Source organism: Desulfopila aestuarii DSM 18488, from assembly GCF_900143695.1.
Lineage (GTDB): Bacteria > Desulfobacterota > Desulfobulbia > Desulfobulbales > Desulfocapsaceae > Desulfopila > Desulfopila aestuarii.
The window spans coordinates 1-57,671 of record NZ_FRFE01000018.1; the positions used below are offsets into that span (position 1 = coordinate 1).

At 52.2% G+C, this 57,671-nt stretch carries 41 protein-coding genes (1 of these 41 running past the window's edge); 16 read left to right on the plus strand and 25 right to left on the minus strand.

Features of this window, described 5'->3' with window-relative positions; all coding sequences use genetic code 11:
* On the plus strand, nt 1-618 hold a 618-nt coding region (locus BUF15_RS16525; protein ID WP_143170747.1), incomplete at its 5' end, for a transposase.
* A 403-nt stretch (nt 619-1,021) separates the two neighbouring features.
* Nucleotides 1,022-1,666, plus strand: a complete 645-nt coding sequence (locus BUF15_RS16530; RefSeq protein WP_073614822.1) for a PAS domain-containing protein — start codon at nt 1,022-1,024, stop codon at nt 1,664-1,666.
* On the opposite strand, the gene BUF15_RS16535 is transcribed toward BUF15_RS16530, so the two are convergent.
* The 9 genes from BUF15_RS16535 to BUF15_RS16575 all read right to left on the minus strand — a co-directional run bounded on the left by BUF15_RS16535 (nt 1,652) and on the right by BUF15_RS16575 (nt 12,953).
* Nucleotides 1,652-2,785 carry a succinylglutamate desuccinylase/aspartoacylase family protein gene (locus BUF15_RS16535; protein WP_073614823.1) on the minus strand — a complete coding sequence of 378 codons (1,134 nt, stop codon included), beginning with the start codon at nt 2,783-2,785 and terminating at the stop codon, nt 1,652-1,654. The genes BUF15_RS16530 and BUF15_RS16535 overlap by 15 nt on opposite strands.
* Before the next feature lie 34 nt (nt 2,786-2,819).
* On the minus strand, nt 2,820-3,527 hold the full coding sequence (locus tag BUF15_RS16540; protein ID WP_073614824.1) for an ABC transporter permease: 708 nt from the start codon (nt 3,525-3,527) through the stop codon (nt 2,820-2,822).
* A 1-nt stretch (nt 3,528) separates the two neighbouring features.
* Nucleotides 3,529-4,221: an ABC transporter permease gene (locus tag BUF15_RS16545; RefSeq protein WP_073614825.1), complete on the minus strand. Its 693-nt coding sequence runs from the start codon at nt 4,219-4,221 to the stop codon at nt 3,529-3,531.
* A 70-nt stretch (nt 4,222-4,291) separates the two neighbouring features.
* Nucleotides 4,292-5,065 (minus strand): ABC transporter substrate-binding protein, encoded by a 774-nt coding sequence (locus BUF15_RS16550; RefSeq protein WP_073614826.1) that lies wholly within the window; start codon nt 5,063-5,065, stop codon nt 4,292-4,294.
* A gap of 39 nt (nt 5,066-5,104) precedes the next feature.
* Nucleotides 5,105-5,878, minus strand: coding sequence for an ABC transporter ATP-binding protein (locus BUF15_RS16555; RefSeq protein ID WP_073614827.1), 774 nt, complete (start codon nt 5,876-5,878; stop codon nt 5,105-5,107).
* A gap of 222 nt (nt 5,879-6,100) precedes the next feature.
* A complete protein-coding gene (locus BUF15_RS16560) occupies nt 6,101-7,564 on the minus strand; it encodes an NAD-dependent succinate-semialdehyde dehydrogenase (protein WP_073614828.1) in 1,464 nt (487 codons plus the stop codon).
* Nucleotides 7,565-7,601: 37 nt separating this feature from the next.
* Nucleotides 7,602-9,365, minus strand: a complete 1,764-nt coding sequence (locus tag BUF15_RS16565) for an aldehyde ferredoxin oxidoreductase family protein (protein WP_073614829.1) — start codon at nt 9,363-9,365, stop codon at nt 7,602-7,604.
* Between the two features lie 147 nt (nt 9,366-9,512).
* Nucleotides 9,513-10,823, minus strand: a complete 1,311-nt coding sequence (gabT, locus tag BUF15_RS16570; RefSeq protein WP_073614830.1) for a 4-aminobutyrate--2-oxoglutarate transaminase — start codon at nt 10,821-10,823, stop codon at nt 9,513-9,515.
* Nucleotides 10,824-11,216: 393 nt separating this feature from the next.
* Nucleotides 11,217-12,953, minus strand: a complete 1,737-nt coding sequence (locus tag BUF15_RS16575) for a sigma 54-interacting transcriptional regulator (protein WP_073614901.1) — start codon at nt 12,951-12,953, stop codon at nt 11,217-11,219.
* Nucleotides 12,954-13,475: 522 nt separating this feature from the next.
* On the opposite strand from BUF15_RS16575, the gene BUF15_RS16580 reads away from it, so the two are divergent.
* The 7 genes from BUF15_RS16580 (at nt 13,476) to BUF15_RS16610 (ending at nt 22,373) form a co-directional block, all read left to right on the plus strand.
* Entirely contained in the window at nt 13,476-15,617 is a 2,142-nt protein-coding gene (locus tag BUF15_RS16580; RefSeq protein ID WP_073614831.1) for a sensor histidine kinase, read from the plus strand.
* A 103-nt stretch (nt 15,618-15,720) separates the two neighbouring features.
* Complete coding sequence (locus tag BUF15_RS16585; protein WP_073614832.1) at nt 15,721-17,133, plus strand: sigma-54-dependent transcriptional regulator; 1,413 nt, start codon at nt 15,721-15,723, stop codon at nt 17,131-17,133.
* A gap of 580 nt (nt 17,134-17,713) precedes the next feature.
* Complete coding sequence (locus tag BUF15_RS16590) at nt 17,714-18,940, plus strand: ABC transporter substrate-binding protein (protein WP_073614833.1); 1,227 nt, start codon at nt 17,714-17,716, stop codon at nt 18,938-18,940.
* Nucleotides 18,941-19,027: 87 nt separating this feature from the next.
* Entirely contained in the window at nt 19,028-19,915 is an 888-nt protein-coding gene (locus BUF15_RS16595; protein WP_073614834.1) for a branched-chain amino acid ABC transporter permease, read from the plus strand.
* A gap of 23 nt (nt 19,916-19,938) precedes the next feature.
* Nucleotides 19,939-20,970, plus strand: coding sequence for a branched-chain amino acid ABC transporter permease (locus BUF15_RS16600; protein ID WP_073614835.1), 1,032 nt, complete (start codon nt 19,939-19,941; stop codon nt 20,968-20,970).
* Nucleotides 20,951-21,676, plus strand: coding sequence for an ABC transporter ATP-binding protein (locus BUF15_RS16605; protein WP_073614836.1), 726 nt, complete (start codon nt 20,951-20,953; stop codon nt 21,674-21,676). The genes BUF15_RS16600 and BUF15_RS16605 overlap by 20 nt, the downstream gene beginning before the upstream one ends.
* Entirely contained in the window at nt 21,663-22,373 is a 711-nt protein-coding gene (locus tag BUF15_RS16610) for an ABC transporter ATP-binding protein (RefSeq protein ID WP_084554104.1), read from the plus strand. Before BUF15_RS16605 ends, BUF15_RS16610 begins: the two co-directional genes overlap by 14 nt.
* A 109-nt stretch (nt 22,374-22,482) precedes the next feature.
* Here the strand turns inward: BUF15_RS16610 and BUF15_RS16615 are convergent, their stop codons facing one another.
* The 10 genes from BUF15_RS16615 to BUF15_RS16660 all read right to left on the minus strand — a co-directional run bounded on the left by BUF15_RS16615 (nt 22,483) and on the right by BUF15_RS16660 (nt 33,814).
* A complete protein-coding gene (locus BUF15_RS16615; RefSeq protein WP_073614837.1) occupies nt 22,483-23,682 on the minus strand; it encodes an acetyl-CoA C-acetyltransferase in 1,200 nt (399 codons plus the stop codon).
* A gap of 41 nt (nt 23,683-23,723) precedes the next feature.
* A complete protein-coding gene (locus tag BUF15_RS16620; protein WP_073614838.1) occupies nt 23,724-24,992 on the minus strand; it encodes an ArgE/DapE family deacylase in 1,269 nt (422 codons plus the stop codon).
* 39 nt (nt 24,993-25,031) lie between these two features.
* Nucleotides 25,032-25,685, minus strand: coding sequence for a 3-oxoacid CoA-transferase subunit B (locus tag BUF15_RS16625; RefSeq protein WP_073614839.1), 654 nt, complete (start codon nt 25,683-25,685; stop codon nt 25,032-25,034).
* Nucleotides 25,675-26,370 (minus strand): CoA transferase subunit A, encoded by a 696-nt coding sequence (locus BUF15_RS16630; RefSeq protein WP_073614840.1) that lies wholly within the window; start codon nt 26,368-26,370, stop codon nt 25,675-25,677. Before BUF15_RS16630 ends, BUF15_RS16625 begins: the two co-directional genes overlap by 11 nt.
* Complete coding sequence (locus tag BUF15_RS16635) at nt 26,367-27,113, minus strand: amino acid ABC transporter ATP-binding protein (protein ID WP_073614903.1); 747 nt, start codon at nt 27,111-27,113, stop codon at nt 26,367-26,369. Before BUF15_RS16635 ends, BUF15_RS16630 begins: the two co-directional genes overlap by 4 nt.
* A 32-nt stretch (nt 27,114-27,145) precedes the next feature.
* On the minus strand, nt 27,146-27,805 hold the full coding sequence (locus tag BUF15_RS16640; RefSeq protein ID WP_073614841.1) for an amino acid ABC transporter permease: 660 nt from the start codon (nt 27,803-27,805) through the stop codon (nt 27,146-27,148).
* A gap of 108 nt (nt 27,806-27,913) precedes the next feature.
* Nucleotides 27,914-28,681 (minus strand): ABC transporter substrate-binding protein, encoded by a 768-nt coding sequence (locus BUF15_RS16645; protein ID WP_073614842.1) that lies wholly within the window; start codon nt 28,679-28,681, stop codon nt 27,914-27,916.
* On the minus strand, nt 28,678-30,084 hold the full coding sequence (locus BUF15_RS16650) for an aminotransferase family protein (RefSeq protein WP_073614843.1): 1,407 nt from the start codon (nt 30,082-30,084) through the stop codon (nt 28,678-28,680). The genes BUF15_RS16645 and BUF15_RS16650 overlap by 4 nt, the downstream gene beginning before the upstream one ends.
* A 95-nt stretch (nt 30,085-30,179) precedes the next feature.
* Nucleotides 30,180-30,974, minus strand: a complete 795-nt coding sequence (locus tag BUF15_RS16655) for an IclR family transcriptional regulator (RefSeq protein WP_073614844.1) — start codon at nt 30,972-30,974, stop codon at nt 30,180-30,182.
* Between the two features lie 1,103 nt (nt 30,975-32,077).
* Nucleotides 32,078-33,814 carry a Na/Pi cotransporter family protein gene (locus tag BUF15_RS16660; protein ID WP_073614845.1) on the minus strand — a complete coding sequence of 579 codons (1,737 nt, stop codon included), beginning with the start codon at nt 33,812-33,814 and terminating at the stop codon, nt 32,078-32,080.
* A 148-nt stretch (nt 33,815-33,962) separates the two neighbouring features.
* Between BUF15_RS16660 and BUF15_RS16665 the strand changes: the two genes are divergently transcribed.
* The 3 genes from BUF15_RS16665 (at nt 33,963) to BUF15_RS16675 (ending at nt 40,004) form a co-directional block, all read left to right on the plus strand.
* Nucleotides 33,963-35,123 carry an efflux RND transporter periplasmic adaptor subunit gene (locus BUF15_RS16665; RefSeq protein WP_073614846.1) on the plus strand — a complete coding sequence of 387 codons (1,161 nt, stop codon included), beginning with the start codon at nt 33,963-33,965 and terminating at the stop codon, nt 35,121-35,123.
* The gene (locus BUF15_RS16670; RefSeq protein WP_073614847.1) at nt 35,120-38,281 is read left to right on the plus strand and encodes an efflux RND transporter permease subunit; all 3,162 of its coding nucleotides are present in this window, start codon (nt 35,120-35,122) and stop codon (nt 38,279-38,281) included. Before BUF15_RS16665 ends, BUF15_RS16670 begins: the two co-directional genes overlap by 4 nt.
* 91 nt (nt 38,282-38,372) lie before the next feature.
* A complete protein-coding gene (locus tag BUF15_RS16675; protein WP_084554106.1) occupies nt 38,373-40,004 on the plus strand; it encodes an efflux transporter outer membrane subunit in 1,632 nt (543 codons plus the stop codon).
* A 200-nt stretch (nt 40,005-40,204) separates the two neighbouring features.
* Here BUF15_RS16675 and BUF15_RS16685 read toward each other — a convergent pair whose 3' ends face one another.
* Nucleotides 40,205-41,524: an anaerobic C4-dicarboxylate transporter gene (locus tag BUF15_RS16685; protein ID WP_073614849.1), complete on the minus strand. Its 1,320-nt coding sequence runs from the start codon at nt 41,522-41,524 to the stop codon at nt 40,205-40,207.
* Nucleotides 41,525-42,408: 884 nt separating this feature from the next.
* On the opposite strand from BUF15_RS16685, the gene BUF15_RS16690 reads away from it, so the two are divergent.
* Both BUF15_RS16690 and ggt read left to right on the plus strand, forming a co-directional pair.
* A complete protein-coding gene (locus tag BUF15_RS16690) occupies nt 42,409-44,334 on the plus strand; it encodes a mechanosensitive ion channel family protein (protein WP_073614850.1) in 1,926 nt (641 codons plus the stop codon).
* A 106-nt stretch (nt 44,335-44,440) separates the two neighbouring features.
* Nucleotides 44,441-46,174 (plus strand): gamma-glutamyltransferase, encoded by a 1,734-nt coding sequence (gene ggt / locus BUF15_RS16695; protein ID WP_073614851.1) that lies wholly within the window; start codon nt 44,441-44,443, stop codon nt 46,172-46,174.
* Between the two features lie 135 nt (nt 46,175-46,309).
* On the opposite strand, the gene BUF15_RS16700 is transcribed toward ggt, so the two are convergent.
* The 5 genes from BUF15_RS16700 to BUF15_RS16720 all read right to left on the minus strand — a co-directional run bounded on the left by BUF15_RS16700 (nt 46,310) and on the right by BUF15_RS16720 (nt 55,648).
* The gene (locus tag BUF15_RS16700; protein ID WP_073614852.1) at nt 46,310-47,209 is read right to left on the minus strand and encodes a transglutaminase family protein; all 900 of its coding nucleotides are present in this window, start codon (nt 47,207-47,209) and stop codon (nt 46,310-46,312) included.
* The gene (locus BUF15_RS16705) at nt 47,209-49,725 is read right to left on the minus strand and encodes a circularly permuted type 2 ATP-grasp protein (protein ID WP_073614853.1); all 2,517 of its coding nucleotides are present in this window, start codon (nt 49,723-49,725) and stop codon (nt 47,209-47,211) included. The genes BUF15_RS16700 and BUF15_RS16705 overlap by 1 nt, the downstream gene beginning before the upstream one ends.
* Nucleotides 49,726-49,790: 65 nt before the next feature.
* Nucleotides 49,791-53,102 (minus strand): transglutaminase family protein, encoded by a 3,312-nt coding sequence (locus tag BUF15_RS16710; RefSeq protein ID WP_073614854.1) that lies wholly within the window; start codon nt 53,100-53,102, stop codon nt 49,791-49,793.
* A gap of 110 nt (nt 53,103-53,212) precedes the next feature.
* Entirely contained in the window at nt 53,213-54,187 is a 975-nt protein-coding gene (locus BUF15_RS16715; protein ID WP_073614855.1) for an alpha-E domain-containing protein, read from the minus strand.
* Nucleotides 54,188-54,214: 27 nt separating this feature from the next.
* Nucleotides 54,215-55,648 carry a circularly permuted type 2 ATP-grasp protein gene (locus BUF15_RS16720; RefSeq protein ID WP_073614856.1) on the minus strand — a complete coding sequence of 478 codons (1,434 nt, stop codon included), beginning with the start codon at nt 55,646-55,648 and terminating at the stop codon, nt 54,215-54,217.
* 450 nt (nt 55,649-56,098) lie between these two features.
* Here BUF15_RS16720 and BUF15_RS16725 point away from each other — a divergent pair, with 450 nt between their 5' ends.
* Together BUF15_RS16725 and BUF15_RS16730 are read left to right on the plus strand one after the other, a co-directional pair.
* Nucleotides 56,099-57,490: a hypothetical protein gene (locus BUF15_RS16725; protein WP_073614857.1), complete on the plus strand. Its 1,392-nt coding sequence runs from the start codon at nt 56,099-56,101 to the stop codon at nt 57,488-57,490.
* A gap of 158 nt (nt 57,491-57,648) precedes the next feature.
* On the plus strand, nt 57,649-57,671 hold the start of the coding sequence (locus BUF15_RS16730; protein WP_073614858.1) for a mechanosensitive ion channel family protein. The gene runs 1,669 nt beyond the window's last position; the window shows 23 of its 1,692 coding nt (coding positions 1-23); its start codon is at nt 57,649-57,651; its stop codon lies beyond the right edge, outside the window.

The window sequence follows — 57,671 nt, forward strand, 5'->3', positions numbered from 1 at the left end:
AAGGAAGTCAAAGAGCCGAGAAAGCCCCGCAAAAGAGGTCGTCCGGCCAAGGGTGAAGAGCGGGAATCTCCCGTCGAGAAACGGCTTGATCGCCAAGTGAACCAGAGTGCCGAGGAGGCTATCAGCGAACTGCCGGTTGTCTGTGATCGCGGGACCAAGAAGAATGCGCAGGGCTATAAGATATCATGGAACGGTTACAAACTGCATCTGGATACAAACGATATCGGCCTACCGATCAGTGCCCTTGTCACCTCTGCCTCATTACATGACAGCCAGGCCGCGATTCCATTGATTAAACTGACCAGTGGAAAGGTGACCTATCTTTATGATCTGATGGATGCGGCCTACGACGCCAAACGAATCGAAGAGATCAGCCGGGGCTTTGGACATGTCCCGATCATCGATAAAAATGGACGTGGAAAAGATGTCTTACCTATGGCTCCTCACGAAGCGGAGCGCTACAAAATTCGCTCCAGCGCGGAACGAGCAAACAGCCGATTGAAAGAAGATTTTGGTGCCAACAACGTCATGGTCAAGGGGCACGCGAAGGTGTCCCTCCACCTGATGTTTGGAGTTATCACCTTATTTTCAAATCAACTTTTACGGCTGCTTGGTTAAGTTGTCAAAGATCAATTTGTGGCCACAGTACAAAGCCTCAGGCTCTGGTCATTTTGCAAGAGGCTCCAATAAAAGTTAAAAATTATGCATCTTTTTGTTCTTTGTCCTGCAGCGTAGTGATTTGTTATTCTGGAGCTGCCATCTCAAAGCAGTACGTGTGGTTTCGCATAGGGTCATAACATAATGTGTGTCCATGGCAGGAAAGTGGCTAAAAAAACTGTGGACAACGAAATGAAGCAGGCGGCGATTTGGCCAGCTGAGGGCAGAATCGACTTGCCAGGTACAGTATTTTACAATACCTTCGAAAGTACAGGGAAACCTCTTTGGAGGTGTGCCTGATGGCAGTTGGTCAGGTCCAGTCGGAAGTATGCAGTTACGGCGGAGCAAAGAGAGGTGTTTGCGAATGGTTCATGAGCAATTACTACTGAGCGAAGAACGGCTGAAGATGGTACTTGAAGGGAGCCAGCAGGGTTTCTGGGACTGGAACATAGAGACCGGCGAGGTCCAGCGAAATGAGCGCTGGGCGGAGATGCTCGGCTATACCACCGAGGACTTCGAGAACGACACCAACACCTGGACCCGGCTGATTCATCCCGATGACCGTGATGGGGCCTGGGCATCGATTATCGACCACCTTGAAGGCCGGAGTAACTGCCATAAATGTGAATACCGGTTGCGGGCGAAAGATGGCAGCTACCGGTGGATTCTCGATCACGCCAAGGTTGTCAGGCGGGCACACGACGGCCGGCCGCTTAGGATGAGCGGTACCAATATGGACATCACCGACCGTAAACGCATTGAAAAGGAGCGGGACCAGCTGATTGCCTCCTTGCAGGAAGCGCTGCATGAGATTCGCACCCTGAAGGGCATTATCCCCATCTGCTCATACTGTTATCGCATTCGGGATGAGGAAGGAGCCTGGGATAAGCTGGAAGAATACCTGACCAGACATTCCAATGCCGAGTTCAGTCACGGGATCTGTCCGGACTGTTCCGTCAATTTTATCGAAAAGATAGAGAAAAAAGACAACATTTCAGATAGTCAGTAGCTGTTTCCCTTTGCCGGCGAGTGGTTTCGTTCCCGCCACCTTGGCAACGATTTTTCCGGGACGGGCGAACCTGTCGCATGACCTGGCAAAGAGAACCCCTTTGGTTTTGCAGGAAATCTCTGTTATTGCCACCTGGCCCGGTTTTGCCATGGGGTCGGTCAGTTTCGCGATCACTTCCCCCTCGTCGACTATCTCCCCGGGTTCTTTCAGGTACGAAAGAATTCCTGCAGCTTCCGCCTTAATATAATCGACGCCTTCCAGCGGGGTCGCATCGTGGAGGAGTTCCGGCACGGGACCGGCTTCTCCTGCAAGATAACCGCGTCGCTGGAGAAATGTGTAGAGGTTGGCAGTGTCCTGTTGGGTCTGAGCCGGAAGCGTATCGCTGTTTCCGCGTAACTCAACGGTGGCCGCAAGGCAGGCCGGAAGAATGGGATGATCGGGAAATTTCTCCGCCAGAAGCCACCATATCTGGCTGTTGGCCTCGTCAAAGGGACAACCGCCGGATTCCGCTGCGAGCAGGGTTGCGTATGCCCCCATCTGGGCTGAGAGATCGTGGGCTTCCGGCCAGAGGGCGGTGCCGGTGTAGACATGCATCACTGCCTGAAAGTCACAGTGCAGATCGAGTACTATGTCGGCATCATGGGACATTGAGAAGAGCAGATGTTTTAAAAATGCTGTTTCGCCCAGCGGGCGCATTTCGGATAGAACTTCGCCCACAACCTGCCGGATAAGGTGGGTATTTGCATCAGGATCATTTCCGAGTCTTCCTTGCAACTTCTCAGCAGCCTGTTCTGCAACCTCAAGATGGTTGCGGTTGAAGTTGACGTTGTCGACGCGGTCAAAACGGCCCTGGACGCTGTCGATGGTCCACTGGTCAAGTCCAATGGGATTGGCGACGGGAACAACGATGATCTCTCCGCAGATCCGTCCTTCCTGTTCGGCGACAGTTAACAGTTCCACGAGGCGGGTTGCAACCAGGTAACCGGGAGCCTCATCTGCGTGAAGGCCGGCCTGAATATAGACCTTGCGGCCGCAGTCGGGTTTGCCGAAATGGATACTGACCAGAGTCCTCTGGGTGCCGATGGATGCCGATGGCAGAAGATGTTCGATGCGTTTCATAGGGGCCTGTAAATTGGATGTGCTCAGGAAAAATTCAATTGTCTTCAGCTGTCTGTTGTTGAGGCTGTAAATGGCGGTGCCAGCGGTTTTCCAGTCGTTTGACGAAAAAGACGATGGTGAAGGTGATGGCCATATAGAGCACGGCGGCAGTGAGGAACGCCTCATAGGGGCTGTAAAACCTTGAATTGACAATTCTTGCTGCACCGGTGATATCGACGATGGTGATGACACTGGCAAGGGCTGTACCGTGCAGCATGAAGATCATCTCATTCGAATAGGCTGGAAGCGCCCGCCGGAAGGCGCTGGGTAGGACAATGCGTCGCAGCATGAGGGGCGTAGACATGCCCGCAGCCCGTGCTGCTTCGATTTCGCCGTGGGGGGTGGCAACCATGGCGCCGCGGATGATCTCTACAGTGTAAGCGCAGGTGTTGAGTGAGAAAGTAAAGAGCGCACAGAGATAGGCTTCGCGAAAAAAGGGCCAGAAAATACTGGTTTTCAGTACTTCGAACTGGCCGAAGCCGTAATAGACCAAAAACATCTGCACCAGCAGCGGTGTACCCCGGAAGAAATAGACAAAGGCGCGGATCGGCAGCTGTACCCTCTGTGATCCATAGCAGCGGAGCACTGCCAGGGGAATGGCGAGGATGAGGCCGATCGCGAGGGAAATCGAGACCAGCATCAGAGTGTTCTGCAAACCCTCCGCATAGATGCCAAAATTTTCGGTGATGATGGACAGGTTCATATTACTCCTCCCTCCTCACCCCGACACTGTACCGTTTTTCGAGATAGTTGAGCAGATAGATGGAAACAGTGGTGATCAGCAGATAATTGATGGCCACTACCAGGTAAAAGGTGAAGGGTTTACGGGTCGCGCCTGCGGCCAGTGCCGCTTTGCGAACCATATCATCGAGGCCGATGATCGATACCAGGGCGGTTGTCTTGATCAGCACCAGCCAGTTGTTGCCGAAACCAGGCAGGGCGTGGCGGACCATCAGCGGCAGCATGATTCGGGTAAAAACCTGAAAACTGCTCATACCGTAGGCGTAAGCCGCTTCGATCTGGCCTTTGTTTACCGCCAGTATGGCGCCTCGAAAGGTTTCGGTCATATAGGCGCCGAAGATAAAACCAATGGTACCCACCCCGGCAATAAACGGATTGATATCGATGTATTCGTCGTATCCGAAATAGGGGCCGATCTGATTCACCAGGATCTGGCCGCCAAAAAAGACCAGCAGCATCAACACCAGATCGGGAACACCGCGAATGACGGTGGTGTAGACCTGGGCAGCCGAGCGCAGAACCGGCGATGGTGAGAGCTTGGCGAGCGCACCGGTAAAACCGAGAAAACCTGCCAGCAACAGAGAGAGAAGAGAGACCTCTAGCGTGAGCAGGGTTCCTTCAATAATGGATGGGCCGTAGCCGTGGAGTAGGGACATGGAAAACGCTTTGGTCGGGCGGCCGGGAAAAGGTGATCCGGCCGCCTGATGTCATAGGAAATGATTTCGCTTATTCACCGTAAACGTTGAAATCGAAATACTTATCCTGGATTTGTTTGTAAACGCCGTTGGCGCGGATGGTGTCGATGGCTTTGTTGAATTTCTCGGCGAGATCGGTCTCGCCTTTCCGAATCGCGATGCCTGCACCTTCACCGAACCATTTCGGATCACTGAGGTCCGGGCCGATGAACTCATAGTTTTTCCCTTCCGGCTTTTTCAAAAAGCCATCGGAAAGGGCGACGGAATCGGCCAGCAGCATGTCAACCCGGCCGGCGGTGAGATCAAGATAGGCCTCGTCCTGGCTGGCGTATCGGACGATTTCGACAGACTGGCCATAGTTGTCGGTGAGATAGCGGTCATGAATGGTGGCACGTTGGACCCCGACTTTTTTCCCCTTCATTGCCTCAGTTGAGAATGCATTCATCATGCCTTTCTCCTGGATGAACTTCGCAGGGGTCTGGTAATATTTATGAGTAAAATCGACCTTCTGCTTCCGCTCTTCAGTAATCGACATGGAGGCTATGATCGCATCGTATTTTTTGGCAAGCAGAGCAGGAATGATGCCGTCCCAATCCTGGGCAACGAGCACACATTCTGAGCCCATGGCTTCACAGAGCGCCTTGGCGATATCAATGTCAAAACCGGCCAGCTGACCATCCGGCTGGACGTAGCTGAATGGAGGGTAGGCGCCTTCGACGCCGATACGCACTTTTTTCCAATCGTTGGCCTGTACGGTGGTGCCCAGCAGGCAGAGTAGGATCGCAACTCCTAGAATTCTTCTCATTTTTCTTCCTCTTTGTGAATTGGGTTGGTGGTGGCCGCCTTACATCATGGCGGCGGTAAACGACTTAAAACGTTCTGACTTCGGGTTGTCGAAAACCTCTGTCGGCGTCCCATCTTCACAGATGACGCCCTGATCGATAAAGATCACCCTGGAACTCACCTCCCTGGCAAAGCCCATCTCATGGGTGACCACGATCATGGTCCTCCCTTCTTCTGCCAGCGCCCGTATGACCTGCAGTACCTCGCCCACCAGTTCCGGGTCGAGTGCTGATGTCGGTTCATCAAACAGGATGACTTCCGGTTCCATAGCCAGCGCCCTGGCAATGGCTGCCCGTTGCTGCTGGCCGCCGGAGAGCTGGATCGGATAGGCTCCATACTTGTCGCCGATGCCGACTTTTGCCAGGTAATGCTTGGCCCGCTCCATTGCTTCCTTTTTGTCGATCTTGAGGACATGGATAGGGGCTTCGACCACATTTTCAAGAATGGTCATGTGAGACCAGAGGTTGAACTGCTGGAAAACCATGGCGAGTCGGGAACGGATGCGTTCCACCTGACGGCGGTCGGCGGGCTGGTATTCACCCTTGCGGTTGCGTTTCATCAACACCTCTTCACCGGCAACCCGTAAAGTTCCCTGGTCGGGAATTTCAAGGAGGTTGATACAGCGTAAAAGGGTGGATTTTCCCGAACCGGAGGGGCCGAGAACGGAGATGACTTCGCCCCGTTGGGCTTCGACGCTGATCCCTCGTAATACCTCATTGGTGCCAAAGCGCTTGTGGAGGTCTTCAACAGAGACCGCTGGTGGTAAAACTGTCATGATATCCTCTGAAAATTACCGTACTCACTGGATACTGTGAGAACGTTTGTATTTCAGCCAGATATACAGAAATGCACGTCTACTGTCAAACTCTATGGACAGATCAGTGGTTTGATGCGGTGACCAGAAGAGGCAATAATATTGATTCTGGTACGAAGAGAAGTTTCTTAGCGGTTTTGCTGCAGCGGCTGCTGGTCGAGGTATGCGGAGGCGATCTGCCAATTATCGATCGATCCCGCCCATGCAGAGGTATTTTATTTCAAGATAATCGTCCATCCCGTATTTTGAACCCTCGCGTCCGTTCCCTGATTCCTTGATGCCTCCAAATGGAGCCATTTCGTTGGAAATCAGTCCTTCATTGATCCCGACGATACCGTACTCCAATGCTTCACCGACCCGCCAGATCCGACCGATATCGCGGGAGTAGAAATAGGCTGCCAGGCCGACTTCGGTGTCATTGGCCATGGTGATAGCCTCCTCCTCTGTCTTGAACGAAAAGATGGGGGCAACAGGGCCGAAAATTTCCTCACGATACAGTCGCATGGTGGTATTGGCTCCGGCGAGTACCGTTGGCTCTACAAATGAACGACCGAGAACCGATCGTCCACCACCGGTTAATACCCTGGCACCTTTGGCGATGGCATCGTCGATAATTGCCAGCACCTCGTTTGCGGCTTGTTCATCAATAAGAGGACCGGTGGTGACACCCTTATCCATGCCGTTACCGAGAACAAGTTCACTATTGACAGCTGCCACCAGTTTGGTGACAAACTGGTCATATACCCCTTCCTGAACCAGAATACGGTTGGTACAGACGCAGGTCTGCCCACAGTTGCGATACTTTGACGCCATGACTCCCTGAATCGCCGCATCCAGATCGGCATCATCAAAGACGATAAACGGGGCGTTGCCGCCAAGTTCCATCGAGGTCTTCTTGACGGTTGTGGCGCATTCAGCCATCAGCTGTTTGCCGACCGGGGTGGAGCCGGTGAAGGTCAGCTTGCGTACGACAGGGTTGCTGGTCATTTCGCTGCCGATTTCCCTGGTTTTGCCGGCAATGATGTTAATGACTCCTCCGGGGATTCCGGCCCGGTTTGCCAGTTCTGCAAGGGCTAAGGCTGAAAGGGGGGTGGCGTTGGCGGGTTTGCAGACGACGGTGCAACCGGCAGCGAGCGCGGGAGCAATCTTGCGGGTCAGCATGGCGTTAGGGAAGTTCCACGGGGTGATACAGGCGACGACTCCGACGGGTTGCTTGATGCATACCAACCGTTTGCTGCCGTCCGGGCCGGGAATCGTGTCCCCGTACACCCGTTTGGCCTCTTCGGCGAACCACTCGACATAGGCAGCGCCATAGGCGATTTCGCCCGCAGCTTCTGCCAGGGGTTTGCCCATCTCGGCAGTGAGAATGCGGGCGAGATCCTGCTGATGTTCTATTATCAGGTCAAACCAACAGCGCAACAGGCCGGATCGTTCTTTTGCGGGTCGTACCCTCCAGTCCACCAGGGCCTTTTCTGCGGCCGCTATTGCCCTGCGGGTCTCAGCTGTCCCACATCTTGCGACACAACCAACCAGCTCACCGGTTGCGGGATTCAGGACATCTACGGTTTGGCCGCTGTCAGCGTTAATCCAGCAGCCATCAATAAATGCCTGGCTGCGCAGCAAGCTTGTGTCGTGTAGGGTTAACATGTTTTCTTCCTCATGCTTTCCGCTGTCTGGCTGTCGTTTATGCTGGAACTCCCTGACTGTCCCAGCCGCGTAGCCGGTAATAGTCGCTTAACAACAGTTCCATTTCCGCCTCTGATAGTGATCCACCTTCCGGGAGGCTTTCTTTGTGCAGCCGCTTTGGCAATTTATCATCCTGCGGAGTGAGCCCTTCGCGAATGTTGAATTGGCGTGTCATGTTGGTGATATACGCCGCACGTTTTCGCAACTGTTCTTTACTTGCTTCTTCACCAGTAACGACGGAGAGGGCTTGCTGGAGCTCCTCCCAGGTGTAGAGATCGCGATAAAAGCGGCAGAGTACCAGGGTGTCGAAGATGTTCAGCCGGTCTTCGTAGTCGATCAACATCTCCGCTTTTCCTTCAATTTGTTCCGGGGGAATCATACCGGCCAGTTCCGGTTTGTAGAACGTGGTGCGCAGATGACAGGCACCACGGGGCGAAGTGCCGAAGGTGAGGCCCATGCCTTTCAGTTTGCGGGGATCATAGCCTGCCGGTTCCATTCCTTTGACATGAATAGCGAGATCTTCGAGTTGCCAGTGGGCAGCAGTTTGCTTGATGCCATCGGCGAGGATGTTGCCGACATCAGCACGCGCGGATATTTTGGTGATGAGTTCTGCTACCTGATCGGCATTACCATAATCGATGTCATAATCGATCAGGCCACGGGCTTTCGCTTCCATGGCAAGGCCGCAGAGATTACCGGCGGTGATCGTGTCCATGCCGAGCCGGTCGCAGAGATCGTTGAGGTAGGCTACTTCTTCCATCTCCTCGATCATGCAAATGCCACCAAAGGAGTAGATGGTTTCATACTCTGGCCCCTCAAGTTTCAGGTCCTTGTGGCGGCCCTTGGTGATTCTTGCCAGTCGACCGCAGGCCATAAAGCACTTGGCACAGGCATGCGGTTTGATTTCGTGTTCTGCGTGGTAGGTTTCGCCATTAATCTTTTCGACATGGTCACAGGAACCCTGACTCCAGTATTTTGCCGGGAAGGCGCCAACATTATTCATCAGCGAGACCATCATGGTCGTGCCCATTTTCTTATAGGCCTTGACACCGGGATTATCCATGTTTTTGGCGGAAAAATCCCTGGCATACTGGGCAACACCTTCGGGGTTGGCATACTCACGTTTCCGGTCGCCTTGAAAGACCATGGCTTTGACCAGCTTTGAGCCGAGTACAGCCCCAACACCGGCTCGCCCTGCACAGCGCCATTTGTCGTTGGCGATAATGGCAAACCGCACGAGATTTTCTCCGGCAGGACCGATGGTGATGGCTCCAGGTTTACGATAACCTTCAACGTTTGGATTAAAGCGTTTGACAACCTCCTCCTCGGCCTGGAAGGTTTCCATGCCCCAGACATCGCCGGCATCATGGAAGATGACGTTGTCGGGAGTGATAGCAAGTACGGTTGGTTTGTCCGCCTTGCCGCTGACAATGATCGCATCAAAACCTGCGGAGTCGATTGCTTCGGGTACCTTGCCGCCCGAATAGGATTCAGCGTAGAAACCGGTCAGGGGAGATTTGGTGTAGACCCCGAACCTGCTGCCACCCCAGAGTCTGCCACCGCAGAAGGGGCCGGTGGCCACAATCAGGTGGTTATCCGGGGAGAGTGGATCAACACCGGGAGCATTACGGTCCAGGAGGAGGCGGGTAGCAAGACCTTTGCCGCCTGAGCATTCGGCGAGGATCTCATCGTCAACGGGTTCTATGACAAACGTCTGATCGCTGAGGTTGATGGTAAGGATACGATTGAAATAGCCGTGCATGATGTTCCTCCTGATGACAGGCGATCCTGTCGAACGTCTTGTATACGAATTATTGCCTGAGCTGTCGGATGCGGATCAAGCATCAACGGAGCCGCCCCCAACTTTTGGGTAGCGGCTCCTGCTTGCGTCCGGTTGAATGCAACGCTGTTATTTGCGCAGGGCGGCAAGGCCGTCGTCAATAATGGCGAGTCCCTTCTGCAGCTGCTCATCGGTAATAACCAGTGGCATCAGGAAACGCAGGATATTGCCGTGGGAACCGCAGGCCAGGATGAGCAGTCCGCGCTCCAGACAATATTTTACCAGGGCACGGGTTTCTTCCGTCGCCGGGGTTTTGGCATGCCGGTCTTTCACCAGTTCCATGGCAATCATCGGACCGATACCGCGGACGTCGCCGATAATATCATACTTTTCCTGAAAACCGCGGAAGGTGGCATTCAAGGTCTCGCCCAGCTTTTTGGCTTTATCCAGAAGGTTTTCAGACTCGAAGATGTCGAAAACGGCGAGCGCTGCTTCACAAGCGATTGGGTTGCCACCGTAGGTTCCGCCGATACCGGAAGGATGTACGGAGTCCATGATCTCTTTCTTGCCAACTACAGCAGAAAGTGGCATGCCGGCGGCAAGGCTCTTGGCGGTGGTGGTGATGTCGGCCTCGACACCATAATGTTCCATGGCGAACATATAACCGGTACGGCCTATGCCTGTCTGAATTTCATCGGCGATAAGGAGGATGTTATTCTCCTCGCAGATGGCTTTCAGTTTCTGGAAATACTCTTTTGGTGGTGCGACGAAACCGCCTTCGCCCTGAACTGGCTCAACGATAACTGCGGCTACCTGCTCGGCGGCCACATGATTGATGAAAAATTCCTTCAGGTGGTCGGCACATTGGACATTACAGCTGGGATATTCCTTACCGAAGGGGCAGTGATAACAGTTGGCGAACGGCATCCGGTAGACTTCCGGGGCGAAGGGGCCGAGACCGAATTTGTAGGGTTTGACCTTGGAAGTCAGGGTCATGGTCAGCAGGGTCCGACCATGAAAGGCGTTCTCAAAACAGATGATGGCCGGCTTCTGGGTGTAATAGCGGGCAATCTTTACCGCATTTTCTACTGCTTCGGCACCACTGTTGGCGAACATGACCGCCTTGGGTGAATCACCCGGAACCGCGTTGCACAGTTTATCGGCGAGTTTTACCGGAGAGGCATAGGGGGAAACCATGAAGCAGGTGTGGGTGAACTTGTCTGCCTGGTCTTTGATGGCCTGAACGACTTTCGGGTGAGAGTGACCGACGTTCATAACGGCAATACCGCCGGCGAAATCAATGAACTCGTTACCCTCCACATCCACAATGACGGCACCTTTGGCGTGGGAAACATAATTGGTTGTGCCGCTGGCGTTTCCTTTGGCAATCACTTTGGTCCGGAGGTCGTGCAATGCTGCGTTGGTGTATGTGCTTTCCATGTCAAAATCCTTTTGCGTGTTGAGGGTGTGTTCGGTTCACAACAGGAGAGGTTGTGAACGGTCGAATAGAACGATAGCGTAATTTGTCTAGCAAAATTCAGGCCAATCGGGTGATTGCGCTTTTAACCAACGTGTTGAGGATAAACTAAGGAGGAGTGAGAGGGCTTAAATGATAAAGTTGATTCAATAGTAAATCAATAATAATAATAAAATATATGAATACAGATATATAGAAATGATTTGTAAATGTATCGGTGACGTTTTTCTCGAATTTCGCATATAAAATCAGCATTTAAAAGGCTGACTGATTCATGTATGAATCAAAAGCTGATGGTTATTCTGACTTTACGCGTGATTGATGACCTGGTTGTCGTAACGCGGGTCACCAGTTCATTAGTGGATGTGGTATTTTTTCAGTTTACGCACCACCGATGGCTGGCTGATACCGAGCGCGACCGCAATTTCCCGTGTTGTTGCAAATTGCTTGCGGGCTTCTTGCAGGCACTGTTTCTCAAGCTCGGAGAGTCGTGCCGGGAGGTTGGATGTATCTTCGGAACTTCCTTGTGCATGTTGGCTGTCATGGACTGTGGGGAATTCTCCACTGATGCCGGCTTTAATGAACTCATCAATATGGTTGGTGTCGCTTAGGACCACGCCATTCTCGATAATGTTCTTCAATTCCCTGATATTGCCGGGAAATGTATATGCCTGTAGCAGTCGCATGCCATTGGGGGTGATGGTTTTATGACTATCGTATTTGGTATTGAATTCATTGAGGTAGTGGCGGATGAGTCCGGAAATGTCCTCACTTCTCTCTCGTAGTGGCGGCAGCTCAAGGGTGAAGCTGTTCAACCTGTAAAAGAGATCTTCCCGGAAGAGTTTTTGTTTGACCAGATTGCTCAGATTTTGATTGGTTGCGGCGATTGTTGCGCATGAGATCTTGATCGTTTCGGTACCGCCAACTCTCCGAATTTCCTGGCTATCGAGATATTTGAGTAATTTAGCCTGAAGGGCCAGCGGCATATCGCCGATCTCATCGAGAAAGAGCGTACCGCCGTTGGCCAATTCAAAGAGACCGATTTTTCCCCTGTTACTGGCGCCGGTAAAGGCGTTTTTTTCGTAGCCGAACAGTTCTGCTTCCAGCAGATGCTCAGGCAGGGCGGCACAGTTGATCTCGATAAATGGCATCTTCCTGCGCTTACTGTTCTTGTGAATCAACTTTGCCAGCAACCCTTTCCCTGTTCCGGATTCTCCAAGAATCAAGATGTTGGAGGCACCGAGGTTGGAGAGCTTGAGCGACATCTGCAGTATCTGCCGCATCCGGCTGCTCTCGGCGATAATGGAGTTTCGTTCAAGCTCAAGAAGAGAGAGTTCCGTCAGCTCCTCTGTTATCTTTTCTTTGACTTTCTGGCCTTCTTCAACCTGTTTTCGCAGCATGTTGAGCTCGGTCATGTCGCGTTCGTTGATAACGATGAGGTCGATGGTCCCTTCTTTGGTAAACGATGGTGTACCGGTCGAAAGCAGGAATCGTTTGGTCCTTGAGATGTATTGCATCACCGTCTCCTGCCTTCCGCTTGCAATAACCTTGGCGGTGACCGACTGGTCGAACTCCTTATCTTCCAGAAGATCGTTCACGTTCTTTCCGGTAATTTCCTCGGGGTTGATGCCGTTGAGTTTAGCGGAGGCGGCATTAATGCTGAGCACTGTTCCTTTGCCGTCACAGACCCAGATGCCATCGGAGGAGGCATTGAAAATAGTTTCGAGATGGCGGTTGAGAAACTGGACGGTCGTTTGCTCAAAGGGTGTCTGGGGGGATGATGCCACGGCTTCATGCAGGCTGCAAATGGCTCCGGCCAGACCGCCTGGGGGGATTATCGGGGTGATATCAAGGAGAAGATGTGATTCGTTGATACGAAGCGGCAGATCACGAACCGGTTGACCGCTGTCGAAACACTTTTGCAGCGGCTCCATAACAGGTGGCAGGATGGTTGAGAGGGGAAGCCCAATATGGGTATTTTGCTCCAACGGAAGGATTTCTGCAGCCATTTCATTGAACTGGCAGAGAAAACCGTTGGAGTCGACGATCAGTATAATCTGCCTGGTGAACCTGAATATGTCCTGTATGTTCATACAAATGACCCTGGGCTTGTGCTGGTCGCTTGACCTGTTCTGTTGATTTCGGCCGGATACCGTCGACGACATCAGTGTCCTGTCATGCCTCGCAGGAAGAGAAAAAACATCGCCAATTTTCAACACCATGAAGCATGGCATGACACTAGCATATTTTGCGCCTGAATCTCAAAAGAATAAAAGCAGGCAAGCTTTGGCTGTGATGGAGCATCAGGCTGGTATATACTTATCCCGTTCTCATCCTAAAACTGCCCTTTTGGCCGAAGCCTTCGTTGCGATATGAATTTTATCCTAGGAATATCAGTTGTATGTCTGTTGTGCAGTTTATGGCATGGCTCGATATCGACCAGAATCCCGAGGATGAGGATGTAAACTATTTGCGATAATTGATAGTTCTGGTTCGAGTGTTGCAAATGAAAACCAAGTTATACAGTACAGAAGATCTGATCCCCAGCAACTGCAGGTCAGTCTTTATAGTCGGGAATCTTGCCGGTCAGTCATGACCTGACGGAAATGGTAGATATGGTTTTGTGGACGAAGAAATACATTCAGATAGTGGCTATCCTGGCTGCGGTGATCCTGGTGGTTGCGGCGGTCAATTACAGGATAACGACGCATATTGTCGAAAAGACTATCGCCTCGCAGCAGGAGGATTTGGCTGTAAAGACAGCAGATACCGTAGAAATCTGGCTGAACCAGCAGATGAAGATTCTTACTGCGGCCGCTGATTCTATTGTGCTCTCAGAAATAGGTAACAATGATCAGACGATGAAGCCGCTGAAAATGGCGATGAAGGCTGGCCATTTTACCGATGTTTATATTGGCAGAATAGACGGGGTGCTGATTGATGGCGCGGATTGGGTGCCACCTTCGGACTACGATCCCCGGCTGCGGCCATGGTTTCATCGGGCGGTTGAAATAGGCGCCATCAGCTTTACCACACCCTACATTGATCTGGTGACAAACAAACTGGTAATAGCCTTGGTCAAGCCGCTGGAGCTGGATGCTCAACTTGTTGGCGTTATGGGCGCTGACACCGTTCTTGACACCCTTGTGAAGAATGTCGTCAATCTCCGGGTGGGAGATTCGGGCTATGCGTTTATTGTCGAAAAGAGTGGCACTATCATCGTCCACCCTAATCAGGATTACGTCATGAAGACCAGGCTCCAGGATATTGAGACCAATCTGTCCGAAGGTCTAAAGAGCTTTATGACAGCCGATATTGGGACAATGACCTATTTCGACCAGGCTCAACGTGAACATGTGCTCTCGTTTAGCAAGATCGAAAATTCTGACTGGTTCCTCTGTGTGACCGCTCCACGTGACGAAGCGTATTCCCGCGTGCGCCAGACGACGATGATCTTTGCAACCGAGATCGCTCTGAAAGTCCTTGGTATACTGGCTTTGGGAGTATTAGTTGTAGCAGGAATCAGCGGAGTGGCGGTGTTTTTTTACAGCAGGCGCTATACGGACGTTGTCCAGCAGCATCAGCAGGAAATCACAGGTATCAATAAGGATCTTGAGTGGAACATAACCCGTAGGAAGGAGGTCGAAACCTACTACCAGACACTGTTTAACGTAGCGAATGACGCCATCCTGATAAGTAAGGGGCCGGTTTTTTCCGAATGCAACCAACGGGCAGCAGAGGTTTTCGGCACCAGCCGGGAGGCGCTCATCGGTAAGGGATTCCTTGATCTATCACCTGCCTATCAGCCAGATGGGGGGCTGAGTGAGAAGAAACTTGAGGAGATTATCCGAGCAGCCCATGAGGGCGACCAGCAAGCTTTTCGGTGGTCGTTCGTGCGTTCGGATGGTATGGAGTTCCCTGCTTCCGTGAGCCTCAAGATTTTTCGTCTTGATGATGAGGAACTGACGCTCTCCAGCATTAGGGATATTTCCAAACGCGTCGATGCCGAAGGGCAGTTGATGCAGGCGCAGAAGCTTGCAGCTGCCGGAGAGATGCTCGGGGTTATCGCCCATCAGTGGCGACAGCCGCTCAACACCTTGTCCACATATATCTCCAGCCTGCAGGCCGCTCAGATCAACAACATGCTGACCAAGTCGTTTATCGAGAAACTGGTGACGGGAGCAAGTGGCCAGATCCATTTCATGTCGAAGACCATCGACGATTTCCGTAACTTCTTCAAGCCTTCAAAGGCCAAGGGCCCGGTGGACGTGTTGAAAGTGATCATCAACGCTGTCAAGCTCATGGAGGCGCAGATGAAGCATGCCGATATCTCGCTCACCGTTAAGAATGCTTCAGGTGAATCGGCCTTGATCGTTTACGGTTATGAGGGTGAGTTTATTCATGTTCTGGTGAATATTCTGGCCAACGCCAAGGACGCAATCGTCGAGCGGCTAGAAGGGGATACGGGAAATGCACCAGTGTTGAAAAAAATCGATATCGTTGTTAATGCCGATGACGATGATGTTCGGATGGAAATCCGTGACAGTGGCTGCGGTATCCCCGAGCATCTTCTGCCACGTATTTTCAACCCGTATTATACGACCAAGAGCGCTTCGTCCGGTACCGGCATGGGGTTGTACATGTCGAAAATGATAGTGGAAAAGGAGATGAATGGTGAGTTGCTGGCGGAAAATACCGATTCAGGAGCCAAATTTACCATTAAACTGAAACGAATGAACATCGAGCGCGATGGATGATTTGGAGCTGGCGGAAATCCCCCAGCTACCACCGATTCAACAGTAATCCCACCGCGCATGAGTTGGATGACATTCGGCGTGAGAAAATTTTACGAGTTTATACATGATCGATGAAAAGTTAAAAAGCTGCCAGATTCTCCTGGTCGACGATGAGCAGGCGGAGCTCGATGCGTACAGTCTGCTCTTGACCTCAATGGGTTTCCGTAATGTCAGAACGGTAAATGACAGCCGTCTGGTGCTGGCGACACTCGAGTCCATGCAGTCGCCGGTGGTCTTTCTTGATCTCAATATGCCGCATATGACGGGTCAGGAAGTTTTGCGGCAGCTGAAGGTGCACAAGCCGCAGATCCCGGTGATCATTATAACCGCCGATTCTGAAATTGAGACCGCTGTTGAATGTCTGCGACTAGGGGCTCATGATTACCTGGTTAAGCCTATTGACCTGAAGATGTTCAGCTCCGCCTTGCGGAACGCACTTGAGATTGGATTACTCAGAAATGAGGTGATGTCGCTTAAAGGAATCTCCTTTGGCGGCGGCGAGTTCAGTCATCCGGCCTTCTCGAAGATCGTTACCCGCAGCCCGATCATGCTCGGTATTTTTCAGTATATTGAATCGATAGCCGCCAGCGGCCTGCCGGCGCTGATCCTTGGGGAAACCGGTTCCGGCAAGGAACTGATTGCGCGGGCAATTCACGAAGTGAGCAATTTGCCTGGTGAGTTTGTGGCGGTGGACATCTCAGGCCTTGATGATACCCTGCTTTCCGACACGCTGTTTGGGCACACCAAGGGTGCGTATACCGGAGCAGATAAATCCCGTTCCGGGCTGATTGAGAAAGCTGCAAACGGTACGCTTTTCCTTGATGAAATCGGTGATCTCGCTGAAGTGTCGCAGGTGAAGCTGCTCAGGCTGCTGCAGGAAAAAATCTATTATCCCCTTGGTGCCGATCAGCCCAAACAGTGTCATGCACGTATCATCACTGCCGCCAACAAGGACTTAAGCAAACTGGCTGGACAGGATGGTGAATTCCGCATGGATCTTTACTATCGTCTCAGCACCCATCTGATCAGGGTGCCGCCCCTCAGGGACCGCCGTGAGGATATTCCCCTGCTGGTGGAGCATTTGATTGGCGAGGCGGCGACTACGATGAATAAGAAGGTTCCAGCAATCAGCAACCAGGCGCTTGCCAGGCTGATGCGTCATCCGTTCTGGGGCAATGTGCGGGAATTGAAAGCGTATATTTCCGATGCCGTGGCCCGATGTCAGCATGGCCATATCGATGAGAACCTGATTGGTGAGCGGTTGGGTGGGGCAATCCCCATGATTGCAGAGACGGAAGGAGCTGCAAATCCACTTGAGAGCCTGTTTGGTCATTTTCCGACGATTGAGGAACTCATTGAATATGCGATTGAATCCGCTCTGGTTGTCACTGACAATAACCAGAGTCAGGCCTCTCGTCTGCTCGGGGTTTCCCGGCAGGCCCTCCATAAGCGGATAAAGAAAAGGCACGAAGGCTAATAGGTTAACGTACCGTTGTTTTGTGGTATAAAAACGCGTCAACCAGAGTTTACATTGTCAACCATGGTTGACAATGTTGGTTGACAAGGTAAACCTGGTTTCTGTCTTTTGCGTGCTGATCCACCCTGCCGGACGCGGGGCGGACTGGGACCCTCCTCTTGGAAATTCCGTCTTCTTCCCTCATTTACTTTTACCTGCAACTGCCTTGCAATGCGGCTATGGCACGACCTTGTTCGTGTTACAGGTTTTTACGGCCAATATTTTTCCTTCCACTTGCTGTTGGGCTGACAGTCCCACACTTCCTATATCAAATAATATTGAATTTCAAAACTTTATGTCTTTGGTGTCTTCTCCGTCTGTTGTCGACGACCTGCAAGGTCGTGCGATAAACGAACGACCTTCATCTGTGGCACGGTAATTGCCCTAAGTAGTCCATAGACGACCTGTGCTGCAGAAACAAACCGGTGATGTACCCAAAACAGAAGATCTCCAGGTTCATTCCAGTGCAGTGAGAAGCATGTACCAGCGGTAATGCTGGAGTATCCACGCCTATTCAGGCATATCAATTTGGGAGGATTTCATGAGCGTATTTCGTAAATTGGCAGTACCGGCATTGGCAGCAACACTGATCGCCGGCAGCGCCTGGGCAGAAAATGTCAAAATTGGCAACATTATTCCACTTTCCGGACCGTCGGCTACGGTGGGCCAGCAGGGCAAGAATGCCCGTGAAATGGCGATAGAAGAGATCAACGCTGCCGGTGGTATCAAGTCTTTAGGTGGCGCCAAGCTGGAATTGGTTTTTGCCGACTCTGAATCCAAACCTGAAAAAGGTGTTGCTGAAGCAGAGCGTCTGATCAATACCGAAAAGGTCAATGTCCTGACCGGCTGCTGGAACAGCGCTGTGACCTATCCGACCACAGCTGTGGCCGAGCGTTATGGTATTCCGTTTGTGGTACCGGTTTCCGTATCAGACAAGATCACTGATCAGGGCTTCAAAACCGTTTTCCGGATCGCGGCCAAAGACAGCTGGTGGACCCGTGACCAGTTCTCTTTCCTCAAGGATATGCAGGAGGAGTTCGGTACCAAGGTAGAGAAAATTGCCTTTGTTTATGAGAACGGCGACTGGGGTAAAGGTTTTGCCGGACAGTGGAAAGAGCTTGCCGAAAAAGGCGGCTACCAGGTTGTTCTCGATGAACCGTATCCTTCAACTGCCACCGACCTGAGCCCGGTTGTTCAGAAAATCAAACGTTCCAGAGCCGATGTACTGATGCTGGTTTCTAATGCGGCTGACGCCATTCTGCTCACCAATACCCTGGCAGAGTACAAGGTTAATCTGAAAGCGATCATTGCCAGTGGCGGAGGTCATGCCGATCCTTCCTTCCTCAAAGCCGCCGGCAAGAGCGCGCAGTACCTGTTCGATATCGTTGAGTGGGAAACCGACGTTAATAAGCCAGGTGCCAAGGAAGCCAACGAGAAATACAATGCCAAATACGGCCAGAACCTGACCGGTGAGGCTGTTGACGCCTACGTGGCCATGTATGTATTAAAAGACGCCCTCGAGCGCGCCGCTTCTCTTGATCCTGCCAAGATTCGTGAGGCTCTTGCTGCAACCAACCTGTCTGACGGCCCTGGCATGATCGTCGGTTACGACTCCATCAAGTTCGATGCCACCGGTCAGAATGAGAACGCCTCTCTCGTAATGGTGCAGGTCAATGATACCGGAAAAGGCTTGGAGCGTATTACCATCTGGCCGAAATCTGCGCGTCGTGCGGGCTACACCCCGGTTTTCCCGATGCCTGAAAAATAATAGTCGTCCATTTTTTTGAAGCAGGGCTGCTCAGGCGCCCTGCTTTTATTCTGTCTCAATCTATCTTGCTGCTTCAGGGAGGCGGTCATGCTCTATATCATTGAGGACACCATCAACGGTATCCTGATGGGATCCATTTACGGGCTGACGGCGATGGGTCTGACCATCATCTTCGGTGTTCTGAAAGTGATCAACTTTGCCCACGGCTCGATGCTGATGGTGGGCATGTATGTGACATACTGGGCGGTGACCCTTACCGGTATCAACCCCTACCTGGCTATTGTCATTGTCGCCCCCGTCATGTTCTTTTTCGGTTACTATCTACAGGATATTGTCATCAAGCCGATTTTTATTGCCGAGAAAAATGTGCGCGAGCCGATCACCGTTATCATCGTCACTACGGGTATCTGGTACATCCTCGATAACCTGACCCTGCTTATTTTCGGCCCCCAGTACCGTTCATTGGCCGACAACCCATGGCGCAGCAAAATGCTGGAGTTTGGTGACTTGTTTATTTCGGTTCCCAAACTTTATGGATGCATAATTGCGATCGTAACTGCGGCAGCGATCTACTGGTTTTTCCAGAAAACGAGTATGGGCCGGGCCATCCGCGCTACCAGCATGGACCGTGAAGCCGCCAGTCTCCAGGGCATCAACCAGTATAAAATCTACAACCTCGCCTTTGGGATTGGCTCTGCTACTGCAGGGATTGCGGCGGTTACCCTTGTCCCGTTCAACAACGTTTTTCCCACAGTGGGCGTACTGTTCGACATCAAGGGCTTCATTATCGTCGTTCTCGGCGGCCTTGGTTCCATCGGCGGAGCGCTGGTCGGCGGTATCATTGTCGGTCTGATTGAATCCGTCGGTCCACAGTTCATGACAGCGACCTGGACGGAAGCCATAGTCTACGGGCTGTTTCTGGTGGTGCTGTTTGTGAAGCCGTCTGGTCTGTTTGGCCAGAAACATGATTGGTAATCAAGAAACCGAGGAAGACCTCCATGAATGAAAAGCAAATTAACAGACTGGCAGGCATCGGGCTTCTGGTTATCGCCTTTGGCCTGCCGCTTGTCGTACGCAGCGCGACCTATCTCCACATCGTGGTGCTACTCTATTTTTACGCCTACCTGACCACCAGCTGGAATCTGGTCGGTGGCTTTGCCGGTGTTCTGCCTTTGGGCCATGCAGCCTTTGTCGGAATAGGCGCTTATACCTCAACCATCCTTTCCTTGCAGTATGGCATCAGCCCCTGGCTCGGCATGCTGGTCGGCGGGGTGATTGCCACCATTGTCGGGGTACTGATTGGATTGCCGACTTTCAAGATGCGGGGGGCTTATTTCGCCCTTGCCACCATCGCCTTTGCCGAAGGTATCAGGGTCATTGTCGAAAACGTCGACTATATTGGTCCCCTCAAGGTGAACGGACCGCGCGGTCTGCAGATTCCGCCCCTGGAAACCGGCCTGGTCAATTACATGTTCGCGAGCAAGGAGCCGTATTACTACATCATTCTGGTAATGCTGCTGCTGGTGCTCTTCTTGACCTGGTTCATCTCACGTTCAAAGCTTGGCTATTATCTCAATGCAGGCGGCGAGGAGCCGGAAGCGGCAATGGCGCTCGGGATCAATGTCGCACGCGCCAAACTGATTGCCATGGCCATGAGCTCTTTCCTGACCGCCCTGGCTGGCACCTTTTACGCCCAGTTTTCCCTTTACATTCATCCCAAAAGCATTATCTCGCTCGATCTTTCGTTCGAGATCGCCTTCATTGCCCTGATCGGCGGTCGCGGTTCCATTGCCGGGCCGATCCTCGGTGCACTGTTACTACGACCAGTAGGGGATTTTTCCAGGATTTATTTTGGCGACACTCTGCCGGGTATGCACCTGATCATTTTCGGCCTGGTTCTCATTTTGGTAATGCATTATCAACCACGAGGACTGCAGGAACCGTTGACCAGATTGTATAAATCGCTGGTGGCTCGTCTTATCGGCAAAACGACAGGTGGGGGGCAGGAACATGGCATTGCTCGTAGTTAAAGACATGACAAAACAATTTGGAGGTCTGCGGGCGGTGGATTCGCTCAACCTGCAGATCGAGGAGGGGCAGATATTCGGTTTGATCGGTCCCAACGGGGCGGGCAAGTCGACCGCTTTCAACTGTATTGCCGGCTTATTCCCGCCGACAGCAGGTGAAATTACCTTCGACGGCAAGAACATCAACGGCAGTAAGCCCTGGGATCTCTGTAAACAGGGGCTTGCCAGGACATTTCAGATAGTGAAGCCGTTTGGATCAAAATCGGTGCTCTATAACGTGACTGTTGGCAGTTTCGCCACCACCAACAGCCGGTCAGAAGCCGAGGCGAAGGCCTTGAAGGTGCTGGAATACCTCAATTTCGCAGATAAAAAGGATATTCTGGCGGCAAACCTTACCATTGCCGATCGAAAACGGCTGGAGATCGCCAAGGCACTGGCCACCGAACCAAAGCTGCTGCTGCTTGACGAGGTTATGGCCGGTCTAAGACCCAACGAGGTTGATGAGATGGTCGAGATTCTCAAAAATCTGCGCAACCGCGGTATAACCATCTTCGTTATCGAACATATCATGCGTGCCATCATGGCCCTTTCGGATCGTATCGTGGTCATCCAGTTCGGCAAAAAGATCGCCGAGGGGACACCTGATGAGATCGCCAACAACGAAAAGGTTATCAAGGCCTATCTGGGAGAAGATTATGCCGTTGCTTGATATTGATAAAATTGACGTAGCTTATGGCGATGTTCAGGTAATCTTCGAGCTTTCCCTCAAGGTGGAAAAAGGTGAGGTCGTAAGTATTATCGGTGGTAACGGTGCCGGAAAATCGACGCTGTTGAGAGCCATCTCTGGACTTATGCCGGTGAAGGCGGGTTCGATTACCTTTGCGAATGACAAAATCGATAAGGAGCCGCCAGAGAACATTGTTACCAAAGGCATTGTCCACGTACCGGAAGGCCGTCGCCTCTTTCCACTGATGAGCGTGAAAGACAACCTCATGGTCGGTGCTTTTAATAAACGGGCTCGCGAGCAGGCTGGGGAGACCTTGAAGAAGGTGTACGAATTGTTGCCTCGGCTGGCGGAACGGGAAAGCCAGTTGGCCATGACGCTCTCAGGCGGTGAGCAGCAGATGGTTGCTATCGGTCGTGGATTGATGGCCCTGCCGAATATCCTCATGCTCGATGAGCCGTCTCTTGGCCTGGCACCGATCCTGATCAAGGGTATTTTTGAAACGGTACGAAAAATCGCCGATCAGGGCACCACCGTCCTCATGGTCGAGCAGGATGTAAAACACTCCTTAAGTCTTTCCGATCGCGGTTATGTGCTTGAGCATGGCCGGGTGGTGATGGAAGGAAAAGCTGCGGATCTGATCGACGATCCCCATGTCAAGGAAGCCTATCTGGGGATATAGAGGATAGCGGGCTTGTTATCGCAGATTATTGGAATTCATACAAAGAGCTCGATCAGCATGTTCTCTTGCTGATCGGCCTCCTTGTTTTCTCCCTGGATGAATCGGCGGATCATTCCCGCTCAATGACAATAGCTATTCCCTGACCGCCGCCGATGCAGGCGGTTGCGCAGCCATATCGGCCATTCTGTTCGGCCAGGATCCTGGCGAGGGTGCCGGTGAGGCGGACTCCCGTTGCACCGAGGGGATGACCGAGGGCAATACCACCGCCATGGATGTTTACCTTTTCAGGGTCGATGGCCAACTCATGCATGCAGTTGAGAACTACTACGGAAAACGCCTCATTGACCTCCCAGATATCAATATCTTCAGACATTAGACCTATCTGTTTCAGCACCTTGCGGACTGCCGGTACCGGACCTGTTCCCATAAGCGTCGGATCCACTCCGGCGATACCTACCGCGCGGATGGTGGCCAGGGGCTTGAGACCGCGTTCGATTGCCAAGTCCTTTCTCATGAGCATCATTGCCGCAGCCCCGGCACTCAGCGGTGAGGCGTTGCCTGCCGTTATCGAGCCGTCTTTCTGGAAGACCGGTTTGAGATTGGCAGTTCCGTTGAGATCAGTTTCCGGGCGCACAGCCTGATCCCGGTTGATGGTTATGGCATTGCCGTCTGCCTGTGGAGCATCAATGGGCAGTATTTCTCCTGCAAAAAATCCTGAATCTGCTGCGATGGCAGCACGCGCATGGGAACGCACGGCCCAGAGGTCCATCTCTTCCCTGGTGATTTGCGCGAGAGCAGCAAGCTTTTCCGCGGTCAATCCCATATTCATGGTGGTTGGCATATCCCATGAACTATATCGCTCATCCGAATAGAGATCGGGGTTGACCGACATGGCACCACTTTCAAAAAGGGTGGGGCCCATGGGTACCCTGGTCATGTGTTCCATACCGCAGGCCAGTGCTATGTCGGCGCAGCCTGTGGCTATCTCCATATAGCCCACCTGAATAGCCGCCAACCCTGAACCGCATTGCTGGTCGATAAATTTGGCGGCGACGGAATCGGCGAGGCCTGCAAGAAATACCGGGGTCCTGCCGCCAAAGGTCCACTGTTCAGACACGCCGAGAGCAGAACCGATAATAAGATCGTCTATGTCGGATGAGGAGACGCCGCTTCGTTTGAGTATTTCAGGGAGGAGGCGTGCCAGCAGTTCGTCGGCACGCAACCGATGGAACCAGTCTTTTTCCGGCGCGGAGGGCCGTGATCTGGATTGGGCGGTGCGCAGGTAATCGACAATAACAACTTCTTGCATGGTGAAGGATCTCCTATTACAGTTTTGAGCTATAACGATTTCTATTCAACCAGGTGGCACCATCGGGCCAGGAACAGGGCGTAGGTTTTGGCCACGTGCAAGACGCTTTCCAGGTGCACCCGTTCATCCGTACCATGGATATTTTCCGCCACCGGGCCAAAACAGGTCGCTTGCCCCTTGCCATAAAAATGATAAGCCCGAAGGTCGGTGGTGCAGGTCGAAATATACCTTTCGGCGGCAATTCCCGTAATATCGTGGTGGCAACCGTCAAGTACCTGGAAGGCTGGCAGATCACTTGGCAGGCTATGTCCTTCCGAGCGAAATCCGTAAAAATCCACTTCGGGGAGATTCCGGCGCAGCCATTCGTCCTTTTCGGCGGCCCGTAATATTGTTGCTTCCAGGCGGTTGCGAATGTCCGTATAGTCGGTCCCCGGAAAAAAAGAGAGCCTGCCGTGAAATGTGGCTTCAGCTGCCACGGTGGAGGGCCAGTCTCCCCCTTCGATGATGCCGATATTGAGGTTTATCGGATGGTGGGTGTTCCTATAAGCCAGCGGCACGCGATCATGGTTCAGTTCTTCTTCAAATTCACGAAGCGCCAGGATCAGCGGGTAACATTTCTCAATAGCATTGACGCCGCTCCCTGCTTGCAGGACATGGGTGGGACGACCGGCGAGATGAACCTTGAACCACATCACCCCAAGCTGGTCGGTGAGGATTGTCGGCCCGAACGGCTCGGGGATGAGTACTGCCTCGGCGTCGTAGCCAGCGGCGAGGGTCGCGATAGCACCGTTGCCGCTGCATTCTTCCTCGATGACTGCGGCAATGGTGAGCGGCGCGGCCAGACCGAAACCCGCCTTGCGGATTGCATGAGCAGCATAAGTCATTGCGGCGATGCCTGATTTCATGTCGCCTGCACCGCGGCCATACAGCCAGCCGTCAGCTTCTGTGGGCGTGAACGGATCATGCCGCCAGAGTGCACCGTTTCCTGCACTGACCACATCCAGGTGTCCGTTCAGAAGGGCACTCCTGCCGCCGTTCGCCACGGCAGGCATGGTGCCGACCACGTTGTTTCGGCCGGATATTGACCATGGCACGGAAGCATAACCGGGATGGGACAGTACGTCTTCGCTTTCAAGCGGTATCAAGGAGGTGGTAAAATCAAGTTTCTGCAGTTCGGAGTTCATCACTGCAACCGCCCCCGCCTCGTTACCAAGTGTGCTTGGCTGGGCGACCAGGCGGCTGGTGAAATCAAAAATGTCATCGGAGAGACCGGTGACGATTTCGAGAATACGTTTTTCCTGAGCAGTCATGGCTGAATGGCATCGGTAGAAGGGGTGTCGTATAGATTGTCAAAAGGTCGTAAGACCTTCGGCAATCTCCAGAGGTGCCTCGGTTAAGCGTAGCACGGTGTCAAGGTCGGTCTCGTGGGCAATTTCCGTAAGGACCATGCCGTCCGGTTCAACTTTTATTACCGCCAGTTCCGTAATGATCATATCGACGCAGCGTCTGGCTGTAAGCGGCAGGGTGCAGTTTTTCAGGATCTTTGCTTCCCCTTTTTTTGTGGTGTGGGTGGTGGTGATTATCAGTCGGCGGGCTTTCTGGGCCAGCTCCATGGCGCCGCCGATGCCGGGAGCAAACTTTCCCGGAATGATCCAGTTGGCCAGATCACCCTGTTCCGACACTTCCAGGGCTCCGAGAAAGGCCAGGTTGAGGCGGCCCCCCCGCACCAGGGAAAAACTGAGGGCTGAATCGCAGAAGGCTGCACCTGGCACTACGGAAATATAGGCGCCTCCCGCGTCGATCAGGTTACGGTCAGCTTTGGCGGCAAGGGTTATTTCGCCAGCGCCAAGTATGCCGTTTTCCGAGTGGATGGTAAGTGGCAGGTCGGGTGGGAGAAAGTCGGGAATGAGCGTTGGAATGCCGATGCCAAGATTTACCACTTGACCCGGTCTGATCTCCTGTGCCGCCCGACGGGCGATTTTTTCTTTTATGTTAACGGACATGATGTTTGAGTACTCCATATTCGGGCAGAAGTTCTCCGATCGGTACAACGTGATCGACAAAGGCCCCCGGAGTGTGGACCTGATCAGGGGGAATCTCGCCTGTTTCGACAATCTCTTCTGCCTCGGCGATAACCAGGTCGGCAGCGGTAGCCATTAACGGGTTGAAGTTACGGGCACTCTTTTCATAGACCAGGTTGCCTGCGCGATCAGCTTTGGCGGCATGGATGAGCGCAATGTTTGCGCGCAGGGCTGGTTCAATCATGCCCTCGCGCCCATCCAGCTGCACCACATTCTCTTCCCGGCGTAGGATGGTATTGATGCCGATGTCGGTGACAATGGCCAGCAGGCCTGCCCCGCCGGCCCGGATTTTTTCCGCCAGGATACCCTGGGGATAAAAGTTCACTTCGATTTCCTTTTTGTTCATCATGGCGATAGCCAGGCTGTTCAGGCCGAGGTGCGAGGTGATGAGACGACTGACTCGACCGGCCTCCAGCAAGAGTGATACGCCGAGCCCAGCCTCGTTGGCTTCGTTCTTGATCAGGATGAGCCGGTCGGCGCCGGATCCAAGAAGACCGTTGATGAGCAGAAAGGGAGTGCCGGGTACACCGAAACCACCGACCATGACGGACATGCCGCAGGTGACGTTTTCAAGTGCCTTGCTCACCGTTGTTGTTTTGTCGATCATTTGAGCACCTCTTTGAGAAACTGGCGGGTGCGGCGTTCCTGGGGATTGCTGAACATTGCCTGCGGTGAGGCATCCTCGACGACCACTCCATCGGCCATGAAGATGACCCGGTCGCCGACCTTTTCGGCAAAACCCATTTCGTGTGTCACCACCAGCATGGTCATGCCGTCGCGGGCGAGATCTTCCATGACCCTCAGGACATCCCCGACCAGCTCAGGGTCAAGCGCCGAGGTGACTTCGTCAAACAGCATCACTTTCGGTTCCATTGCCAGAGCCCTGGCGATGGCTACTCGCTGCTGCTGACCACCGGAGAGCATACTGGGGTAAGCGCTTGTCTTGTCGCTTAAGCCAACTTTCCCCAGCAGTTCAAGAGCATTGTCACGAACCGTAGTCTTATCCTTCTTCAATACCAGCAGGGGCGCTTCCATCACATTTTCCAGGACGGTCATGTGTGGAAACAGGTTGAATTGTTGAAACACCATGCCAACCTGGCAGCGTATGTGATTGATGTGCTTTTCAAAATCCTTGCGACTCCTGCCTGTATCGTTGATGAGCTCACCTTCCAGGTAAATCTGGCCGCCGGTGGGTTCTTCAAGATGGTTGATACAGCGAAGCAGGGTTGATTTTCCCGATCCGCTGGGGCCGATAATTACCAGAACTTCACGCGGGGCTACTTTGAGATCGACGCCGTTTAACACGTTGAGCTGCCCGTAGCTTTTTTGCAGGGATCGAATTTCCAGCATGGGATCAATTGGTCTGGTCGAAGATGTGGGTGTCATGCCCGGGCCTCCTTTCTGGTGCGTCGTTCCACCCAGACCAGGAGCATGCTCGCTGCCGAGGTGAGCACGGCATAGAGAACAGCTGCCATAACATACATCTCGAAAGGCTTGTAGGTTGAGCCGATAAGGCGCTGGGCGGTAAGTGTCAGTTCGACCACGGTGATGGTGGAAACAAGTGAAGTGTCCTTGATGAGGATGACAAAGTTATTACCAAGCGGCGGAATGATGATGCGCAACGCCTGCGGCAGGATAATCCGGCGCATGGCCTGGGCGCCACTCATGCCAAGAGAACGGGCGGCTTCCGTCTGCCCTTTTGGTACGGAGATGATACCGCCGCGAATAGTTTCGGCGTTATAGGCACCCACGTTCAGGGCTAGTCCGAGTACACCTGACATGAATGGGCCGAGATCGATGCCGATCTGCGGAAAGCCGAAATAGATGATAAAGAGTTGTACCAGAAGAGGAGTGGAGCGGATCAGCCAGATGTAGAAAACCGCCGGCCATCGCAGTAGCGGGTTTGCGGCGAGCTTGCACAGGGCTGCGGTCAGACCGAAGGCCAGACCGAGGATAAGGGAAAGGACCGAGATCTGCAGGGTCAGCAGGGCTCCGGAGACCAGAAAGGGGAAATAGTGAACGATGATAGTCCAGTCCAGCATAACAGGCATCCTTTGATGCTATCGAGTGGTGTTGCGGGAGGACCGGGGAAGTTGTCCTCCCGTTGTTGCCTGCCGCCCGTCTACCGGAACAGCAGGTTTTGAAAACAATCAGCGAACGTCTATGCCAAGCCACTTCATGGAGATGTCATGATAGGAACCATCTTCCTTCATGGCGGCGAGTGCAGTGTCGATAGCGGTTTTCAGTTCAGTGTTGCCCTTGCGCATGGCGATTCCCATCCTTTCCTCGTAAAGGAGGTCGCCGGCGAGTGCGATGGGGGCTCCCTTGTCCTTGATGGCCAGGGCGCCAACGATCTTGTCAGTGATAAATCCGTCGATGCGGCCGTTGGAGACCTCCAGGATCATGTCAGGGACGCCTTTGTAGGTGCGAATGTCGGCGTCGGCAATATTCTCTCTGACCCACTTTTCATAGGTGGTGCCAAGTGTGACGCCGACTTTCTTGCCTTTCAGGTCAGCGACGGTTTTAAGCGGTGAATCCTTTTTCACGAACAGCTGCGCACCTGAGCGGTAGTAGGGATCAGAGAAGTCGATGGACTTGAGCCGGTCCTCAGTAATAGCCATGCTGCCGCAGATCAACTCATATTTATTGGCAAGCAGGCCGGCGATGATCCCGTCCCAGGCTGTGCTCATCGGTACGCCGGTAACAGAGATACGTTTGGCAACTTCTTTGCCGATCTCAACGTCAAAGCCGGTAAGCTCATTTTTGTCGTCGACGAAATTAAAGGGTGGATATTGACCGCTCATCGCCATGGTGATTTCACCTTTATTCTTTACCTTTTGCAGATCATCAGCAAATGCTGCACCGGTGAGCAGGAATACGGCTATGAGGGCAGTTGCCAATACGGATGTCCTTTTCATTGTGTCTCTCCTTTGTGGGTTGATTGGTCAGTGCGATGATGCTGGTTGCCAGGATGGATGGTTTTATCGGCCAGTAACCTGGTAACGGCTGCCAGGGTTTCATTCAGCCGCTCAAGCATCTCGTCCACCTGGGCGGCGGAAATGATGAGCGGCGGAGCAATGAGGACATGATCTCCGGCCAGGCCGTTGATCGACTTCCTCGGGTAGATAATGAGGCCGCGGGAAAAGGCCTCTCGGGTGACCAGATTAAAAATCTGGTCGCTGTTGGCAAAAGGAGCACGGCTTTCACGGTCGGCTACGAACTCAAGGGCAGTGAGCAGTCCTCTGCCCCGCACTTCGCCGATGATAGGGTAATGTCCGGCAAGCTGTCTGAGACCTGAGAGCAGCTGCCTGCCGGTTTCAGCGGCGTTCTCAGCCAATTGGTCGTCAACGATCCGGTTAAGTACCGCCAGCCCCACAGCACAAGCCATGGGGTTGCCTGCGTAGGTGTGACCATGTGGGAAACCGCCGCCGGCCAAAACCGATTCGACCAGCTCGTTTCCGGCCATTACTGCTCCCAGAGGGTAATAGCCGGAAGCCATTCCTTTAGAGAGGGCGATGATATCCGGTCGCAGGTTCCAGTGCTCGTAGGCAAAAAGCCGGCCGGTGCGGCCAAAGCCCGTCATGACTTCATCAAGAATCAGGAGAATGCCATACCTGTTGCAGATGTCGCGGATGACGGCGAAATAGTCTTCAGGCGGTACAAGTGCACCGGTGCTGGCCCCGCCGATAGGTTCAGCGATGAAGGCGGCGACATTTTCGGGTCCCTGTTCATTTATGGCTGTCTCCAGGGCTTTGGCGCAGGCCAGATTACACTGCGGGTAGGTCAGCTGATAGTGGCAGCGGTAGCAATAGGGCGCGGGAATTTTCGGTGATGCCTTGAGCATTGGCCGATACGGTATTTCCAGCGGTGCGTAAGCAGTGAGCGCCAGGGCGCCGAGGGTCGAGCCATGGTAAGAGGGGGTCCGGCTGATAATCAGGTGACGGCCGTGCTCGCCTTTGCTGCAAAAATAGCTGCGGCAGAGTTTAATAGCCGACTCGACCGCTTCTGACCCGCCTGACACATAAAAGACCCGATCGAGTCCCGGGGTGGACAGGTCGACCAGTTTTTGAGCCAGTTTTACTGCAGGGCGATTTTCAAACTGGGTCCGGTAGGTGAAGAATGCGGATTTGGCCTGTTCGTTAATCGCTGCAAGTACTCCAGGGTCCCCGTGACCGATATTGCAGATAATTGCCCCGGAGCAGCCATCGATATATTTCCTGCCGTCTTCATCCCAGATATAAATACCTTCTGCTTTGGCAACCATCGGGGTCTCGGCACTTGTCTGGTAAAAGAGTGGATTCGCTGCTGCGATTCTATTCATGTTTGGTTGTCCTGGGTTTGGTTTATTTCATCTTTGATATTCCGGCAAAACCGGATTACGCATAATTCTGAAAAAACGTTCATGAAATATACGGGCTAGACACTGCCAAGTCGTCCTTCCACCGGAATGGTGGCTGATATTTTCGCGGCCAGTTCAATAATGAGAGGTGCATACTGGACTTCAACCTCTTCCGGACTTCTCTGCAGGACAGAAAAGTCAAAAGAGACCGCTCCTATACCCCTGCCGGTGTGGGGGTTGATGAGCGGTGCCGCAATAGCTATCAGGCCGGGGAGAAATTCTTCAACGGTCATGGCATATTTCCTGGTCTTAGCTAGCAGTAACTGGTTTTTCAGGACATCACGGTCGACGATGGTATGCTCTGTCTTGGCAGTCATCTGCAGGTTGGCAATACGGGACTGCAATTCATCTGCGGGTAGTGAAGAGAGAAAGGCCTTGCCAAGCGCGGTGTTGTGCAGACAGTTTCTGGTAAAGTCGGGCAGGCTGTAGGTAAGTGTGTCGGCGGCCTCCCGGTGATAGATGCGCATCATGTCATCATCGACGGACAGGGCGACATCGATTGTTATATTACAGCGGCTGTGGACGTCATCGACAAGGGCCTTGATAAATCGATTGTGATCCGTGGCCCGCATCAGGTTGTTGCAGAATGCCAGACAAAAGATCGATGGCCGTACACGCTTGGTGGTTTCGTCCTTTTCGAGATATCCCATTTCAACCAGGGTGTTGATATATCGGTAGGTTGAGGTCATGTTGAGATCGACAAGGCTGGCAATCTCTGTCTGGCTGAGCGCCGGGGTTTCCCGGTTGAACAGCGCCAGAATCTTCAGACCCTTTTCCAGTGATTTTGAAAAATATGATGTACTCGTCGGCATACGATATTATCTCTCCAATTTTACTATTATAGTAAATCATGTGCTATTATAGTTAAAATAGCGTTGAGCAATTGTGCTTGTCAAGAAAAAATAGAGGGCGACAAAATTGTAACTCGTTGAGAGAGCGTTAGAGATTGGCTGTAACCGACTGTTAGCCTGGGATGTGAAAAGAACCAGTGAGTAGAGAATAGGAGGAATTTATTTTTGTATTACAATTATGTGAAAAGCGATGGAGCTCAAGATCTGATAGAGGCACAGTTTTGGTATCCTGGAGAAAACATCACATCCTGCAGGGTGGAAGCGATGATCTAAGAAGTGACAGGGCTTAATCGTAGGCTGTTGCGGCTTGTTGCAAGAATGCCAAGTCCAGAGCCAATTCCCATTACCGTAATGTTTCAAAGCACTGATCGGGAGGAGGTAGAAAAGGTTGTTTCTTTAAAGGTTCATCCGTATGACTGGATACATTGGTAGCGACTGAGAGTATCCAGGAAATTTGCACCAATTGGTGGTGGGTTCCCGATCATGGTTTGTAACTAAGCTCGGGTTAAGCTCGGGTCGGACCAAGATAACTACACGAATTAGCGTTGTATATATAATGAAAATAGGCTGTTTTTGGTCTTAAACTCCTCTTTTGATGCCAAAAAGGTACTTCTAAGAGTATAGGGTGAATAGGGCGTACCACGTTTTCTTGAAGCGGTTAAGGCTTATATATTAAACGCTTTTTTTATGGACCCGTTGACCAACGTTTGAAGAGGCGGATCCATTGATCAAAAAAATTGTGACCGAAAGTTGAGCGAAGCATCAGCGAATTATTCCCGCTCAATGACAATAGCTATTCCCTGGCCGCCTCCATGAATGTTTACCCGTTCCGGGTCGATGGCCAACTTACGCATGCAGTTAGGTACCACCACCGAAATTGCCTCATTGAATAGTTCTTACTCAAATTTCCAACATTATCGGCAAGTGCAACGACAGGGAAAGAGAGAACTTCCCGCTTCTCTCCAATCAATATCCGCGCGTACCGTTGGTCTGCGCCCTAGTAGTGGAGAAGATTGTCGTAAAGCGAAAAGCAGCCTGTAAAGTGCAGCTGTCAGAAAGTTATTTCACTCGGCCTCACTCAGGTGGGTTCTCGCTATGTGCTTGCAGAGGCTGTACATGCGCTCCATTTTATCCACTGCCGATACCTCGAGACGAGCAATGGTGACGGCTTCGGGTACATTGCCAAGCCGTTCAGACTTTCGTACCAGAAAGGCTTTCCCGACTCTTGTGATTCGTGATTCCAGATCGAGAATCGCTTCTGCACTCTCTACATCCTTGTCCCGTATGGTTGGTATCAGGAAATCTATTGCCTGGCTGACATAGCCAAATATCTCCTGCAGCATTTGCTTTGACGTTTCGCTTCGCTGGTAGACTACCCTTCGTGAGCGTTCGGCCAGTCCCACAAGATCTTTTTCAATCACATCGGCCATCGTCTCCAGGTTGACTGCACAGGCCATCAAGCGCTGGTGCTCATCGCTTTCCTGCTCAGAAAGGGCGTTCCCCCGTATTTTCCCGAGATATTCAATGCTGGCCTGCTCAAGAATATCAATTTTGTCATCCTCATTTACCAGCCTCCTGAGAGCGACTAGATCACCGGTAACCATTGCTCCCTGAAAGCTTTGAATCATTTCCCGGAGTAGTTCGGCAGCCCTCGTCAACTCCCGGCGAACACCGTCCAGGGCCATTGTCGGCACCTCCAACAGTGCACTATCAAGATAAAGCGGCTCAATTACAGCTGGAGCTGCCGGCCGCTCCTTTACGATTCTTTCGGCCACCAGGGCAAAGAGGGCGGTAAAGGGCAGAAAGACAATGGTATTGATCACATTAAACAACGTGTTGGCATTGGCAATCTGCCGGGGCACCTCGGCAGCAATCCTGGCGACTCCCTCCAGCTCCGGGCTCGGAGGCGAAATTGCAACCGCAATGGAAGCAAGTGAGGAAATAAATGGCAGCCAGACCAAGACACCGATGACATTGAACGCCACGTGTACCACCGCTGCACGAACGGCCTCCGGCGGTTTACCCATTGCTGCCATGAGTGCAGTGACGCAAGTACCGATATTGGCCCCCAATGCAAGGCCAATACCTGCCGGCAAGCTCAACAAACCACCACCAGCCATGGCAATCGCAATCCCTACCGTCGCTGCCGAGGACTGGACGAGTCCCGTAAACATTGCCCCGGCTAAAATGCCGAGCAAGGGATTTTCCATCCGCTGCAGGATGTCAAGAAACGGCTGGTAACCACGCAGGGGATACATGGCATCACCCATAATACCCATGCCGTAAAAGACCAGACCCAGACCCATCAACATCTTGCCATAGTTGCGGATTATGTCCTTTTTCGAGGCAAATAGCATAAAGAAACCGACGGCGATGGGCAAAAGCGCGTATTGGGCTATATTGAAGGCTAATAACTGAGCCGTGACCGTGGAGCCAATATTGGCCCCCATGATCACCCCCACCGACTGCTGCAGCGTCATTACCCCGGCGGTGACAAAACCGACGACCAGTACAGTTGTGACAGAAGAGGAGTTGAGGATACCTGTCACCACCGATCCGGTGACAGCTCCCATAAACCGATTGGAGGTGAGTTTTGAGAGCATAGTCTTCAACGCATCTCCAGCTGCCTGCTTCAGGCCGTCTGAAAGTTGCTCAAGGCCGCCCAGGAAGAGAGCAAGACCACCGAACAGCCCCATTAGAAGAGTCAGCCATTCGATGGTCTGACCCTCCGCAGCGTAAAGGCTGGTGGGAAGTGACAAGAACAAGGCACCTGTATAAAAAATGGTTTTTTTGATACACATAAGAGCTGATCTGCTGAAATTATATTGGATTACGACTTGCAATACGCGGTAAAATGGCCTTAAAATCACAACTTCTATATGATAGGTTAGTCTAAAGTAATCTAAAAGTTATTTTCCTTCTCACAAAATAAAAAACCAAGGATGCATCATGGCACCTCGTTCCATTAAGCACTCCCAGCGCTTTCTACCGTACCTTGCGACACTCGTTGCTCTTTCACTTTTGCCCTTGCTCTTGTCATGCTCCCAGGAGCAACCGCCTCCACCGCGTGAGGTAATTCGACCGGTCAAGCTACTCAAAATCGTCACCGACAATGAAATCGTACAACGTAGCTATCCAGGTCGGGTACGGGCTGCCAAACGTGTCGATCTCTCCTTTCAGGTTGGTGGACCGCTGATCGAAATGTTGGTTGATGAAGGTCAGGAAGTCAAACAGGGACAAATTCTGGCTCGTATCGATCCCAGAAACTTTGAAACAAACCTCCGCAATGCCGAAGGCCAACTTGCCAAGGCCCAGGCCGCACTGCGCAGTGCTGAAAGTGAATACGATCGGATTCTGCGTATCAGGAAAAGCGACCCGGGTGCTGCCAGCGAAAGCATGCTGGTGAAACGAAAAGAAGCGGTAGATACTATAACAGCCGATATCCACTCGCTTTCCGCTTCAGTGGAATCGGCTAAAAACAGTCTCAGTGATACCTACCTGAAAGCTTCTTTTGACGGCATCGTATCCAAACGCTATGTCGACAATTTCCAGGAAGTACGGCCACAGGAGTCGATTGTGAGTCTCGACCAGCTGGGCAAAATTGAAATTATCGTCGATATCCCTGAGACACTCATGGCGCGTCTCAAAACGAACCGGCAAGTCAATATCATAGCAGAATTTGCGGCTGCACCTGGTAAACAATTCGAGCTGACCGCCAAGGAGTTTTCCACCAGGGCCGACGTCACAACCCAGACCTACCAGATCGTTTTGGAGATGGAGCGGCCTGCCGATCTCAACATCCTGCCGGGCATGACCGCCACGGTGCGAGGTTCAACCCCTGCAGCCTCCGGCACAGTCGACTCCTTTATCATTCCGGCTTACGCAATTTTCGCAAGCGATAGCGGCAAGGCCCAGGTCTGGGTCGTAAATGAGAAAGAGATGACCGTTCACAGCCGACCGGTCACCACAGGAAGTCTCGTTGGCCAGGACGGTATAACCATTACCGAAGGGCTGCAGACGGGTGAGGTAATAGCTGTAACCGGGGTGACCATGCTGAAAGAAGGTATGAAGATCCGTGATCTTGCCAAGGTCGAGGGGTATGGCAAATGAATATCGCTGAATTGAGCATTAAAAAGTCGACCATCACCTGGGTACTTACCCTCCTGATGCTGGTTATCGGCTGGAAATCGTTTACCAACCTTTCGATGCTCGAAGACCCTGAATTCACTATCAAGGAGGCGGTAATCATAACCCCGTACACTGGCGCCTCCGCTGCCGAGGTAGAAGCGGAAGTGACCAACGTCATAGAAAAGGCGGTGCAGCAGATGGGTCAGCTGCGACGGCTGGAATCACGCTCGTCACGAGGTCTTTCGATCGTCCAGGTGACTATCAAAGACAAGTATGACAATGCCACCCTGCCACAGGTCTGGGACGAGCTGCGTCGCAAGGTCAACGATTATCAAAGTAAACTGCCACCGGGAGCCGGTCCCTCCATAGTGAACGATGACTTCGGCGACGTCTATGGGGTTTATGTCGCCATCACCGGCAAAGGCTACGACTATCGAGACCTGTATGAATACGCCAAATTTTTGCAGCGCGAGCTGCTACAGGCCAAAGATGTCAAGCGGATAGAACTCTATGGCAACCAGCCCGAGGCAGTCTATGTCGAAATGCGTCGCGAGAAAATGGCGGACCTCGGCGTCTCACAGCAGGATATCTACAACGCCCTGGCGGCCAAAAACCTCACCGCCTCTGCAGGTTACCTTACTCTCGGGAAAGAATTCATTCCGGTCAATCCTACAGGTGAATTCACCTCCGAGAGAGAATTCGGCGACCTGCTGGTAAAGGGTCGCAACGCAGCCAACGAACCGCTTGTCTTTCTTAGTGATGTTGCTGATATACACCGAGATTACCAGTATCCAGCCGAAAAATATCTGCACTACAATGGTGAACCGGCGGTGGGGCTTGCCATCTCGACCGTAGCTGGCGGGAACGTGCTGGTGATGGGCAAGTCACTCAAAGAGCGGTTCAAAGAGTTAGAAGTGCTCTCCCCGCTCGGTATGGAGATAAATACCATCTACCTGCAGACCGATGCAGTAATCTCCTCCATAAAGAACTTTCTTATCAACCTGGCCGAAGCAATCCTCATAGTTATCGTCGTACTGCTTGTCTTCATGGGTGTCCGCAGTGGTCTTATTATCGGCTCGGTGCTGCTGGTGACGATCATGGGTACTTTTATTTTCATGTCGATGATGGAAGTCACCCTGCAGCGGATATCACTGGGAGCCCTGGTTATTGCCCTTGGAATGCTGGTGGATAACGCCATCGTAGTAACGGACGGTATGCGCGTCAAAATGGACAGCGGTACAGATGCCCTCACTGCCGCCCGGGATATTGTCAGCCAGGTGGGCACGCCGCTCCTGATGGCGACGCTGATCGCCATTTGCGCTTTTGCCGCCATTGGTACCTCCCAGGACTCCACAGGCGAGTATTGCCGCACTCTTTTTTCAGTAATTTTTATTTCTCTTGGTCTGAGCTGGGTGACAGCTGTAACCACAACTCCGCTTTTCTGTAAAACATTTCTGAAAACCAAAACTCTGACAGCAAACACCAGTGGGAGAGAACCGGCCAAAGACCCATATGCAGGTGTGTTCTATCGACTCTATCGAAATTTTCTTGCCAGGGCTATCCGCTTTCGCTGGGTGACGCTTGGCGTAGTGCTCGGCTTGTTCATCATGTCGATTTTGGGTTTTGGCCAGGTGAAAAACAGCTTTTTCCCAGATTCCACCACCCCTATGTACCTTGTTGACTTCTGGTTTCCTGAAGGAACCCATATTGACGAAACGGTCAACCAGCTCAAACAGGCGGAGGAAAATCTCCGCCAGGATGAGAATGTCGAAGATGTGATAAGTTTCATCGGCGGCAGCCAGATACGCTTTCTGCTCACGTATACACCTGAGAAAAATTATCCCAGTTTTGCCCAGATCCTGGTCCGGTTAAAGGATTACAGGACTATCCCTGAAACCTTGAAGACGGTACAGGCAAAATTTGAGGCCATGTATCCCCAGGCTATTATCCAGACAAAACCCTTTGTGCTGGGGCCATCCACCGGTGGGAAAATCCAGCTGCGTATCTATGGCCCGGATGGTGACGAGCTGCGTAAACTTGCAAGAAAGGCTGAAGATATCCTGCTGGCCGACCCGCATGCCAAAGCAGTTCGCAACGAATGGCGCGACAAGATCAAGGTGCTTCGTCCGGAAATGGCCGATGCCCAGGCCCGCCGCGCCGGTATAGACCGGCCCCAGATTGCTTCGGCGATGGAGGCGGCTGTACTTGGTACCGTTGCGGGGGTTTACCGGGAGAATGACGAGTTGCTGCCGATCATTGCCCGGGCACCAGAGTTTGAACGTACCGCCATGAACGACCTCGGCTCTATCCAGATCTGGAGTCCGACTGCAGGGAAGATGATCCCGATGGGGCAGGTGGTCACTGACTTTTCCATTTCCTTCGAGGATGCGAACATCTGGCGTCGCAACCGTACCAAGATGATGCGCATACACGCTGATCCCAGCGAAGGGTTGCCAAGTGTTCTCTTCAATCGCATCAAGCCCAAAATCGAGCAAGCTCTCGGAGTAGATGTCGAGCAGAAGCTTGGCGAGCCGGTCGCGGCTGAAGAATGGAACAGTTCAACTCTACCAGTCAAGGTCGAAGACATGATCCCCCTTACCACGCCAGGCTATTACATGGCCTGGGGTGGCGAGGCGGAGGACTCGGCCAACGGCAAGGCCGGGCTCGCCGGTTATATTCCCATTTTTTTCGGACTGATGGTCCTGTTGGTATTGATCCTGTTCAACTCCATTAAGAAAACCCTCATCATCTGGTTCACCGTGCCACTGGCAGTCATCGGTGTCACCGCAGGTCTATTGATGTTTCAGCAACCGTTTGGCTTCATGGCACTCCTCGGCCTGATGAGCCTTGCCGGTATGCTGATCAAAAATGCCATCGTCTTGATTGACCAGATTGATCTCGAACTCAAAGAGGGTAAAGAACCATTCCAGGCCATCCTGAACTCAGGTGTGAGCAGGCTCATCCCCGTTTCCATGGCGGCGCTGACCACCATCCTCGGTATGATACCACTCCTGGCTGATGCCTTCTTTGTTTCCATGGCGGTAACCATCATGTTCGGACTTGGTTTTGCCACTGTACTCACCCTGGTGGTGGTACCGGTGCTTTATGCCACCTTCTACAGGGTGCCCAATGACGCGTGAAGGAAATTAAATAAGCCACAGAAATGGCAAAACCAGTTTTCAATCAAATTATGAGTACATTTGCAAGATATCCCCGGCAACAGGAGGTTACATGCCAGCCAGCCCCATTATTGCGTCGTCGTTGAAAAAACTCTTCCGCAACAGTGCCCTGTTCGGCCTGCTGCTTTCAGCGGTATCCGGCTGCACCATGGTCGGTCCCGATTATGTCAAGCCTACAGTGAGTGAGCCCAAAGCCTGGCGTGATGAGAACAATCCCGCTATCAGCTCCCGCAAGGTTGAGATTGCCGCCTGGTGGACCCGTTTTCAGGACCCGGTCCTGAACAAGCTGATCGAGATGGCCTGCACCGACAACCCAGGGCTGCATATTGCCGGATTACGCATTCTCGAGGCTCGGGCACAACTCGCTGTCCTGGTAGGCAATCAATATCCGCAAGTCCAACAGGTTCGCGGTGAAACAGGGGCTGTCGGTGGCAGTAAAAACATGGCCAACTCCACTCCGGGTGCGGATTTCCGTTATGGTGAGTTGAGCGTTGGCTTTGATGCCGGCTGGGAGATAGATCTGTGGGGCAAGTATCACCGGGCTGTAAGTTCCGGCGTTGCCTCACTGGAAAGCTCTGTGGCCGACTATGATAACATCCTGGTGATATTGACGGCGGAAGTAGCCAGGACATACATGCTGCTATCCACTTTAGAAACACAGCTGAAAATTGCCGAGGAAAACGTTTCTATTCAATCCCGCTCACTCAAGATTGCCAGTGTACGGTTCGAAGGAGGTGATGTCACCGAACTCGATGTTGCTCAGGCCAGGACTCTGCTCGCCAATACCCAGGCTACCATTCCACGCCTGCAGTCCCGGATCAGTCAGGTGAAAAACAGCCTGGCCCTGCTGCTTGGCCGGCTCCCGGCAGATCTTGATGCAATCCTGACAACCGAAACCGTACTGCCGGATATCCCTACAGAGATTGCCATCGGCATACCGGCTGAAATGCTGAGAAGGCGCCCGGACATACGGCAGGCTGAAGCGCAGCTGCTGGCGCAAAGCGAGAGGATCGGCGTCGCCCAGGCAGATCTTTATCCCCACCTTTCCCTCCTGGGGTCAATAGGGTTGCGCACGAGCAACAGTGACGTCACCGCCGCTGCTTTCCCTGGCAGCAGCAACTTCGGCGACCTGTTCAGCACAGACTCGTTTGAGTATTTTGTTGGGCCGACTTTTTCCTGGGATGTGCTTAACTATGGGCGAATCAAAAATAAGGTCAGAATAGAAGACAGCCGTTTCCAGCAACTGACGGAAAACTACCGCAACACCATCCTGGTTGCAGCAGAAGAGACAGAGAACGCTATCGTTGCCTATCTGGGGGCTCGTGCAGAACAAAAGCACCTGCAGGACAGCGCTGACGCTGCCGCTCGCTCAGTGCAGCTCTCAATGCTTCAGTACGAGGAGGGGCTCAACGACTACCAGCGAGTGCTGGAAACCCAGCGTTCGCTCATTCAACAGCAGGATCTGCTGGCGGGTAACAAAGGTCAGGTTGTCATCAACCTGATTGCCATCTACAAGGCGTTAGGTGGCGGCTGGGAAACGTTCCGTGACAAGCCGGTCATTCCTGAGCCTATCCGGGCCTCCATGGAACAGCGCACCGATTGGGGGGAACTGCTCCAGCCGGGTGCAATTAAGGCTGGAACTGCCGACAAGCAAGAAGATACGTTGCTCAAACCTGCCTGGTAAATCTTTCACCCGGGCTCTTGACCACTGTTCTGTCCAGATTCTGCTTCCGGTTGCCTCCCCTTATAGGGAGCAGCCGGAATTTTCCAATTTGTGGTGAATTTTTCTTTCCTGGGGATGTTCCAGCAAGAGTATAAAACAGAACCAGATAGCCCAACAATTTTGCCATAGGTGACAAGCCCAATCATATATCTATCTGCCGCCTACATCGGGAATATCAATGTTGAGAGAAAGTAGCCAATTATGGTTGCAGAACAAACGCCGGTAAACCCTGGCAGCATAAAACTATGATTGAAAACGTACTTGCCGATTTTTGTTGTACCAGATCGGTCAAAGCTGATAGCTGCGAGGTCGCTTGGATAGAATGGAAAGAAAAAATAGGCGTAACAAGATGGCAGTACACCAATGAGTACGTCGTGCGAAATCCCTAGAGAGAAGCCGAGTGGCATCATTATTGTCAGCACAGCAGCCTGGCTTTTAAGAAATATCGAGACGAGAAACATGGCAATGGCGAACGTCCAAGGATAGAGATCCACCATTCCGCTGACCAGCCCAACGAGATATTCTTTGTGATATCCAATAATGGTATCGCTAAGCCAGGCGATCCCGAAAATTGTTATAACAGCTGTCATCCCAGCAATAAAAACACTTGAGTGTACAATGTCTTTTGGTTTGATGTTGGTGCAAAGAAGAATGACAGCCCCAACAGAGAGCATCATGAACTGAATGGCAACCGACATGCCTACACCTTGAGGCAAAAGCGTTTTCGACATAAGTGCAAGGATGATAACGCCAAGAATACCTAGCAGAAAAATCAACAAACCTCTACCTGCTGTGGCTTTCACCTCTGTGGTATTTGAAGCACTAGTTGCACCTGACGCCTCTATCCTGAAATCAGGATCTTCCATTCTCTTGAGGAATTCCTGGTCTTTATCGAGATCCTGGCCTCTTTTCAGGCTGAAGGTTGCTGCTACCATTACGCCAATAAAAGTGGCTGGCATCGTGATTTTGAGTACATCAATCAGGCCGATGTTCAGCTGGTTATCAGCAGCCGTTGCCAGCACCACAGCTGCAGCTGCAGCTATAGGACTACCTGTAATCCCCATCTGACTGGCTATTGTTGATGCTGCGAGAGGACGTTCTGGACGGATCCCTTTCTTGTACGCTACGTCGTATATGACTGGTAGAAGAGGATAGACAGAGTGACCTGTCCCCACCAGAACAGTGAGAGAGTATGTACAAAATGGCCCCAAATAAACGATCATATGAGGATATCGTCGCAAAAGCCGTTCGGCATATCTGACTAAAAGATCGAGGCCACCTGTCGCTTCAAGGGTTGCTGAGGCGGCAACGACTGCAAGGATAATCAGCATTACACTTACTGGCGGCGTGCCTGGAGCAATGCCAAAAACAAAAACGAGGATCGAGACGCCAAGACCACCTAATAATCCGAAAGCAACTCCACCGTACCTGATGCCGATAAAAATTATGACCAGTAGTAAAAGAAGGTGTAACCAAAACATGGATCAATCCTCTCTTGAAAGGGCGCTAATGTAGTTTGAATCGGATGGAGCTCCTGTTTCACACCAATCCCATGATTATGAATTCTCATAATCACTTAGAATGTTGAGGTAAGGCGGAATGAGCCTAACGAATCAAGATATCGAATATACCATTGTCGATTGCAGCTGCAACCTTGAAGTATCGAAAATGATTGAAAAATAATTCGAGTCTTTGGGAAAACAGGTCAACCATATGAGTGCGTATCATTGATTCCTTATGGCAAGCTGCTGAAGTTTCACGTTTATTGCCCAGTGTATCCATGAAGGGTTAGCGCAAATGGTCAGTCAGATATGTTGGCTTGTATTTCAACAAGGTTTGCGGATATTTCTAAAAAAAATGAGCAATGAGAGACGGATGTTTCAAGAAAAGAGGATGAAAATAACGAAGTAATTGTCGTAGTCCGGTTCAAGCAAAAGAAAGTTTCACCCTTGGTCTGGCTGGTGTGCATAAAAAAGAAATGGAAAGTTGAAAAGGGTAACCCAGAGTCAGCAGATCAGAGGTTTTGGGCTTGGAGCGTTTTTTTAGAGTTCCTTTAGAAGGCCTTGTTTAATTCATATATCTGACCTGGCAGGATCTTGCATGCCTGACATTAAAAGTGCTCATGTTCTTGTAATGTGTTGCCAACTCTGTTACCTATTTTTATGGAAAACATTTCTTTAAACTGAGCAGGGAGCATGATTGGCACCAGTATTTATTTGTTTTTTATCCAACACATCTCCCTGAAAAGGTTGCTTTTCCTCAGTTCTTCCCCTTTTTGATTGGACAATTCGTTGTATCACCCACTGCATCTCAAAGTTGCTGAAAACGGCAAATAGCAGCCAAATATCGCAAAGGAGATATCGTCATGTTCAGAAACCTGACATCAGGATTTCGAATCTTGCCTTCATTACTTGCCGTAGTCCTTGCCGCGATGCTCTGCGGCACTGACAGCACTGCTGAAGAAATTACTCCCGATAAATCTGCCCCACCCGAATCAACTACCAGTAAGCGGACTGACATCCCAATAGATGAGCTGGAATTACTGGTAAAACCGTTAACCAAAGACGAACTGATAATAGAAGCTGACGCCTGGCTTGCCCTCTTAAAAACAAAGGTTGAGGAGGTTAGCGCTGCAGAAATTGCCATTAAACGGAAAAACAAGGAAATAGAAAAAGCCAAAGAGGTAAAAGAGGAGATAGAAAAAGCTCAGGAGACTCTCAACGATGTCAAAGAAGCTGCAGAAACCTCTATGACTGATGCGTCAGGAGATGCTGCAAAAAAAGCAGTTGCCGCTGCCCAAAAAGCTCAGCAGGCTGTTGATTCCGTGGCAACAAAAATTGATGATGCTTTGGCCACTTCGGAAGAGGTTGCCGAGGACCAGACGGTCAATAAAGCTCTTAAAGCAACCGGTGTGAAAATTGCGTCTGAAGATAAGCCGTTGGAGGCGGTTGAAGCACTGAAATCCGCCAAAGAAGCTCAAACCGCAACCAAGGCGGTGACAGAAGCGGCCAAGGAAACAGAAGCGGCCGGCAAACAAGGAGAGCAAAACGAGCGGACACGAAAAGCAGAAAAAACAGCCGCTGCCGCTTCCGATGCTCATCAGGCACTAGACAACACCGGCAAAGCAGTTACTTCGGGTATTGACAAATCAACGACCAAAATGGCAGCGGACATTGCTGGTGCAGATACGTTGGAGGAGATTAGCGCTCAGGCTGCAACGGCAGCCAAAGCTGACGCAGAAATCAAAACCAGGATTCTCGAAGCAATTACCGACCTGCGTGCAGAACGAACGGCTCTTATCGACCGGCTTAACGTTGTACTCGACGAACTCAACACGAAACTCGGCAAAGCCCTCGATGGGAAAGACAACGAGCTGGTTGTTCCCTACCGGCTCTACGCCAACTCTGTCGGTGGTATCAAAGTTGACGTCTCAGACCGCGAGGCGGCGTTATCGACCATCACCGGCTGGATCAAATCGGATGAAGGGGGGCTGCGCTGGGCACTGAACATTATCGTTTTTATTGCCACAATTCTCGCCTTTCTGGTGCTTGGCTTTATTCTCGGCAAACTTGCCGAAAAAGCTTTCGGGATAGCACAGAGCAGCTCCATCCTGCTGCGCAACTTTGTCGTCCACTCTGTGAGGAGAGTCACGCTCATCATCGGTCTGATAATTGGCCTGTCCGCCCTGGAAGTCGATATCGGTCCACTTCTGGCAGTAATAGGTGCAGCCGGTTTCGTCGTTGCCTTTGCCTTGCAGAGTACCTTGAGCAATTTCGCCAGCGGCATCATGATCATGCTTTACAGGCCATTCGATGTCGGGAATCTGGTCCAGGTAGCTGGCGTCATGGGAGTTGTCCGGTCCATGAATCTGGTAACCACTACCATTACCACCGCAGACAACCAGATCATGGTGGTGCCGAACAATTCAATCTGGGGCAATATCATCATCAACATAACCGGCAGTGAGCTAAGACGTATAGATCTCGTTTTTGGTATCGGCTATTCAGACAACATTGCCCACGCCCAGAAAGTACTGGAAGAACTGGTCAGAGATCATCCGCTGGTGCTGGAACAACCCGAACCGGTGATCAAAGTTCATGAACTGGCTGAATCTTCGGTCAATTTTATCTGCCGCCCCTGGGCAAAAACAGGGGACTACTGGACTGTCTACTGGGATCTGACACGTTTGGTCAAAGAGAGATTCGATGCCGAAGGCATTTCCATTCCTTTCCCACAGCGGGATATACATTTTTACCAGGAATCGCCACAGTCACTACTGGAAACTTCCTGATAAAATATAAAAAAGTTGGATGACATAATGGGGATGCCGGATGCTAAGGAAAAAGACTCCTTGCCGGCATCTTTTCAGCATTCTACCCACCCACCAGGAGATATGTATGTGTAAAGGACTATTTCGACTGTGCGTTAAAATCTCAACCGTCGCATTGAGCACCGCATTGCTTTTTGCCCAGACCTCTTTCTCTGCAGCAATCATTGAAGGGGAACGCATGAGCCCGATACCCGGCAAAGACGGGATGGTTGTTACCAGCCATTTCCTGGCAACCGAGTCGGCGCTGGATGTTTTGAAAAATGGAGGCAATGCCATTGATGCTGCAGTTACCGCAGCATTTTCTCTGGCAGTGACACAGCCACGGTCCGGCAATATCGGCGGTGGTGGCTTTATGCTGATCTCATCTGAGAAAAAAGATGACGTCGTTGCGATAGATTACCGCGAAAAGGCACCTGGTAAAGCTACTGTCGACATGTTTCTCAACAAGGATGGGGAAGCGGATAGCGAAGTTTCCCGCTACTCTCACCTGGCCTCCGGCGTCCCTGGGACTGTTGCCGGACTGGCAATGGCCCTTGAAAAATATGGGACGATAAATCTTGAGCAGGCCATGGCACCGGCCATCAAACTGGCAGAAGAGGGCTTTATTGTTACTCCCAGGTTCAGCGAAGGTCTAAAAGAAAAGGAAAAAATGCTGAAAAAGTGGGAGTCATCGACCAAGGTCTTCTACAAACCAGACGGCACCTTCTACGAGCCAGGCGAACTCTTTGTACAACCAGATCTGGCAGCCACGTTAAAACGTATCGCCAAGAACGGAGTCAAGGAATTTTACGAAGGCAAGACCGCGGAATTGCTGGTAGCAGAGATGACAAAACATGGAGGACTGATCACCATGGAGGACATGAAAAATTACTCTCCCAGAATCAAGACTCCGGTTCATGGCACGTATCGCGGATATGACATCTATTCCATGTCACCGCCCAGTTCAGGTGGCGCCCATGTGATTCAGATATTGAACATCCTTGAGGGTTACCCCATTGGCGAATACGGCCACAATTCAGCCAAAACCATTCACTTGATGGCAGAAGCCATGAAGCGGGCCTATTCCGATCGATCCCAGTATCTCGGTGATGATGATTTTGTCGAGGTTCCGCTGAAAGGAATAATTTCGAAAAAGTACGCTGATTCTCTTCGCCAAAAGATCGATACCGAGAAAGCCACAGCCAGTAAAACCATCGCACCCGACAAGCCGCAGCCATACGAAAGCGATGAGACGACGCATTTCTCCATCGTCGACAAATTTGGCAACGCTGTCTCCAACACCTACACTATCAATTTCAGCTACGGTTCTGGGATTGTGGTTGAAGGTGCCGGTTTTCTCTTGAATAATGAAATGGATGATTTCTCGGCAAAGCCAGGTGTTCCGAACGCCTATGGCCTTCTTGGCGGTGAGGCGAACAAGGTGGAACCCAATAAGCGAATGCTCAGTTCCATGTCACCCACAATCGTCAAGCATGAAGGGAAAAACTTTCTGGTAACCGGCAGCCCCGGCGGGTCAAGGATCATCACCACTACCCTCCAGGTCATTATGAATGTCATCGATCACGGGTTGAACATACAGAGTGCAGTGGCTGCACCCCGTATTCATCATCAATGGCTTCCGGATGAATTACGGGTGGAGGAAGGCCTTAGCCCTGATTCTGTCAAGCTTCTGGAAGAGATGGGCCACCAGGTACAGCAGAAGTCTGCCATGGGCGCCATCCAGTCCATCATGGTAAAAGACGGCATGATGTACGGTGGTGCAGACCCGCGTCGCTCAACAGCACTTGCCGCCGGACTGTAGTATTATACAACGCTGGAAAGGCGAGTTACGAGAAAGCCTTTCCAGCGTGTTCACGATCAGCAACTTTTTTACCCATCCCCGTGCGCAACACTTTTTTTCCAGCTCTCTTGGTAAGACTCTGCCGGCTCTTCTGTGCTATTTCCCGGGGCTGATAGTGTCTTCTTCTATCCGGCTCACATCCACCATGACCGACATGGAATGGACTCCACCTCCCATTACCACCCCTTTCACCGGGGTAACATCTCCGTAGTCCCGCCCCCAGGCCAGGGTGATATGCTGTTCACCGGGAATGATGTTATTCGTGGGGTCCAGATCAACCCAGCCGATATTGGGGATGTATATTGACAGCCAGGCATGGGAGGCATCGGCCCCGGCGAGTTTTTGCTTGCCCGGCGGTGGCAGTGTCTCCAGATAACCGCTCACATAGCGGGCAGCAAGCCCTAGAGATCGAAGGCAGCTGATGGCCAGATGGGCGAAATCCTGGCAGACGCCTTTGCGGTCGACAAGGACCTGGTCGACAGAAGTGTCAATGGTTGTGGCATCCTTGTCGTAGGTGAATTCGGTGAAAATCCTCTGCATCAGATCAATGGCTCCGGCGAGTATCGGTCTTCCTGACGGAAAGGAAATACGGGCGTACCCCTCAACTGCCGGGGTAATCATGGTGAGTGGACTGACGAACCGGAACTGGCAGGCCTCAAGATCTGCAGGGGTATGATGATCGAAAAGTTGTCGCGCCACCGTCTCCCAGGGGGGCGTTGTCTCCGATGGAGGCGCCTGGGGCGGCATGGTCAGTACAGTGGAAACGGCGGTGACCACCAGGTGACTGTGTGGGTGCTGAATCATAAAAGCCCGCACGCAGTTACCGAAATAATCGTTATAGAAGTTGTGATAAGCTGGTTCCGGTGTAACCGTGACGGCGCTGTCTGAAACCTTTTGCCATGGGGTCTCTTTTGGCAGCAGATACAGCTCATTCTGGGAGAGTGAAGCCGGCTCTGAATAGCTGTACGTTGTGGTGTGGGTGACGCGATATTTCATCACTCGCCACCTATGCTATTATAGGTTGAAAAGTGTGGAGTGGTCGGCACCCTGCTGAGATAGTGAGCGGTAATCTGCTGGGTGAAATCGAGCAGGACTTTTTCCATGGACAAAAGGAAGTCCGTGAGATGGGTATGAGTGGTGCTGTTATACCCACAGTTCATATCCGTGAGGTCCAATAACCGTGCTGCTGTGAGCATCTCCAGTGCCAATCTTTCCTCCAGGGAAGAAAAACGGCGTCTCTGTTGACGGGGCAGATGTTCTACATGTTCTGCCAGCTGACTGAATTGAAAGGCCAGCGACTTGGGATTGGTCTCATCAACAATCAGCAGATCGAGTACCGGTGCCAACTGAAAAGTTGTGCGATAACGCGCCCTGTAGGTCATGATGCTGTCACTGACCTCAAGCAGGGCTTCCAGGGCGCTACGTGATTCGTCGCAGACCATCGGCAGGCCGACATTGAGAATCGAGGTGTGAAACATGGCCCGCTCAAGCCTGCGGCCCATGTCCATAAACCGCCAGCCAAGGCCCCTTGTCATGCTTTCCATGGCCAGACCGCTGAAGGCGCTGAGGTTGTAGAGGGTGTCTTCAAGCAATTCCAGCGGGTCTGCGGTCGGACTGGCGAGGGAATACTCGAGATGATTGACAACCCGCCAGCAGTCCAGAGAGAGCCGGTCGCGGACGTTGCGTGCGGCTTCCTGCACTTTCCAGAGAATGGCGACAACACTTGCGGGATTCTCTCTGGTGTAGAGCGCATTGTGAAGAGATGACATGAGCTCCTTGTAGGGAGGAATTGTTTCGTCATCTATTTCACCAGAGGCCGGGCTGATCGCATTCAGCAGTCGCAAGAGAAACTTCAGCTCCGGGATATCCTGCAGCCTCGCTTCTCCGGACAACCTCTTGAAAATTGAGCGCAGCAGACGAATCTGTCCTTCAGCTCTTTCCAGGTAACGGCCGAGCCACAACATGTTGTCAGCTACCCGGCTCGGTAAATCGCTGCTGCGGTTAAATTCGGCGGCGGTTTTCAGGCCGGCCAGCATGCTGAATGGCTCAACAGGCAGATCTGAGAGTATCCAGACATCTTTGCTTTGCTGTCGTTCCGGTGAGTCGCCAACCAAGGTGTTGATGTCATCTGCTGTTATCGCCAGGCCACCGGGCATAACAGTGAAACCGTCGGCTGTGGCGCAGACAAAAACCCTCAGCAAGGTGCTTTGCCCGGAAATAACACCGTCATTCCAGACCGGCGAGTTGCTGGGGATGATGGGCTGACGCGCCATGAAGCAGTGGGGGGCGCTGGTTATGGCTGCCTGGAGGTCGTGAATGTCAGGATATTTGGCAGAGCGGTCAAGAGCCTGTTCGACCAGCAGAGCGGTCATATTGGCAAGAACATGATTCCTGCCGTCGGCTGTGCCGCACCACCACGAGGGATCTTCTTTCAGCAGCAGTTCTTCACCTCGCAACAGTTGGCAGAGCGATGGAAGGAAGGTGGATAAGACCGGGGTGTCGATAAAACCGCTGCCCAGTGGATTGATGATGTCGATAGAGCCTTCACGGGCAGCTTGAACTAACCCTGCAACTCCATCAGCCGTCTGTCGCCTGAGCGCAAAGGGGTCGCTGACGTTGTCGGCAACCTGTCTGAACAGGGCTTCAACAGGTTCCAGCCCGGCAAGTTTCTTGAGGAAAACCCTGCCATTTCGCACCGTGAGGTCCTGTCCTTCTACCAGCGGATAGCCCAGGTATCTGGAGAGCAGGGCATGCTCAAAATAGGTGCGGCTTTCCGGTCCAGGAGATAGCAGCACAATACCGGGATCCTTATCGGTGAGACCATTGCGCTCGAGGATACTGGTGTGCAGGGTGTGGAAAAATGGGGCCAGCCGCCGAATCTGTGTTGTATGGTAGAGATCGGAGAATATCCGCGATATGACAATGCGATTCTCAAGAGCGTAGCCTAGCCCGGCAGGCTGACTGCCATAATCCCGGTAGACCTTGAACTCACCATTGGTGTCGCGATAGAGATCGGCAGCGTAGAAGCTTAAAAAACGATTGCCGGCAGGAGTGATGCCGTGACAGGGGCGTAAAAAATTGGGGTTTGCAAAAATAAGCTCAGCGGGTATCTGTCCATTTTTCAGCAGTTCCTGCGGGCCATAAACATCTGCCAGAATTTTTTCAAGGAGATTGACACGTTGCAGGATTCCACTTTCAATCGTATGCCATTCTTCCGAAGTGAGTGGCAGTGGAAAGAGGTCGAGAGCCCAGGTTGATGTTTTTTCGGAAGGGTCTTCAAAAGGATTGAACGTCGCACCATCCTCATGGCGTCTTCTCATCGCCCGCAGTTGCTGTTCTTTCAGGTAATCCGGCCCCATTGCCTCCAGGGCTTGCATGATGGATTGCCAATGTTTGCGGGGGGAAGCAGGGCTGGTGAAAGTTTCACAATATCCGGCAGTCGGGTTACAGACTCGGTCGAAAAGTGATTGTGGTCTGGTACTTATGGAGTGAATCAGTTTTGCATCAGTCATACAGCGAATGGTCTCGTAGTGTATCTGCCGCCATCATGGCGGCAGATACAGCTGATGTACCTTGTTCAGAGACGTAAATCAAGGGTATACGGGAAAAGGTCATTGCTTTCCTCAGGCGGCACTGGCAGTCGAACGCCAGGTGTGTGCCCGCCGATGACAAACCTGGCATTGCGGCGGCCCTCGGCTTCGTAGCTGTTTACTGGAAAAACATCATAATTGCGGCCACCAGGATGACCAACATGGTACGTGCATCCTGCCACAGCTTTTTGGGTCCAGGTGTCATAGAGTTCAATGAGCAGCGGTGTATCGACCCCGATAGTCGGGTGCAGGCAATTGGGAGGCTGCCAGGCCCGATAACGGACACCCGCCACATAGGTGCCGGCTGCACCGGTGAACTGAAGGGGTACCCTACGGCCATTACAGGTAACGATATGCCGTCCGTCGGTCATATTCGAGACCTTTACCTGAACTCGCTCAAGCGAAGAATCGACATAGCGAACGGTGCCTCCGCCTCCGGGCTCTTCACCCAGCACATGCCAGGGTTCCAGTGCCTGCCGCAGTTCCAGCTGGATGCCCTGGTACTCTATGCTGCCGTGCACCGGGAAGCGAAATTCAAAATGGGGATGGAAGAAATCCATATCAATTGCAAAACCAGCCTCACGAAGGGTGGCGAGAATATCGGCAAAATCCAGTCGAAGCATCTCTGGCAGCATGAAACGGTCATGCAGTCGTGTTCCCCAGCGAACAAGTTTCTGACGATATGGGGTGCGCCAGAACCAGGCCACGCAGATTCTGAGCAATAACTGCTGGGCCAGGCTCATGCGGGCGTGCGGCGGCATTTCAAAGGCACGAAACTCTAAAAGACCCAGTCGGCCGGTTGATGAATCGGGTGAATAGAGTTTATCGATGCAGAACTCGGCCCGATGGGTATTGCCGGTTACATCGACCAGGAGATTGCGAAACAGCCGGTCAACAAGCCAGGGCGGGCACGGTTGGCCTGGGCTGGTCTGGCGGTCGAGCTCGGCGAAAGCGACCTCAAGCTCATAGAGGCTGTCATGACGGGCTTCGTCGATGCGCGGCTGCTGACTGGTGGGGCCGATGAAAAGTCCTGAGAAAAGATAGGAGAGCGACGGATGATTGTTCCAGAAGGTCACAAAGCTGCGCAACAGGTCCGGTCGCTGTAAAATCGGGCTCTGGGCTGGTGTCGCTCCGCCGATGATGACGTGGTTGCCGCCGCCAGTTCCGGTTTGGCGGCCGTCGATCATGAACTTTTCCGTTCCCAGTCTGTTTTCTCTCGCCAGCTCGTAGAGCGAGGTGGTGTATTCCACCAGCTCTCGCCAGTTGTTCATCGGCTGAATATTGACTTCAATGACACCTGGGTCCGGGGTGATCTTCAGGCAGTCAAGCCGTGGATCGTAGGGCGGAGTATAGCCTTCAATGATAACCGGTGTTTCGGTCTCTTTGGCTGTTTTTTCAACCATGGCCACCAGTTCGAGATAACCTTCAAGAGCTTGGATAGGCGGCATAAAAACATAGATTCTTCCTTCACGATGCTGGACGCAGAGCGCGGTTCGCACAATCCAGCCAGCAGATTCGCCAACAGCTGGTTCCGGCTTGTCGTAGGGATGCGGCTGGGTGACGACGCTCTCACCGGCGCTTTCCATTGGTTGACCGGCTATGGAACGCTGCATGTCTTCCGTGTCAGCCAAGGGACTGCGGGGAGCCAGGGGATCAATAGGGAAGTCCTGATGAAGGTCGGCAGGTTTCACCCACGGCAGGGAGTCGAGGGGCAGTCGCAGGCCAGCTGGGGAGTCGCCCGGAAGGAGGAACAACTGTTTGGCCCGAAACGGCCAGGGACCACTCTTCCATGAGCCGTGCTGCAACGGCAGGACATAGCCGGTGACAGCTCCCAATCCGTTTCGAAAAGAGCGAATCATTCGGGCCCGGGCTTCCGGGTCCTCGAGTTTTGGATCGGTGGGGTCCACATTGATCGGCAATTCCTGCTCTTTCAGCATCAGGTGCAGCACATCTTCATAGGCTGCAAGGATATAGTCTGTTTTTACTCCAAGGTTCGTGGCAAGCGTCTCAATAAAGCGTTTTGCCGTATTGGCATCGTGACCATAATCTGTATCGACATCTGCCACCCACTGTTCATCTTGCCAGACGGGTTTACCGTCTTTTCGCCAGTAACAGCCCAGGGCCCAGCGGGGTAGAGATTCGCCGGGATACCATTTGCCCTGGCCGTAGTGGAGCAAGCCGCCGGGAGCCCATTTACGTCGCAGTCTCTTGATGAGACTTTCTGAAAGCTTTTGCTTTTCTGCGCCCAGCGCATCGGTATTCCATTGGGCACCATCCATATCGTCGATGGAGACAAAGGTCGGTTCGCCCCCCATGGTCAGGTGAATATTTGCCGCTTCAAGCTCACTATCAACCTTATCGCCAAGTGCCACGATTTTCTCCCATACCTCTTCAGGGTAGGGCTTGGTGGATCTTGGGGCCTCATGAATGCGGGTGACAGACATAGTATGACTGAATTCCACCTCGCAAGGATCTAACGCGCCGGTAATGGGGGCCGCGGTTTGCGGTTCGGGTGAGCAGGCCAGCGGGATGTGTCCCTCTCCGGCAAAGAGTCCCGAGGTCGGGTCCATACCGATCCAGCCGGCACCGGGGATGTACACTTCTGTCCAGGCGTGCAGGTCGGTGAAATCGACTTCTGTTCCCGATGGTCCGTCGAGAGATTTGACATCCTGACGCAGCTGGATCAGATAGCCGGAAACAAAACGGGCAGCCAGGCCGAGATTTCGCAGAATATTGACCAGCAGCCAGGCTGAATCACGGCAGGAGCCGCTACCGAGCGTGAGAGTCTGTTCGCAGCTCTGCACATTGGGCTCCATGCGAATGAGATATTGTATTTCATTACTCAATCGCATGTTGATGGCGACCAGAAAATCGATGGTCTGCTGGGGGGAGAGATCCACCCCGGCGAGATATTCTTTCAATTTTTTCCCGGCTGGTTCACGCTCAAGATATGGCGCAAGATCGGTCTTGAGTCGTGGATCATAGGTGAAGGGGAACGAATCTGCCTCCGGCTCCAGGAAAAAATCGAAGGGATTAATGATGATCATCTCGGCAACGAGATCCACTTCTACCTCAAACTCGGTGGTTTTCTCGGGGAAAGCCAATCGGGCCAGATAATTGCTGAATGGGTCCTGTTGCCAATTGAGGAAGTGTTCTTTGGGTTTTACCGTCAGGGAGTAGCTGAGAATCGGTGTCCGGCAATGGGGGGCAGGCCTCAATCGCACAACGTGGGGGGCAAGAGAGATGCTGCGGTCATAATGATACGATGTCTTGTGGTGCAGGGCGACATGGATTCCCATGGGCTGTCCTTTTAGGTATGTAGACAGGCCCCGAAAAAAGGGGCCTGTCAATTTCTATGTACATGTACTGTTGGGGTAGGAGAGATGCTAAGCACGGGAGAGCTGAACCGCTACTGCTCTTGGTTTTGGTTGTCGGGCAGCGGTTGAAGATTGAAAAATGTTGTGCCGATAGCTGTGCCTACCAGGTTGAGTCGCGTCTGCAAGTCATCCAGATATTGATGCATGCCTTGTTCGATAACTTCATCGATATCGGTGTACTCGAGATCTGCCACCAGTCGTCCGAGCTTTTTTTCGGCCGCATTGTGGGCTGTACCAGTTGAAGAGCCGGTGATCCGGTGCAGGCTCACCTGGGCTTTTGCGAGACAATGGCGAATGGAGCGCGGAAAGTTACTGTCGAAGATGAGAAAGTCGGCAACCTTGCGCGGGTTGATGGTGTGATGTTCCTTTCTGAACATCTCGAAGGCGCTGGCCGACTTGAGCACGGCCATCCACTGAATATTGTCTATGGGAGTGTCCACCATCTCCGCTTCCGGTAAGAGCATGAAATACTTGACGTCGAGGATACGTGAGGTTTTGTCAGCGCGCTCAAGCATCATGCCAATACGGGCAAAATTCCAGGCCTCTCCGTGGCTCATGGTGCTGTCCAACAGGCCGGTGAACAGATGGCTGCGCATTTGGATGATCTTGAAAAAACGATGTGGATCATCCAGGGCGAAACGCTTGCTGGCCGGATCAGCTAACTCCAGATAGAAGTTGTTGAGATGCTCCCACATCTCCGAGCTGATGATTTCGCGGATAGAGCGGGCGTTTTCTCGAGCACCTGCCAGGCAGGAGATGATGGAGTTGAAATAGTCTCGATCGAAGGTAAGAAACTGGATGACTTCTTCTTCCGTGTAGTCGTTGTAATTTTTACCAAAAACTTCATGATCGCCGGTGATCGCCACCAGAGGTTCCCAGTGCTTATCCTTTTCTGACGGCAGGTCGAGCAGAAGATTGAGATTGACGCTGATGAAGCGGGCCACGTTTTCTGCCCGTTCGATATATCGGCACATCCAGTATATTGAGTTGGCTACTCGACTGAGCATTTTCCGTTCTCCTTTGAATAATCCTATTTACACGACCCAGGTGTCCTTACTGCCGCCGCCTTGCGAGGAATTGACCACCAGCGAACCCTTGGTCAGGGCTACTCGGGTCAACCCCCCTGGCTGGACATATATGTCTTTGCCGAACAAAACATACGGTCGTAAATCCACATGTCGCCCCTCGATGGCATTGTCGCCGACAATAGTTGGTACGCGGGAAAGGTTGATGGTGGGCTGGGCCATGTAGTTGCGGGGCTCTGCCGTAATTTTCTCGGCAAAGGCAGCCTGCTCTTCCTTGGTGGAATGAGGGCCAATCAGCATACCGTAGCCTCCTGATTCATTGGCGGCTTTGACCACCAGCTCATCGAGATGATCGAGCACGTATTTCCGGTCGTCGTCTTTTCGACAGATGTAGGTGGGGACGTTGGGCAGTATGGGTTCCTTGCCTGTGTAATATTTGACGATCTCAGGGACATAGGCGTAGATTACCTTGTCGTCGGCGATACCGGTGCCGGGGGCGTTGGCCATGGCGATCCTTCCTTCCTTGTACACCTCCATCAGCCCGGGAACACCAAGCATTGAGTCGGGCCGGAAGGCAAGCGGGTCGATGAAGTCGTCATCGAGCCTCCGATAGAGTACATCAACCCGTTTCAAGCCCTTGGTGGTTAGCATGTGGACATAGCCGTCTGAGACAACCAGATCCTGGCCTTCCACCAGTTCAACACCCATTTGCTGGGAAAGGTAGGAATGTTCAAAATAGGCACTGTTATAGATGCCGGGAGTGAGCACGCCGATGGTGGGTGACTGGACATGGTCAGGAGCAAGATACTCCAGCAGTTCAAGCAGCTTGCTGGGATAATCCTGAACCGGCCTGACCCGAGAGGCGGCGAACACCTGGGGGAAAGTCTTTTTCAGCACTTGCCGGTTTTCAAGAACGTAGGAAACACCGGATGGGCAGCGCAGATTGTCTTCCAGCACCATGAAACGGCCCTCATGATCGCGGATCAGGTCGGTGCCGGTCACATGACACCAGATGCCACGTGGCGGGGTGAAGCCTTCGCACTGTTTGCGGTAGGTCTTGCTGGAGAGGATAAGGTCTTCAGGCACGACCTTATCTTTTAATATCTTCTTATCGTTGTAGATATCCTGGAGGAACTCATTTAACGCAAAGATTCGTTGCTTGAGGCCTTCTTCGATCTGCTCCCAGTCGGTGGATGAAACAATACGGGGAATAATGTCGAAGGGAAATATTTTTTCGGTTCCCTCGCTGCGACCATAAACATTAAAGGTGATGCCCATTTTCAGGAGCTGGGCCTCAGCCGCCTTCTGACGAATACGCAACTCACCGGGGGGGAGTGCTTCGATCTTGTCTATCAGAAGCTGGGCTTCAGGACGGGGGTTCCCGTTCGAATCAAACAGTTCATCGAAAAATCCGTTCGAATCATAATTCTGGAATGTCTGCATCACTTCTTCTCCTCATAGATATTGGGGTGAGGAATTGTGATTGTATACAATGTTTGGGACATTTCTGTACAATCAGAACAATAGTGTAAAACGTACAGGCGATGAGTGGTGGAAAGAGGCCGAAACAGTAAAATCGCCTTGTTGTGAATAGTTATCAGGCTATCTGGTCCATGTAGTTAATGCAATGATTTTGTTGGCCTGAAGCCGGTATCTGGGGTTGAGGAGGTTGCAGTTGCACCATGCAATATGGGGAGACTCTGGTAATGGAAGAGAGGTTTGTGACAGCTGTCCGATCGGGTCGGAAGTTGTCAGGAGTGGATGCAAGGAGAAAAGTTTCTGTCAGGGTGAAGAAAAAGGTGCAATCTGCCGATATGTGAAGGTAGAGACACCTGTCCATCATGCGCAGCATGGTGCAGATAAAGGAACGCATCAGCAGGCAGAGTAGACGTTATGAACAAATATATCGCTTCCTTAAACGGGCACGCAACGCAAGGCAGAAAGGTTTCAACCGCAAAAGCGAACTATTCTGTCTCTTTTGCCAGCCATTTGCAAGAGTTCAGCGGCCGGACTTCTGCACAGGGAACAGTGGGTGGCTCAGGCGATCGGATTCTGGTTGGTGAAATTGGCCGTGGTCGCCAGACCGTCTCCGAACTGCTGATGCATAATCGGGAATTGAAAAGCTCCACCTGGAACATCCTCTCCTCTCCGGTCAATCGCGACAGGGATTACACCCGGTTGGTGTCGGGTACCAAAATCTACTATAACCGTCAGGACGGCAGCCTCAGCTGGTCGGGTTCCCCGGCGGTGTCAGTACCAAAACCCGTGCAAGTTGCGGCAGAAAGACCAGTACTCCACGAAACTGCTGCACCGGTCAAGTTTGTTGAGGAAAAGGTCTCGCCAGAGGCGGTTACCAGCTCTACAGAGCTTGGTGTTATCAGCCGGCAAACTCCCACCATCTCCCATCTGTTGAAAGCGCATCCCGAATTTGGCAATGATACCTGGAACATTATTTCCTCATCGGTGAATAATGGAAAAGACTTTCGCCGGATTCCCCTTGGGGCAGTGGTGACAATCAATCCGGCCACCCGTGAGATCAGTTGGCAGGGTGATGGAGGCAGGGTGGCCATGGCGGCTGCAGCAGAGACGATACCACAATCTGTGGCTCTGGCTGCCGTAAAGACAAGCGAGCCTGAGAAGATTGAGGCAACAGAACCGGCAAAGCGCTTAACGGCAGCTGGAGAGCAGGCAAGCGACCTGACTGAAGCGGTGCGGCCATTTTTTGGTAAAAATTATAAGGATATAAACTGTTACGAATTGCTGGTCAAAGGCCTTGAGCGGATGAACATCCCCTATAGCGGTAAAGGCGGCCTTTTTAGCAAACTTACCCGCATGGCAAAAGAGCAGGGGCTGCCGGCTAATGCCTACCTGAACGGAGAAGGCGTGGTGAAAGCTGCCGGCTCTCTGGTGCTTTCCAAAAACTATCCCCACACCGCCAACTGGAAGCGGGATGCAGAAAATCTCTACGAAGAGATGGAGCCGCTGCTCGATAAGGGACAGATCCTTTCGTTTTCCACCAGGCGGCGGGGCCATACCGGTATTGTCTCCCAGCAGGAAAAACAATGGACCTTCATCAATTCAGGGCGGCTGGACAATTCGCTCACCAAAGGCAGCCCACGACAGGGGGTTGGTGAAGAAAATTTGCGAGAAGAGATTCGTAACTGGTTTAAGCTCGCCAGCAAAAGTGGCGAGTCGCTGTCTGTCACCCTGGGCACTCTGGGCGAGGGCAGAATGGTGACGGCCTCCAACACTATCCAGCCAACTTTCGGTCCACGGCGCATCTGATCGAACTGCCATTCACCTGAACGGCTTTGCCAATTCTGGGGTCGCAATAATCTGCTGTTGGGTTACTATACGCGGTAACTGAACAGCGCCTGCCGTAGGTTTTGCTCTGGCCAGGCATCATATCTGAAACATCTCTGTATCGTAATCCGTCAACCACCATGAAAAGATTGTATATTATTAC

Bases quoted from the DNA above. Each gene is read 5' to 3' on its own strand.
- BUF15_RS16530 (WP_073614822.1), top strand. From the start codon at position 1,022: ATGGTTCATGAGCAATTACTACTGAGCGAAGAACGGCTGAAGATGGTA.
- BUF15_RS16535 (WP_073614823.1), bottom strand. From the start codon at position 2,785: ATGAAACGCATCGAACATCTTCTGCCATCGGCATCCATCGGCACCCAG.
- BUF15_RS16540 (WP_073614824.1), bottom strand. From the start codon at position 3,527: ATGAACCTGTCCATCATCACCGAAAATTTTGGCATCTATGCGGAGGGT.
- BUF15_RS16545 (WP_073614825.1), bottom strand. From the start codon at position 4,221: ATGTCCCTACTCCACGGCTACGGCCCATCCATTATTGAAGGAACCCTG.
- BUF15_RS16550 (WP_073614826.1), bottom strand. From the start codon at position 5,065: ATGAGAAGAATTCTAGGAGTTGCGATCCTACTCTGCCTGCTGGGCACC.
- BUF15_RS16555 (WP_073614827.1), bottom strand. From the start codon at position 5,878: ATGACAGTTTTACCACCAGCGGTCTCTGTTGAAGACCTCCACAAGCGC.
- BUF15_RS16560 (WP_073614828.1), bottom strand. From the start codon at position 7,564: ATGTTAACCCTACACGACACAAGCTTGCTGCGCAGCCAGGCATTTATT.
- BUF15_RS16565 (WP_073614829.1), bottom strand. From the start codon at position 9,365: ATGCACGGCTATTTCAATCGTATCCTTACCATCAACCTCAGCGATCAG.
- gabT (WP_073614830.1), bottom strand. From the start codon at position 10,823: ATGGAAAGCACATACACCAACGCAGCATTGCACGACCTCCGGACCAAA.
- BUF15_RS16575 (WP_073614901.1), bottom strand. From the start codon at position 12,953: ATGAACATACAGGACATATTCAGGTTCACCAGGCAGATTATACTGATC.
- BUF15_RS16580 (WP_073614831.1), top strand. From the start codon at position 13,476: ATGGTTTTGTGGACGAAGAAATACATTCAGATAGTGGCTATCCTGGCT.
- BUF15_RS16585 (WP_073614832.1), top strand. From the start codon at position 15,721: ATGATCGATGAAAAGTTAAAAAGCTGCCAGATTCTCCTGGTCGACGAT.
- BUF15_RS16590 (WP_073614833.1), top strand. From the start codon at position 17,714: ATGAGCGTATTTCGTAAATTGGCAGTACCGGCATTGGCAGCAACACTG.
- BUF15_RS16595 (WP_073614834.1), top strand. From the start codon at position 19,028: ATGCTCTATATCATTGAGGACACCATCAACGGTATCCTGATGGGATCC.
- BUF15_RS16600 (WP_073614835.1), top strand. From the start codon at position 19,939: ATGAATGAAAAGCAAATTAACAGACTGGCAGGCATCGGGCTTCTGGTT.
- BUF15_RS16605 (WP_073614836.1), top strand. From the start codon at position 20,951: ATGGCATTGCTCGTAGTTAAAGACATGACAAAACAATTTGGAGGTCTG.
- BUF15_RS16610 (WP_084554104.1), top strand. From the start codon at position 21,663: ATGCCGTTGCTTGATATTGATAAAATTGACGTAGCTTATGGCGATGTT.
- BUF15_RS16615 (WP_073614837.1), bottom strand. From the start codon at position 23,682: ATGCAAGAAGTTGTTATTGTCGATTACCTGCGCACCGCCCAATCCAGA.
- BUF15_RS16620 (WP_073614838.1), bottom strand. From the start codon at position 24,992: ATGACTGCTCAGGAAAAACGTATTCTCGAAATCGTCACCGGTCTCTCC.
- BUF15_RS16625 (WP_073614839.1), bottom strand. From the start codon at position 25,685: ATGTCCGTTAACATAAAAGAAAAAATCGCCCGTCGGGCGGCACAGGAG.
- BUF15_RS16630 (WP_073614840.1), bottom strand. From the start codon at position 26,370: ATGATCGACAAAACAACAACGGTGAGCAAGGCACTTGAAAACGTCACC.
- BUF15_RS16635 (WP_073614903.1), bottom strand. From the start codon at position 27,113: ATGCTGGAAATTCGATCCCTGCAAAAAAGCTACGGGCAGCTCAACGTG.
- BUF15_RS16640 (WP_073614841.1), bottom strand. From the start codon at position 27,805: ATGCTGGACTGGACTATCATCGTTCACTATTTCCCCTTTCTGGTCTCC.
- BUF15_RS16645 (WP_073614842.1), bottom strand. From the start codon at position 28,681: ATGAAAAGGACATCCGTATTGGCAACTGCCCTCATAGCCGTATTCCTG.
- BUF15_RS16650 (WP_073614843.1), bottom strand. From the start codon at position 30,084: ATGAATAGAATCGCAGCAGCGAATCCACTCTTTTACCAGACAAGTGCC.
- BUF15_RS16655 (WP_073614844.1), bottom strand. From the start codon at position 30,974: ATGCCGACGAGTACATCATATTTTTCAAAATCACTGGAAAAGGGTCTG.
- BUF15_RS16660 (WP_073614845.1), bottom strand. From the start codon at position 33,814: ATGTGTATCAAAAAAACCATTTTTTATACAGGTGCCTTGTTCTTGTCA.
- BUF15_RS16665 (WP_073614846.1), top strand. From the start codon at position 33,963: ATGGCACCTCGTTCCATTAAGCACTCCCAGCGCTTTCTACCGTACCTT.
- BUF15_RS16670 (WP_073614847.1), top strand. From the start codon at position 35,120: ATGAATATCGCTGAATTGAGCATTAAAAAGTCGACCATCACCTGGGTA.
- BUF15_RS16675 (WP_084554106.1), top strand. From the start codon at position 38,373: ATGCCAGCCAGCCCCATTATTGCGTCGTCGTTGAAAAAACTCTTCCGC.
- BUF15_RS16685 (WP_073614849.1), bottom strand. From the start codon at position 41,524: ATGTTTTGGTTACACCTTCTTTTACTACTGGTCATAATTTTTATCGGC.
- BUF15_RS16690 (WP_073614850.1), top strand. From the start codon at position 42,409: ATGTTCAGAAACCTGACATCAGGATTTCGAATCTTGCCTTCATTACTT.
- ggt (WP_073614851.1), top strand. From the start codon at position 44,441: ATGTGTAAAGGACTATTTCGACTGTGCGTTAAAATCTCAACCGTCGCA.
- BUF15_RS16700 (WP_073614852.1), bottom strand. From the start codon at position 47,209: ATGAAATATCGCGTCACCCACACCACAACGTACAGCTATTCAGAGCCG.
- BUF15_RS16705 (WP_073614853.1), bottom strand. From the start codon at position 49,725: ATGACTGATGCAAAACTGATTCACTCCATAAGTACCAGACCACAATCA.
- BUF15_RS16710 (WP_073614854.1), bottom strand. From the start codon at position 53,102: ATGGGAATCCATGTCGCCCTGCACCACAAGACATCGTATCATTATGAC.
- BUF15_RS16715 (WP_073614855.1), bottom strand. From the start codon at position 54,187: ATGCTCAGTCGAGTAGCCAACTCAATATACTGGATGTGCCGATATATC.
- BUF15_RS16720 (WP_073614856.1), bottom strand. From the start codon at position 55,648: ATGCAGACATTCCAGAATTATGATTCGAACGGATTTTTCGATGAACTG.
- BUF15_RS16725 (WP_073614857.1), top strand. From the start codon at position 56,099: ATGAACAAATATATCGCTTCCTTAAACGGGCACGCAACGCAAGGCAGA.